This is a genomic window from Kineococcus xinjiangensis (genome assembly GCF_002934625.1).
In the GTDB taxonomy this organism is placed as follows: Bacteria; Actinomycetota; Actinomycetes; order Actinomycetales; family Kineococcaceae; genus Kineococcus_A; species Kineococcus_A xinjiangensis.
The window spans coordinates 283,651-341,321 of the sequence record NZ_PTJD01000003.1 but is presented as its reverse complement, the minus strand read 5'-3'; the positions used below and the strand labels follow the sequence as shown (position 1 = coordinate 341,321).

The following is a 57,671-nucleotide window of genomic DNA, read 5'->3' as shown; positions in this document are numbered from 1 at the left end:
GGCGCCGCGCGGCGGGCGCGCCCCGGCCGTTCGCTCACAGCGTGCGCCCTCCCCCGCGCGACCCCGTCCCCGGAAAGGACCCTTTCCGGGGTCCGGCCCCGTCGTGCGACCCCGGAAAGGGTCCTTTCCGGGAGAAGGGGACGGGGAGAAGGGGACGGGGAGAAGGGGACGGGCCCGGGCTCAGCCCCCGGGTGCCTCGGCCAGCCAGAGGCCGACGTGGATGCGCTGGGCGCCGTCCGGGCGCTCCTCCAGCACCCGCTCGTCCTCCGTCGTGGAGATCCGCACCGCTTGCCGCACCGCCCGCTCGGGCACCCCCAGCCGCACCAGCGACGCGGGGTCGTCCGCCGCCACCAGAACCGGCCGCCCCCCGGCCTCCCGGACGCGGCGCGCCGCCCGGTCGATCGCCGCGCGCTGCGCCTGCACCACCGCCGGGGAACCGGGCCGCCCCAACCGGGAGGGCACCACGATCGACGCGGCCGGCACCCCGCACACCCCCCGCAGCACCTGCGGCCACTCGTTGCGCGCCCGCGAGTCCACCGCCAGCGCCACGTCCCCCGGGGAGAAGGCCCGGCACGCCGTGCGCACCGCCGCCACCTGCCCGCGCTCGGTGCGCAGCCCCGCCACGGGCGCCGTCGCCGCCGCGGCGGGGGCCAGCAGCAGCACCGCACCCACCCCTGCCACGACCGGCACGAGCCGCGCCGGAACCCGTCCCGCCCGCAGCTCCCCCGCCCTCCACGCCCCCACCCACCGGAGCGCCGCCGCCAGGCCCGCCACGGACAGCAGCACCACCGCGGGCAGCACCACCGGCACGAGGCGGCGGTCCGCCCACGGGTGGTCCGGGGTGATGCCGGGCCGGTACAGCGTCAGCAGCACCGAGCCCAGCGCCACCGCGAACGGGCCGCTCCACGCCGGCAGCTCCGCCCCGGACCGCAGCGCCGCCACCAGCCGCCGCAGCAGCACGACCGCCACCACCGCGGCCACCACCACCGCCGGCCAGCCGAGGTACCAGGCCACCCAGTCCACCGAGTGCTCCGCGTACGTGCGGCCCCCGTCCACCGGCAGGTCCTGCCGCTGCTGCAGCCCCGCCACGAGCTTCGCGCCGGGGTCCTCGGGGTCCTGGCGCACCACCAGCCACAGCGGGCGGCTCGCCAGGCCCAGCAGCACGACCGCCAGCAGCCCCGCCACCACGTCCGGCAGGCGCGGCGACCGCAGCACGCCCACCCGCGCGAGGAACCCCCCGCGGGCCAGGCGCACCGCCACCGCGCAGCCCAGCGCGACGAGCACCGTCAGCGCCAGCAGCGGCAGCAGCGACCCCCAGATGGTCGCCAGGTACGGCCTCGACAGCGCCACCGCCGCGGCCCCGGAGAGCACCGTCGTGGCGACCGCGCCCGCCAGCAGCGCCCGCGCGGCGGGGTGCCGGCGCACGAGCAGCACCGCCACCACCGGCAGCAGCAGCAGCACCTCGCGCAGCGCGTCCACCCGGACGAAGCCGGCGCCGCCGAACAGCAGCCCGGCACCGCCGCCGAGCCGGGCCGCCGTCGTGCCCCGGCTCGCGCACGCCGCGGCGAGCAGGGCGGCGGCCGCCGCGAGCAGCAGCAGCGCGGGCGGCTCGGAGTACGTGGAGCGGGCCGCGTGCAGGACGGGCTGGGCCAGGGCGGTGACGGCCGCGGCCAGCGGCGCCCAGCGCACTCCGACGAGGCGTCCCGCCAGCCCCGCCACGGCCAGCACGGCGGCCCCGGACAGCAGGGCGGGCACGAGCAGCAGGCCCGTCCAGCCACCGGCCCACTCGCCCAGGCTGAACAGGGCCGGCGCCCCCAGCAGGAACTGCGGCACGACGGTGACGTCGGCTCCGGTGCCCACCTCGTAGAAGGCGGGGCTGGCCACGGTGACGTTCGGGTCCGCCAGCGCCTCGGGCCCTCCCAGGGCCCGCAGCGACGGGTCGACGGGCAGCCCGCCGTGGACGCTGAGGTGGTGGGCGTAGTTGGCCAGCGAGCCGGCGTCGCGGCGCAGGACGAGGTGCTCGGCGCGGGTGGCGCCCGCCCACAGCGCGTGCCCGGCGGCCACGCCGAGCGTGAGAAGCACCGCCCAGCGGGGTGCGGCGGGCGCGGGGACCTGCCAGCCGATCCGCGCGGCGAGGGCCCCGAGGACGAGCACCACGGGCACGGCCGTCCAGGGCCGCCAGGCGTCGAGGAGGACCAGCGGGACGGCCAGCGCGCAGACCGCGGCCACGGCGGCGGCGAGCGCGACCGGCAGCCGCCCGAGCAGGTCTCCCCAGAGGGCCCCCGGCGGGCGGGTGGGCGCGGGGCGGGCGGCGGCGTCGGGCACGGGCCCAGACGGTAACAACGCCGGTGATCCCCTCGCGCTGGACGGATGCGGCACCGCACCGCCGCATCCGCCGGGCCGGTGCGGATCACGGCCCCTACGCTGGCCGGATGCCCGATGCGACCCTGCCGCCGTCCCTGCCGCCGTCGGTGCCGGAGCTGCTGCGCCGCATGGTCACCGACGACCCCACCCGGCCGCGGCTGACGTTCTACGGGCCCCGCTGGGCGGAGGACGGCGAGCGCATCGAGCTGTCCGCGCGGGTGCTGGACACGTGGGTGTCGAAGACGGCGAACCTGCTGGTGGAGGAGTTCGACGCCGGTCCGGGCACCACCGTGGGCCTCGACCTGCCGGCGCACTGGCGCAGCGCGGTCTGGCAGCTCGCGGCCTGGTCGGTGGGCGCGGGCGTCGCCGTCGCTCCCGCGGACGCCGCGGACGTGGACCTGCTCGTGACGTCGGAGGCGGCGGCCGCGGAGGAGGCCGGCGGGGACGCGGTGGCCGTGGCCCTCGCGCCGCTGGCGACGTCCTTCCCCGGTGGCGCACCGGCCGGGGCGCTGGACTACGCGCGGGTGATCACCGGCTACGGCGACGTGTTCCGCCCGCTGGAGGAGCCGGCGCCGGACGCGCCCGCGCTGCGCGCCGCGGGGGGCGCCACCACCTTCGGCGACCTGCTGCCGCAGGCCCTGGCGGCGGGCTCGGCCTGGGGCGTGGGCGTGCGGCTGCTGACGGACGCCGGGCCCGCCGATGCGGTGCGCGGGCTGCTGGCCCCCTACGTGCGGGGCGGCTCGGTCGTGCTCGCCCCGGGGCTGGCGGAGCTGCCGGACCGGGCCCGCGAGCAGGAGCTGGTCACGGAGGTCCTGAGCACGGGGACCTGAGCACGGGACCCGGCGGGTCCGGCCCGTTCCGGCTACTCCCAACGGCTCAAGGCCGCGGCCCGTGGTGCCGACGTGAGGACGTGACCTCCTCCCTGTCCCGCCTGCGCCTCGGGCACCGCCTCGGCGCGTCGTTCGCCGTCGTCGTCCTGCTGATGCTGGCGGTCCTCGCGGTCGGGCTGCGCACTGCCTCGACGCAGAGCGCCGCCGCGGAGGAGATGGACCGCACGGAGCAGTTCCTGACCGCCGCGATGGAGGCGAAGTACGACACGGCCGACCTCAACGGCTGGCAGACCGCCTACGCCTTCGACGCGGTGCGCGAGGGTGCCGCGCAGGCGGCCGACGACGCCCCGTCCCGGGCGGCCTTCCTCGCCGCCGTCGCGCGCTTCGAGGGGACCCTCGACACCGTGCAGTCGTTCAGCACGAACGCCGAGACGGACGACGACCTCGCGCAGACGCGGGCGCTGCTCGAGGAGTTCATGGCGGTCGACTCCCGCATCGCCGAGGCCTACCGCTCCGGCGACCCGGCCCAGGCGGAGGAGGCCACCGCGCTGGTGCTGGGCAAGGAGATCGAGCTCTTCAACGCCATGTCGGAGCTGCTGGCGGAACTGGCCGGTGACGCCGCCGGCGAGTCGGAGGCCGCCAAGGCCGGGGCCGCGGAGGCCGCGCGCAAGGGCCGGCAGCTGATGTGGACGCTCGGCGCGATCGCCGTCGTCGCGGCGACCGCCCTCGCCGCCGCGGTCACGCGCTCCATCACCCGCCCCGTCGGCGCCGTGCGCGACCGCCTCACCCGCCTCGCCGCCGGCGACCTCGCCACACCGCTGACCGTGCAGGGCGGCGACGAGGTCGCCGACATGGCCGGCGCCCTGACCAGCGCGCTGGGCTCGCTGCGCGAGGCGATGTCCACCATCGCCGGCGACGCGCACGTCCTGGCCGCCGCCTCCACGCAGCTGTCCGCCACCTCCACGCAGCTCTCCGGTGCGGCGGCGGAGTCCGCGGCGCAGTCCCGCCTCGTCTCCGGCGCCGCGGGCTCCGTCTCCACCAGCATCCAGACCGTCGCCGCGGGCACCGAGCAGATGGGCTCCTCCATCCAGGAGATCGCCCACAACGCCACCGACGCCACCGGCATCGCCTCCCAGGCCGTGACCGTCGTGGACAGCACCAGCAGCACCATCGCCCGCCTCGGCGAGTCGTCGGCGGAGATCGGCGACGTGGTCAAGGCCATCACCTCCATCGCAGAGCAGACCAACCTGCTCGCCCTCAACGCCACCATCGAGGCCGCCCGCGCCGGGGAGGCCGGCAAGGGCTTCGCCGTCGTCGCCGGCGAGGTCAAGGAACTGGCCCAGCAGACCGCCCGCGCCACCGAGGACATCACCCGCCGCGTCGGGGTCATCCAGGGCGACACGAGCGCGGCCGTCGCCGCCATCGGGGAGATCGCGGAGATCATCGGCCGGATCAACGCCAGCCAGATGACGATCGCCTCCGCCGTGGAGGAGCAGGCGGCCACCACCAAGGAGATGAGCCGCAACGTCGCCGAGGCCGCGGGCGGCGCCGACGAGATCGCGCGCAACGTGGACCGGGTCGCCTCGGCGGCGGAGGACACCACGCACGGGGCCGGGCAGACCGCCCGGGCCGCCGACGAGCTGTCCAGCATGGCGGCCGGCCTGCAGCAGCTCGTGGGGCGCTTCTCCTTCTGAGCCGCCCTCCGCCACCGCGGGGCCGCGCCGCCTCACGCCAGGGTCAGGCGGTCCCGGCCCGCGCGCTTGGCGGAGAGCATCGCCGTGTCGGCGGAGCCCAGCGCCTCCCGCAGCGTCGGCGCTGTCGCCGCCCCGACCGAGACGCTCACCTGCAGCCTCGGGTCGATGCGCTCCCACTCCTCCTGCCGCACCGCGTCCAGGATCCGCGCACCCAGCGCCCGCCCCGCCGAGGGGTCGCTGCCCGGGGCGAGCAGCACCACGAACTCGTCGCCGCCGAAGCGGATCGGCACGTCCCCGCGGCGGCACTGGGCGGCCAGCACCCTGCCGAGGCGGGCCAGCACCCGGTCCCCCACGTCGTGGGAGAGCAGGTCGTTGACCGCCTTGAACTCGTCGACGTCGACGAAGACCAGCGTCACCTCCCCCGCCGCCGAGCCGGTCCCCTCCGCCCGCTCCAGGTGCACCTGGAGCAGGCGGCGGCTGCCGAGGCCGGTCAGCGCGTCGGTGAGCACCTGCGCCGTGGCCCGCTCCGCCTCCTCGGCGAGCAGCCGCACCCGCAGGCGGTGCTCCAGCGACTCGAAGCGGGCCGCACGGTCGCGCCACAAGCGGCGCATCGTCAGCTCCAGCAGCGAGCGCCAGGCGTCCACCACCTCCCGCCCCGCCCCGGCGCTCTCCACCTCGGCGACGGCCGCCAGCTCCAGCACCTGCCACAGCTCGCGGTCCTCGGTGCAGCGGGCCGCGCGGACGGCCGAGAGCTGCTCCCGGGCGGCGGCCGGCTCACCCCTCCCCGCGAGCAGCAGGGCCAGGGACAGCCGCGACGCCCGGGTCTCGGGGAACTCCGGCAGCAGCTGCGGGGTGGCGAGCGCCTCGCGGATGCGCGCCTCCGCCAGCGCCGGTTCCCCCAGCCGCTGCCACGCGGCGCCCTCGAGGGCCAGCGCCAGCGCGGCGACCGCGGGGTGGACGGAGCGCTCGGCCCAGGACGCCAGGGCCGCCGTCCGGCTCAGGGTCCGCAGGTACTGCCGCCGGGCCCCGGCGAGGTCGCCGGTGAGCTCCAGGAACGCCCCCCACAGCAGCCGGTTGAGGCAGCTGTTGCGCAGGACCACGTCGACGATGCCGGGGCCGGCCCGGGGGGAGTGCAGCGCCTGCGCGAGCAGGTCGTCGCAGTGCTCGAAGAGCAGCATCGAGCGGAACGCCATCGCGACGGAGACCGTGGCGGACAGGTGGTTGTAGGAGGCGCCGGGCACGGCGACGATGCCCTGCGCCTCGGCGAGGACGTCCATCGCCTCCCCGTAGTGGCCCGCGTAGCCGAGCGCGTCCGCGAGCAGCGCCAGGCCCTTCGCCCGCCACCAGGCCGCCGCGCCGGTGCCCTCCCCGTCGTCGGGCAGCCGGGCCAGCAGGGTGCGCGCCGCGCCGGCCGCGGCGTCGTGCCGCCCGGTCTCCAGGCACGCGACGCCGGTGATGAAGAGGAGGTAGCGGGACGTCTGCTCGTCGCCGACGGCGTCGCACCAGGTGAGGCCGGCGGCGCAGTCGCGCAGCGCCTCGTCCCAGCGGCCCTCGTAGTAGAGCTCGTAGGCCCAGGTGGCGAGGACGTCGAAGGGGCCGAACTCCCCGACCGGCTCCAGCGCGGCTGTCGTCCTCGGGCCCACCCGCCCACCGTAGCCCGGACGCCGCCCCCGCCCCGTGAGCGGGCCGTCCGCGTCGCGGGCCTGCGGCTAGGGTCTGCGGTCATGAGCGTTCTGGTCACCGGAGGTGCCGGCTACATCGGCTCCCACGTCGTACGGCTGCTGCAGGAGCGCGGTCAGGACGTGGTGGTCGTCGACGACCTGTCGAACGGGTCCGCGAGCCGCACGGGCGGTGCGCCGATCGTCCAGGTGGACCTGGCCGTCGACGCGGCCCCCGCCCGGCTGGTGGAGGCGATGCGCGAGCACGACGTGAGCTCGGTCATCCACTTCGCGGCGCGCAAGCAGGTCGGCGAGTCCGTCGCGAAGCCCGCCTGGTACTGGAAGCAGAACGTCGGCGGCACCGCGAACCTCCTCCTGGCGATGGAGGAGGCGGGCGTCTCGCAGCTGGTGTTCTCCTCCTCGGCGGCGACCTACGGCGCCCCGGCCACGGAGCTGGTGCGGGAGGACGGCCCGGCCGAGCCGATCAACCCCTACGGGCAGACGAAGCTCGTCGGCGAGTGGATGACGCAGGGCGCGGCGGTGGCGTGGGGCCTGCGCGCGGCGAACCTGCGCTACTTCAACGTCGCGGGTGCGGGCTGGCCGGACCTGGGCGACCCGGCGGCCATGAACCTGATCCCGATGGTGTTCGACCGCCTGGAGCGGGGCGAGGCCCCCGCCATCTTCGGCGACGACTACCCCACGCCGGACGGCACGTGCATCCGCGACTACGTCCACGTCCTGGACCTGGCGCGCGCCCACCTCGCGGCGCTGGACCACCTCGCCACCGACGAGCGGCCCTTCGACGTCTTCAACGTCGGCACCGGCACCGGCGCGTCGGTGCGGCAGGTGATCGACGAGGTCCGCCGCGCGTCGGGACGCGAGGTGGAGCCGGTCGTGAACCCGCGCCGCCCGGGCGACCCGCCGAAGCTGGTGGCGGACGTCTCCCGCGTCCGCGACGTGCTGGGCTGGGAGGCGTCGGAGGACCTGACCTCCATCGTCGGCTCCGCCTGGGAGGCCTGGCGCACGACCCGCTGAGCCCGCCGGAACCACCCGCTCCCCGCGGTCTCGCGGCGGTGCTGCCGGATCCCGGCGGCACCGCCGCGACACGCGGAGAGCACGAACCTCCCACAGACCTCCCACCGGCTCACGTACTGTCCGTACTGGCATGAGCACGACAAGTCGTAGGCACTCCCGAGCGGGGTCGCTGGACGGGGCACGCAGCGTCTCCTAGGTTGCGTCCCGGTCCGCCGCCCGCTCAAGGTCCAGCCCACACTCGCCGATGCACGGACGAGCGTTGACCCGAGTGGGTGGACGGCGCCCTGCAGTCGGACGAAGAGCGAGGCTTGGCATGCGCTGGACACGGAACGACTCCCGCACGACCACCGAGCCCGCAGGGCAGGCGGCCGCCGTGCGAGGGGTCAGCCGACGCCTCGCCCTCGCGGCCGGCGGGTCTGCAGGGGTGCTGTCGCTACTCTCCCCCCTCCACAGCCGCGCCGCCACCGCAACCGGCTCCGCCCTCGGCCCGGGCGCCGTCACGAGCAGCGGCACGACCCAGGCGTACTCCCTCGCCGACGCCGCGGTCCGCCTGGCGGGCACCGACGGAGCCGCCGCACCCGCCGGGCTGGCGGAGGACACCGTGACCGTGACGATCGCCGTCGACGGCGGCCGCATGCTGGGCGTCACCTTCCCGCGGGGCACCCGCGCCTCCGAGGTCGAGGTCCGCACCGGCGACGGCCGCACCTGGGACGCCTGGACGGCCCTCCCGCTCAGCGACAACGAACCCGATGCGGGCTCCGCCGAGGCCCGCCGCACCGTGACCGCCTCCGACCCGCTGTGGGTGGGCCACCTCGGCGCCGGCGCCCAGGTCCAGGTGCGCCTGCCGCGCGCGGACGTGGCGACCGCGAGGCTGCACGTGGTGGACCCCGGCGTCGCCGCCGGTGACGCGCGGGCCGTGCGGCTCGTGCACTCCCGCCGCGCCGCCGCGCCCGCCGCAGCCGCCACCCCGCAGGAGCTGTCGCTCGACACCGGCGAGGAGCCGGTGGCCCCCGTCGTCCCGGACCCCGTCCTGCCCGTGCCGGCACCGCTCGCACCGACCGCGCCCGAGCCGGCCCCCGTGGCCGAGGAGCCCGTGTCGAAGGCGCTGGCGCAGCCGCGGATCGGTTCGCGCGAGGCGTGGGGCGCGGACGAGACGCTGCGTCGCGCCGCGGCGGCCTACAGCACGACCATCAAGGCGGCGGTCGTCCACCACACCGCGGACAAGGGCAGCTACAGCCAGGGGGACGTGCCCGCCGTGATCCGCGGCATGTACCGCTACCACACGGTCAGCCAGGGCTGGAGCGACCTCGGCTACAACTTCGTCGTCGACCGCTTCGGCGGGATCTGGGAGGGCCGCGCAGGCGGCATCACCCAGGCCGTGATCGGCGCGCACGCCGGTGGCTTCAACACCGACACCTTCGGCGTGTCGATGATGGGCGACTTCACCTCCACCGCGCCGACGCAGGCGATGCTGGAGTCGGTGGCGCAGGTCATCGCGTGGAAGCTGTCCCTGTACAACGTGAAGTCCGGCGGCAGCGCCCAGCTGCTGTCGGCGGGCGGTGGCACCTCCCGGTACAAGGCGGGCACGGCCGTGACGATGCCGGTCGTCATGGCCCACCGCGACGTCGGCTTCACGGCCTGCCCCGGCAACACCGGCATCACGAAGATGGGCTGGATCCGCAACCGGGTCGACCAGCTCCTCCAGGGCGCGCCGACCTCCCCGATCGCCGCCAAGTACGCCCAGAGCGGCGGGCGTGCGGGTTCCCTCGGCGGCTCCTCCGGCCCGGAGACGAAGACCCCGGGACGCCCCGGCGCCTACCAGCACTTCCAGGGCGGCTCGATCTACTGGTCGCAGGCCACGGGCGCGCAGATCGTCAAGGGCGCGATCCGGGACCGCTGGGCCTCCTTCGGCTCGGAGAACGGCTACCTCGGCTTCCCCACCCGCGACGAGGGCCCCGCCGCGGCCGGCGGCGCGTACAGCCACTTCCAGGGCGGCTCGATCTACTGGTCCCCCGCGACGGGCGCCCACGTGGTGCGCGGGGCGATCCGCGACAAGTGGAGCGCGCTGGGCTGGGAGCGGTCCTTCCTCGGGTTCCCCACCACCAGCGAGATCCCCCTGCCCCGCGGGGCGTTCAACCACTTCCAGGGCGGCTCGATCTACTGGTCCGCCGCGACGGGGGCGAAGTCGGTGCGCGGCGCGATCCGCGACGCGTGGGCCGCGCAGGGCTGGGAGAACGGCCGCCTCGGCTACCCGACCTCCGACGAGTACGACGTCTCGGGCGGCAGGCGCAGCGACTTCCAGGGCGGCTCGCTCACCTGGCACGCGGCCACCGGTGCGGTGACGAAGGCCCTGAAGTGAGGTCCACCCCGGCCGGGCCGGTGCAGTCGCCGGCCCGGCGCAGGGTGCTGCTCCTGGGTGCGGTCGGTGCGGCCACCGCCACCGGCGCGATCCCGGTGCTCCCCGCGGCCGCGGTGACGCCGACGCCCACTCCGACGCCCACTCCGACGCCGACGCTGACGCCGCCGCGGGTGCCGGCCCTGCCGCGCAGCCTGCCCGGCGACCTCGACGACCTCCCCGGCTTCGAGGGGCCGACCGTCTGCGGTCCGGTGCAGCCGGGTACGAAGCTGCTGCAGGACCTCATCAACGCCACCTACGGCCGGCAGGTCATCAGCACCCACCGGGCCTGCCCGATCGACGGGCGCGCCACGAGCGAGCACCACGACGGGCGCGCGCTGGACTGGGCGCTGAACGCCGCCGACCCGGTGCAGCGCCTCCTGGCCGACACGTTCCTGGCGTGGCTGGTCGCCCCGGACGCCGCCGGGCGCCCCGCCGCGGTGGCACGCCGCCTCGGCGTGATGTACGTCATCTGGAACACGCAGGTCTGGAAGGCGTACCGCCCCGACCTGGGCTGGCAGCCCTACGTGGGCCCCCACCCGCACACCGACCACGTCCACATCTCGCTGAGCCGCCGCGGCGGCCGCGCGGAGACGTCGTGGTGGACGGGGACCACCTCGCCCCTGCTGGGGCACTGGGTGCGCCTGGGCGGGGAGCGCTCCGCCCTGGGCGCCGCGGTGAGCGCGACGCGGACCTTCAACGGCGGCCAGCGCATGGACTTCCGCCACGGCAGCGTCCTGCAGTCCCGGGGCACGCTGGCCCAGGAGGTGCGCGGGGCCATCGCGGCGCGCTACTTCAGCGGCGACACCGCGCGCACGCTCGGCATGCCGCTGACGGACGAGCTGCCGACGCCGCGCCGCTTCGGTCGGTACAACCACTTCCAGGCCGGCTCGATCTACTGGTCGCCGGGCACGGGGGCGTGGTCGGTGCGGGGTGCGATCCGCGACGCGTGGGCCGCGCAGGGCTGGGAGAACGGCCCGCTGGGCTTCCCGACGTCCGACGAGCACGAGGTCGAGGGCGGGCGCCGCTCGCACTTCGAGGGCGGTTCGCTGGTGTTCTCCTGGGCGACCGGTCAGGTGACGACCACTCGTCACTGATCGTGACGAGTGCTCTCTCCGGGTGGTAGGTGAGGGTTAAAGTTCTGTCGCGCTCCTGCCGATGAGGACGCGACGAACCTCCGCGGCCCCGGCCGCGCGGTGCCCCTCCGGTCAGCAGGAGAGACCTTGCGCCACCTCGCCCTCCGCCGTCGCACAGCTACCCTCGTCGCCGCCCTCGGTGCGGCCCTGACCGCGGCCCTGGTCGCCCCGGTCACCGCGGCCGCCTCGACGCCGCCGCCGCTGCCGGCGTGGTTCGCCCCCGGCACCGTGTGGACCGGCGACTTCGGCGACCCCACCGTCGTCCGCGACGGCAGCACCTACTACGCCTACGCCTCCCCCGTCGGCGGCCGCGTGCTGCCCGTGCTGACCAGCACCGACACCGTGACCTGGCGGGTGCGGGGCCGGTACTCCAACGACGGCCCGCCCGGCCGCGCCGGCTACAACGTCAACACCGACCCGAAGATCCCGCTGGAGATCCGGCAGTCGTCGATGGGCGACTGGGGCAAGTACGACCACAACGACGCCCTCGTCCGGTTCCCCTCCTGGGGCGCGCACAGCCCCCAGGGCCCCTGGATCACCCGCGACTACTGGGCGCCGGGCGTCTTCAACATCGGCGCCACCTGGTACGCATACTCCCCCGTGCGCGTCGCCCCCGGCCGCTTCTGCCTGACCGTCGCGACCGCACCCTCCCCGACCGGCCCGTTCCGCGACGTCTCCGGCGCCGGCCCGATCCAGTGCGCGCCGCTGCAGGCCGACCCGGGCGGCTCGATCGACCCGTTCCCCTTCCGCGACCCCGCCACCGGCCGCAACTACCTGCTGTGGAGCGCCTCCGGCAAGGTCGGCTCCCACCCCTCCTCCCTCCAGGTCGTCGAGCTCGGGGCCAACGGCCTCCCCGTGCCCGGCGCCCCGTGGCTGAAGCTGCTGGAGACCGACCCGGGCTCGCCGTGGGAGGGCAACCGCATCGAGAACCCGTCGATGGCCCAGTACAACGGCACCTGGTACCTCTTCTACTCGGGCAACCTCTCCGAGGTGCTGGACGCCCAGGGCCACTCCAACTACGCCAGCGGCTACGCTATCTGCGCCGGCCCCATCGGCCCGTGCCACCGCGCGCCGGCCCGGGTGCCGCTGCTGAGCAGCTCCGGCACCATGCAGGGCCCCGGCGGCTCCTCCGGCTTCGTCGACCACCACGGCAAGCTGCGCATGGCCTACGCGTCCTTCTTCCTCGGGGAGAACATCGGCGGCTCGCACCCGCACCCGCGCCGCATGGGCATCGCCACCCTCGTGCAGAACGCCGACCGCACGCTTCGGGTCGAGGGCGCCGCCACCGGCGGCTCCGAGATCCGCTCGAAGTGGCTGGCGCTCGGCGGGACGTCCGGCACCCTCGGTGCGGCCACGAGCGCCGAGCTGCCCACGCCGGCCAAGCACGGCGCGTACCAGCACTTCCAGCGCGGGTCGCTGTACTGGTCCCCGACCACCGGCAGCCACCTCGTCAAGGGCGCCATCCGGGACAGGTGGGCGTCGACCGGGTGGGAGAACTCCCCCCTCGGCTTCCCGGTGAACGACGAGGCGATGCTGCCGCGCGGCGCGTACAACCACTTCCAGGGCGGCTCGGTCTACTGGTCCGCGGCCACCGGAGCGCAGGTCGTCAGGGGCGTCATCCGCGAGCGCTGGGCGAACCAGGGCTGGGAGGGCGGCTGGCTCGGCTACCCCACGACCGGCGAGGTCCCCGTCCGCGGCGGAGCCTTCAACCACTTCCAGGGCGGCTCCGTCTACTGGTCGCCCACCACCGGCGCCCACTCCGTCCGCGGTGCGATCCGCGACGCGTGGGCCCGCCAGGGCTGGGAGGCCGGCCGCCTCGGCTTCCCGACCTCGGAGGAGCACGACGTGCCCGGCGGCCGGCGGAGCTGGTTCCAGCGCGGGGAGATCACCTGGACCCCCGCGACCGGGGCGGTCGTCCGCACCTGGTGAGCACCCGCTGACCACCCGCTGACCTGCCCGGGGGCGGGGACGTTCCGCCACGACACGCCCGCGTGTCGTGCGCGGAACGTCCCCGCCCCCGGGTGGGTCAGGGCACCGGCAGGAACTGCTGCGGGCTCGGGCCGGGCCCGGCGCCCTCCCACCAGCGCCAGCCGGGAACGTCGCGCTGCCCGGCCACCACCTCGTAGCCGCCGCGGGGCAGCTCGTACTCCACGCTCACCAGGCTGCCCCACTCCCGGTACGGCGCGCCAGGCAGGAACCCCCGGTGCCGGGTGAGGGTGGCCACTGTCGGCAGCGTCGCGTACGACCCGCCACCGTCGATCATCGTCAGCGGCGGGGCGTGCTCGAACGTGGCGCTCTCCACGAACCAGTCGACGGGCTCGACCATCCCCCCGGCCACCCGCGGCGGCTGCAGGCAGGGCAGGTCGAAGCCGATGGGCCAGTCCACCAGCACCGGCTCGTCGCGGGGCAGGACGGCGGAGAGCACCTCCCCCGTCGCGCGGTAGGGGTCCGTGACGGCCGTGCCCGCGGTGGCGCCGGGCAGCAGCCGGGTCCGCACCCGGTCCGCTCCGGGGGCGAGGGCGTCCAGCGGTGCCAGGCGCACCGGCCGCCACTCGTCCGCCTCGGCGGTGGGTGCCGCCGCGACGTCCAGGGTCCGCAGGACCACCCCGTCGGCGTCGGCGACGTCGACCACGACCCCGGCACCGGGGCCGCGCACCGCCACGGTCAGCACGTCGGCCGGGGAGGGCGCCCCGAGCTCGCGCCAGCCGCCCGCGGTCTCCGGCGCGCCCTCCGGTGCGGACCAGGCGCCGGCGGGGGCGCTCGCGGGAGCCTCGACCGGCTCACCCGCCCCCGCCGGGCCCACGGCCGCGGGCAACGCCCGTGCGCCCGTGAGGGCCGCGGCGTGGTCGGCGAAGCCGCACGAGTCCCCCTGCAGCGCCGCCACGCTGGAGCCCGCCATCGACCACGTGCCGCGCAGGGCGGAGGTCGCCCGCGCGACGCTGAGCACCTGCAGCCCCAGCGAGGCCACCAGCACCCCCGCGGTCGTGAGCACCACCAGCTCCGGCCACGCGTCGGCGTCCTCCCCGCGGCGGCGGCGCACCAGCGCCACCACCGCGGCCGCGGCACCGCCGAGCGCCAGCCACAGCGGCGGCAGCCCCAGCCAGCCGGGCAGGTCGGGCACCGTGCCGTAGGCGGAGTGCTCCACCTGCGCGTCGGGGCCGTGCAGCGCCAGCCCCGCGAGGACGGCGACCGCGGCCGCCAGCCCCAGGCACGCCCAGCGGGTGGGGCGGCGCCGCACCAGCGCCACGCAGCCGACGACCACCGCGAGGGTCCCCACCCCGGCGAGGGCCGCGAAGTGGTGCGACCACTTCGTCGGGGCGATCGCCAGGACCGCGTACCCGGCCAGGGCCACCGCCGCGGGCACCACCCAGGAGGTGCGCTGCGGCGGGGCGGGCCGGCGCGAGCGCAGCAGCGCGACGCTCGTCCCCACCAGCAGCACCGCCGTGACGAGCACGACGAGCTGGCGGGAGTACAGCCGCTGGTTCGGGTCCGGGCCCTGCGTGAGGTACCAGTACCGCTGCGGCTCCATCCACCAGCTCAGGTTCGGGCCGACCTCGTCGTGCACGCGCAGCGCCGTGCGGGCGGCGGCGGCGGTGGCGTCGGCGAACACCAGCGGCGACGCCACGCTGGCGCAGGCCACCAGGAGCGCGAGGGCGGCCCACGGGCCGTAGCGGCTCGCGCGCAGCAGGGGCCACCAGCGCGGCGCCAGCACCAGGCCGATCGCGGCGGCCAGCGCGCCGGAGGCGGTGATCGCCACGGCCCCGCCGGCCAGCATCGCCGCGAGCCCCAGCGGCAGCAGCCGCCGGCGGGCGAGGGCCTCCAGCACCAGGGCCAGGGTGGCCGTCGTCACCAGCGCGACGAGGGCCTCGGGGCGCCCGCCCACCGCGAAGGGCAGGAACCAGGCGAGCAGGGCGGCGGCGGCCAGCGGCCGGGCCCACAGCGGGGGCCGCTCCACCAGCCGCGGCAGCACGCAGCGCGTCAGCAGCAGCCACGTGCCCACCCCGGCCAGCACGGCGGGCAGGCGCAGCACCACCGGGGCGGGTGAGATCGCGGCCGCGGCCGCGAGGACGTACTGCTGGAGGGTGAAGGGGATCTCCGGCACGTTGAAGTAGCGGACCTGGTTGCCCACGTAGCCGGCGTCGCCGATCGTGCGCGCCTCGAGGGAGTAGTAGAAGTCGTCCGTCTGCAGCGGCCCGGCGACGGCCCAGCCGAGGAGGGTCCCCACCACGGCGAGGTCGGCGGCCGCCGCGACGAGCCGCGCCCGGCGGGCGGGCCGCACCCGCACCGGCCGCGACGGACGGGGCGCCGCCCGGTCGGAGAGGGCGAGGAGGAGCAGGCAGGCGGCGACGAGGAGGCCGTGGGCACCCAGCACCGCCAGCTTCAGCGGGGTGGGGGTGCTCTCGAAGCGCGCGTCGGGGTGCGCCACCACCGTGGGGCCGGAGCCTTCGGCCACGTCCGCGCCGGTCAGCTCGGAGACGAAGGCCGTGACCTCCGGGACCGGCAGCGCGGGCACGTCGGCCAGCTCCGCACCGCCGTCCCCGGTCGTGACCACCCTCGTGCCGGCGGCGTCGGCGACGACGCGCAGGGTGCACCCGCCCGTGATGCCGGCCTCCGCCAGCGGGGCGGCGACCAGCGCCCGGCCGGAGGAGCGGACCTCCAGGCGCCCGCCCGACACCGCGACCTCCAGGGCACGCTCCACCCCGCGCGGCTCCCCCGGCACGGCCGTGGCCACCGCCACGGTCCGCTCCCCCGCCGGAGTGCGCTCAGCGGCCTCGGTCAGGGCCCGGCAGGGCACCTCGGCGGTGACGTCCAGCGGCCGGTAGGGCATGAACAGCGCCACCGTGGACTGCGCCGCGGGACCCCCCGGCGCGGCGGCCTGCGGCCAGCGCACCTCCGGCGTCTGCACGGTGACCGGGGCGAGCGGGACGAGGACGGACAGCAGGGCCGTCAGGACGGCGACGGCCAGGGGCAGGACGCCGGCGAGGGGCAGGACGCCGGCAGCGCGGGCTCGCAGCACGGGCCGGCGGCTCAGGAGCGCCGCGCGAGAACGGCGAACGGGCCGACCTCACGCACCTCGAAGTGCTCGGGGGAGAACAGCTCGGGGTCGAACGTCACCGTCGTCCAGCCCACGTTCGGCTCCCGGGGGAAGAGGTCGTGCGTCACCCCGGCCTGGTACCCCTCGGGCGTGCGGTGCAGGACGAAGACGTCCGGTGCGCGGAAGGGGCCGGAGTCGAGGCGTCGCACGAGGTCGTCCGGTCCGCTGGCCTGCGCCCAGCTCTCGATCTCGGCGCGGCGCTCGTCGAAGCGCGACAACGGGTTGGCGTAGTGCGCGGTCATCTGCTGGTAGCCGGTGTAGGGGGCGAACGTGGCCAGCTCGTACAGCGACGAGAACACCACCAGCTCGCTCGCGGGCCGCTGCGTCACGTCCTCCACGGCGCGCAGCACGTCGGGGATCCAGGCGCCGCCCTGTTCGGGGTCGCGCTCGCCCGCGGCGGTGCGCCCCCCGGCCCCGTAGGCGTCGTGGGCGGCCTCCACCGGGTGGGCCAACGACTGCGGGGCGCTCTGCAGCGCGACGACGAAGACGGCCCCGAGGGCGAGCGCGGCCAGCAGCCGCAGCTCCCGCAGGTAGCCCGCGACCGGTCCCCCGGCCCGGCGAGCGAGCGCGGGCAGCGCGCGCCAGAGGGCGGCCGCGGCCAGGCAGCCGGCCACGGCGGTGGTCTGCACCAGCACGGCCTCCATCCGGAACGCCAGCAGCGTCGTGCCGGCGGCCAGCACGAAGGTCTGCAGGAGGTACCAGGCGTAGGCGGCGACGACCACGAGCAGGAGGGCCGCGGCGGTGCCGTCCCGCCGCGCCCTCAGCACCAGCCAGGCGCACCCGAGGAGGAGGAGCGCGCCCCACGGGGTGGGCGCGACCATCGGAGCCGGCAGCTGGGTGCTGATCTGCGGCAGGAAGTGCTGCGCCGCGGCGGTGCCGGAGGCCCCGCGCAGCTTCGCCACCACGAAGGGCGCCCACACCAGCAGCGCCAGCGCCGCCGAGACGACCCCGGCCAGGACGAGGGCCGGCACCCGCGTGCGCAGCGCTGCGCCCGTCCCCTCCGCTGCGCGCGCCCGCAGCACGCCGGCCGCGCAGGCCGCGGTGACCAGCAGCGCCCCGAAGCCCGCGTAGAGCGTGTACGTCATCGCCGCCAGCCCCAGGAACACGCCGAGCGCCAGGGCCGCGCCGGTGCGCTCCCGGGCGGGCACCGCGCCGAACGCGCGCCAGGCGAGGACGACCGCGGCGGGCAGCAGCGCCGCCACGCACCAGGAGTACGGCTCGTCGACGAACGGGCCCGCGAGCGCCGGGTGGACGCCGACGGCGGTGGTGGCCAGCGCGATGAGCAGGGCCCGCCGCGGCCCCGCCAGGCGCCACCAGACCAGCAGCGCCAGGCACGGCACCACCGCGGCCGTCGTGATCCCCGCCGGCTTGAACGCCTCCCATGCGGGGGTGCCGGTCAGGTCGGCGTAGCGGCCGGCGAGCCAGAACCAGCCCGAGGGGTAGAACGGCGGGAGGTCGGCGTAGTTGAGGTCCGCGAGGCGCCAGTCGTCGGCGAGGCGGCCGAGGAACTGCATCCGGAACGTCTGGTCCCCGCTGTTGCCGCCGAGGTAGAAGGACGTGCCCTTCAGCGGCAGGGCCAGCAGGGCGGTGGCCAGGCCGGAGATGCCCACGACGCCGAGGGCGCGGGTCGCGCGCGGCAGCCGGCGCGCGGTCACGGCCAGGACGACGGCCGCGGTGACCACGACGACGCCGAAGGTGGCCAGGGCGGTGGGCACGTGCGAGGGCAGCGGCACCGGCACCCGGTTCACGACCGCCTGGGTGAGCGCGCTGACCGCGATCGCCAGCACGCCCCCGATCACGAGCTCCAGGCCGAGGCGCGCGGCCCCACCGGGCAGGACGGGCTCCGCCGCCGCCCGGGTGCCGAGGTGCTGCTGCCGTCCGTCCCGGGAGGCGCCCGCGGGCACCTCCGCCGCCGTTGATCGCGCGCTCGTCACGGAACTTCCCATCGTCTCGGCCTACCCTCAGCGTCCGCACCGGGGTCGGGACGATCCCGCACCCGGCCGATGCCGAGGGTAGGCCAGCGCGGCCGCCCCCCGTGGTACCGGCACGGGTGGGGCCCGGGAGACGGACGGTCCGTCTCCCGGGCCCCGCCGGCCGCTGGGTCAGCGCTTCACCTTGACGGTGATCTCCTTGCTGCTCGTCGTGCCCTGGGCGTTGGACAGCTCCGCGCGGTAGGTGTGCTCGCCGACGGGGCGCCCGGTGACGGTGGTGCTGGCCTGCTGCGCCTCCCGCCCGTTGGCGGTGAGCGCCTGGGTGTCGATCAGCTCACCGTTCTCGTAGAGGCGGTACTCGGTGGCGTTCGTGCCCCACCACAGGTTGGTCGTGAGGGTGTACGTGCCGTCGCCGTCGTGGTTGTCGTCGGACAGCGCCGGCTTGGCCGGGGCCGCCCTGGTCACCTTGACGGTCACCTTCTTCGAGGTGGTGCTGCCGTGCTGGTTGGTCAGCACCGCCGTGTACTCGTAGGTCCCGTTGGGCAGCCCCGCGATCTGCACGGCGGCGGTCTGCGCGCCCGGCGTCGCGTCGACGAGCTCCTGGGTCGCGATCGGCCGGCCGTTCTCCAGGAACGTCACGCTCTGGGCGTTCTGGCCGTGCCAGAGGTTCATCGTGACGAGGAAGGTGCCGTCCTTGTCCCAGTTGTCGTCCGAGAGGTCCGCCCTGCCGGGGGCGGCCGTCGCCGGGCCGTCGACCCGCGGCGCGGGCTCGGCGGGGGCGCCGGTGTAGGCGATCCGCGGCGCGGCCGGGGTGGTCATGCCGTGGCCGAGGAAGTAGGACGTGTGCGGCGGCTGGTTGTAGCCGGTGTTCTGCCACGAGACGCCCAGGCGGTACACCGGGTCCGACTGCAGGGTGCGCAGCCGGTGCTCGGTGACGTCCACGGTGGTGGCGATCCGCAGGGCGGAGGAGTCGGCGACACGGGTGACGAGCTCCTCGCGCCAGTCGCCGAAGAGGTCCGCCTGCAGGGTGGGGGTGCCCTTGGTGTCGTTGTTGGTCAGGGTGCCCTCGGCCCGGTGGACCACCGTCGAGGTGCGGGTGTCGGGGTCCCACTTCGAGATGGTCGGCACGCCCGTGCGGGTCGTGGCGTCCCAGTCGTGGTCGGTGATCTCGCGGAGGAGGTCGCCGTCCCACCAGGTGAGGAAGTTGGCGGCGGGGATCCGGTCGGAGATCTCCTCGCCCTTGGCGGTGCGCAGCGTGCCGTTGCGGTCGTTCCACGCCCCGCCGTCGCTGATCACCCACGCCTCGGCGCCGGCGTGCTCGGGGTCGATGTCCCCCGCCGCGCCGCGCCCGGTGTCCCTGCTCCCCGGCACCGACCACAGGACCTCCCCGGTGGCGGCGTCGCGGTAGGAGGCGATGACGCCCCCGTTGTGGCCGGGGTCCTCGTGGGGCCCGAAGACCTCCAGGCCGGGACGGGCCGGGTCGAGGTCGGACACGTGCTGGGCGTCACCGTGGTACAGGTCGGTGCTGTACAGCGGCGTGCCGTCGTCGTCGATGGTCATGGCGCCGAAGAGGATCTCGTCCTTCTGGTCGCCGTCGACGTCGGCCACGGAGAACTGGTGGTTGCCCTGGCCGCGGTACTCGTCGCCCTCCACGTCGGAGTCGAAGGTCCAGCGCTTCGTCAGCTTCGAGCCGTCGAAGTCGTAGGCGACGACCACCGTGCGGGTGTAGTAGCCGCGGCTGAAGACGACGCTGGGCCGCTCCCCGTCGAGGTAGGCGACGCCGGCGAGGAACCGGTCGACGCGGTTGCCGTAGCCGTCGCCCCAGGCGCCGACGTCACCGCGCGGCGGGGCGTAGTCGACGGTGTCGATCGCCGCGCCCGTCCGGCCGTCGAAGACGGTGAGGAACTCGGGCCCGGTCAGCACGTAGCCGCTGGAGTTGCGGTGGTCGGCGTTCGCGTTGCCGATCGCCGTGCCCTGGCCGTCGACGGTGCCGTCGGCGGTCTTCACGGTGACCTCGGAGCGGCCGTCCCCGTCGAGGTCGAAGACCTGGAACTGGGTGTAGTGGGCGCCGGCGCGGATGTTGCGCCCCATGTCGATGCGCCACAGCCGGGTGCCGTCGAGCTCGTAGGCGTCGAGGTAGACCGTTCCGGTGTAGCCGCTCTTGGAGTTGTCCTGGGAGTTGGTCGGGTCCCACTTCAGGACGATCTCGTACTGCCCGTCACCGTCGAGGTCGCCGATGGAGGCGTCGTTGGCGCGGTAGGAGTACGGCTGCCCGTCCTTGGTGACGCCGTCGGCGGGCTTGTCGAGGGGCACGTCGAGGGTCTGGGAGTCCCACACCGCGAAGTCGCCGGTCGCCCAGCGCTCGATGCCGTTGACGACCGTGCTGATCCGGTACTTCGCCCCGGAGCGCCCGGCGGCGTCCAGCAGGTTCGTGCTGTCCGTGACGGGCTTGTCGGTGATGCGCTTGCCGTCGCGGTAGACGTGGAACGCGATGGAGTCGGGGTCGAGGCCGAGCATGCGCCAGCCCACGTAGACGCCGCCGTCGGTGGCCACCGCGACGGGCGAGCGGTCGAGGCGCTCGGCCTGCCGGACCAGCTTCGTCACGGCCGGGGACGTCACCGTCGCGGAGCGGTCGGAGACCCCGCCGGCGTTGACGGCGGCGACGGCGTAGACGTACTCCACGGTGGTGAGCACGCCGGTGTCGGTGAAGCTCGTGCCGTCGGCGCGCCCGACGACCTCCATGGGGCCCGGCGTGCCGTCCGGCTTCGGGTCGGCGCGGTACACCCGGTAGAAGAGGGCGCCGTCGGAGGCGTTCCAGGAGAGGGCGACCTCGTTCTTGCCGACCGTCCCGAGCTTCAGGCCGGTGGGCACCGGCGCCTTCGCCACGTCCGGGTCGGCGGTGGTGACCTTCAGCGGGTTGGACGGGACGGACTGGGTGCCGGCCGCGTCGAGGGCCACCACGGTGTAGGTGTAGTCGAGCCCGACGTCGGCGGTGGTGTCGGTGAAGGCGGGCCCCGCCACGTCCCCGATCGCCTCGGCGGCCGGCGCGCCGGCGGCCTGGCGCAGCACGCGGTACCCGGCGGCGCCGTCGGTGGCGTTCCACGTCAGGTCGACCTCGACGGCCGTGCCGCTGATGGAGACGTCGGCCAGGGCGAGGTCGGTGGGCGCCACGAGCAGCGGGGTGATCTCGATGCCGTTGAGCCGGGAGGAGGAACCGGTCATCACGAGGTTGAGACGGCCGTCGGTGACGAGGACGGGCTGGCTCATCTTCTGCGCCACCGACCCGCGCCCGGCGTTGCCGGCGCCGAAGTCCTTGCCCTCCAGCTGGACGTTGGAGCGGCTCGTCCCGATCCAGTCGCCGTGGTAGGTCTTCACGGCGTAGCTGCCGTTGGGCAGGTCGACCACGAACTCGTGGGCGGGAGAGGGCAGCAGGAAGTCGCGTTCCAGGTCGTTCGGCGGCGGGGTGAAGGCCGTCCCGCGGTCGCGCCCGCCGATCCCGTCGGCGGAGATCCAGCCCCAGCCCTTCTCGGCCGTGTACTGGGACTTCTCGCTGACCTCGGTGTAGCCGGGCATCAGGGGGCTGCCTGCGGGCTGGACGTCGAACTTGTGCAGCGGGGCCTTGGTGCTGACGCGCACCGCCGCGGAGGGGGCGGAGTCACCGCGGCCGTTGACGGCGACGACGCGCAGGTCGTAGGCGGTGCCCTCCCGCAGTCCGCTGACCGCGGCCTGCGGCAGCGTGGAGGTCGTCACGAGGGCGTAGGCGTCCTCGGCCTGCTCGGCCTCCTTGCGGAACACCTTGTAGATGTCGGCGCCCTGCACCGCGGACCAGGTGAGGTTCACCCCTGCGTTGGAGACGCCGCCGGCGACCACGTCGGCGGGGGCGGCGGGGACCGCGGCGGGGGGTTCCGCCTCGACGACCTGCGCGGCGAGGGGGACGTCGAGCTCGGCGACGTCGCGGGCCACGAGGCGGGCCATCTGGATGGCGCCGTACTCCTGGAAGTGGGTGTCGTCGCTGGTCCCGTTGGGGCGGTTGGGGTAGACGCCCGCCGGGACGTGCAGGAAGACGGACTTCGCCGCCTCGGCGCCGATCTCGTCGAGGTAGGCGCGGCTGGACGCGGACAGGTCGACCAGCGGGGTGCCGGTCTCCGCGGCGAGGGCGGCGGCGGCCTCCACGTAGGCGGGGAAGGAGACGTTGGCCTTGCCGGTGGTCGCGTCGAAGGAGCGGCGCGAGACGGGCGTCACGAGGACGGGGGTGGCTCCGCGCTGACGGGCGCCCTCGACGAACGTGCGCAGGTACTCGGCGTAGTCGGCGGGGGCGGCGTAGCGGTCGTCGACGCCCTTGGTGTTGTCGTTGTGCCCGAACTGCGCGAACAGGTAGTCGCCGGGGCGGACGTTGAGCAGGACCTCGTCGAGGCGGCCCTGGCTGATGAAGTTCTTCGAGCTGCGCCCCCCGATGGCCTTGTTGGTGACGGTGACGTCGTCGGAGAGGAAGCGCCCGATCATCTGGCCCCAGCCGGCCTGCGGGGCGTAGTCGGCGGTGTAGGTCTGCACGGTGGAGTCGCCGGTCACCCAGACCGTCGGCTCGTCGCCGGCCTGGTCCTCGGCCTTGCGGGTGATGACGAGGGAGGCGAGGTTCGCGGCGGTGCCGGCGAACTCCAGGTTGAGCTGGCCGTCGACGAGGGCGATGTCGAAGGACATCTCCAGGAACTCACCCGCGGTCTTGGCCGTCTGCTGGACCTTCGCCATCTGCTCGGCGGTGAGGGCGATGTCCGTGGCGCCCGAGGGGTCCCCGGCGACGAGCGAGACGGTGTAGTCGCCGTTGGGCAGGTCGACGACGAGCTCGGTGTCGCCGACCGTCACGAAGTCGGACCGGAGCGGGTCGGAGGTCTTGCGGTCGGTGGCGGTCACGTCGCGCACGTCGACGAAGCCGGCGCGCTCCTCGGCGGTGTAGGCGCTGGTGGCGTCGAGGCGGGTGGCGCCGGGTGCGAGGGCGCCGCTGCCGAGGTCGAAGCTGAGGGAGCTGCCCGCGGGCAGCTCCGGCGCGGGCGCGGTCCGGGCGGAGACCGCTGCGGCGGAGGGGGCGGAGAGCCCGTCGGCCCCGCGGGCGCGCACCCGGTAGTAGTGCGGCCGGGTGGTGTCGACGGCGTCGGTGGCGAACACGTCGCCGGTGGTCTCGGCCACCGGGGTGTAGGTGCCGCCGACGGTGTCGGAGCGGGTGACGACGTAGCCGGTCGCGTCGGGGACCGCGTTCCAGCGCAGGGTGACGGCGCCGTCGGTGACGCGGGCCATGCGCACCGAGGTCGGCGCGGCGAGGGCCGACGCCGGCGGCTCCGGCTCCGGCTCGGGCTCCGGCTGCGGCTCCTCCGCGGCCTTCGTGACGACGATGCCGTTGACGTAGCCGCCGGCGCCCTCGCCGGTGACGCCGACGGTGAGCTGCCCGTCGTCGACGGTGGTCCGCCAGGTCTGCTCGCTCACGCCCTGCCGGGCCTGCAGGGTGCCGGCGCGGGTGCCCTCGAGGTCGATGTGCGTCTTCGTCGTGCTCGTCCCGGCCAGCCGGTCGCCGGAGAGGACGCGGACGTCGTAGCTGCCCGCGGGCACGTCGAGGGCGAAGCCCCAGGAGGTCGCGAGCACGAAGTCGTCGCCGACCGGGTCGGGGGTGTCGCTGGTGCGGTGGCGGGAGACGGGGGCGATCCCCTCGACCGGCACGATGCCGAAGCCGGAGGTGGCGGTGTAGCGGTTGGTCTCGGGAACCGCCGTCCAGCCGCTGCCCACCGGGCTGGTGGCGGTGCCGAAGTCGAACGACCACGTCGGTGTCTCGGCGGCGGCGTAGCCGGGCGTTCCGACGAGGGTGAGGGACAGGACGGTCGTCCCTGCCAGGAGGGAACGCGTGCGGCGCGTACCGGGGAGCGGTGGGGTCATGGGGGGATGCCTTCGTCTCGGCGCTGAGCACTGCGGCGGGCCGTTCTGGACCCGTCGGGGACACCGGGCGCACGCCGAGGAGACGTTCCGTCATGGAACGTTCCATCTGGGGCGGGGACGCTTCGGTGCACTCTTCCTACCGGGGGGCCTCAGGCAGGGTCAAGGCTTCTGGGGCACTTTCGGAAAGCGCTTGTCCCGAAGTGGGCCGCTCGCCCGGCGCCCGGGGCGGGAGGCCCCGGGCGCGGCGGCGGACGCGCGAGGTCCCCGCCCCCCGGACGCACCCGGGGGGCGGGGACCTCGCGGGCTCACCGGTAGGTGACGACCGCCCCGCCGGCCGGGGTCCACGTGATGCTGCCGCCCTGGAAGTCGCTGCGCCGCCCGCCGGGCACCCCGTACTCGTCGGACGTCGGGTAGCCCAGGCGGCCGTTCTCCCAGCCCTGCCGGGCCCACGCGTCCCGGATCGCCCCGCGCACCGCCTGCGCCCCCGTCGCCGGCGACCAGTAGACCGACCCGCCCTGGAAGTGGCTCACCGCCCCGCCGGCCAGGCGGACCTCGTCGGTGACCGGGAAGCCGAGGGGGCCGAGCTCCCAGCCCTGCCGGGCCCACGCGTCGCGGATCGCCCCGTGCACCTCGCGCGCGCCGGTGGCCGGGGACCAGTACACCGAGCCCCCCTGGAAGTGCTGCCCCGCGCCGCCGCGGACGCCGAACTCGTCGCTCGTCGGGAAGCGCAGCAGCGAGTTCTCCCAGCCCATCGCGCCCCACTTGTCCCGGATCGCCCCGCGCACGGACGCGGCGCCGCTGGCCGGGGACCAGTACACCGAGCCGCGCTCGAAGAGCTGGTAGGTCCCCTCCACGTGCGAGAGCGCGCGGTGCGGGCCGGTGGGCCGCCCGAGGACCCCCGCGTCACCGCCCAGGGCGCGCCAGCGGTCGGTGACGGCGCCCGTGCCGCCGGGCTGCGGCACCCACCAGCTCGAGCGCAGGGTGCCGGCGAAGCGCGCGGCGGCCGCGCTGGTGAGGGTGGCGTCGCCGGTGGTGCAGCGCACCCGCAGGGAGGTGATGCGCCCGCCCCACTCCCCCCGCCCGTCGCGGGCGACGAGCTCCAGGAAGCGCGGCTGCCCGCCGTTGGGGCAGGAGCGGGCGACCGCGGCCACCGGCAGCTGCGCGGTCCAGGAGGCCACGGTGTCCTGCGGCGCGCGCCCGGCCGGGCTGGACCAGAAGTCCTCGTGGGCCTGCAGGTACGGCTTGCTGCCGACCGTCGACCAGCCGCCGTTGCTGGAGGAGAACTGGGTGAAGGCGGGCTGGCCCTGGTGCTCGCGGATCTCCCCGTCGGTGGCACGCACGGCCTCGCTCGTGGACGGCGACTCCAGCGAGCTGACGCTGCGCCGCGCGTCGCGGACCGCGCTGCCGCCGTACACCTGGCACGCCTCGGTGTCGCAGATGTCCCAGGCCGCCTGCGGGCGCAGGGTGGACAGGGCGTAGCTGCGGGCGGCGACGGACTGCGCGCGCAGCGCCTGCTGGGCGAACCAGGACGGCGACTCCCGCGGCACCACGCCGAGGAGGTAGTCCTCCAGCCAGGTGTTGTTGACCGGGGTGACGGGGGTGGTCACGGGGAAGCTGATCGTGCCGCGGAACCGGTTGCCCGAGCCGTCCGCCCGCGTCACCCACACCCCGTCGGGGGAGGAGACGGTCGGCACCGACGTCCACGTCTCGCGCCACAGCTCCGTCGTGCCGTCGAGGGCGGCGCCGACGAGGGTGCCGTTCTCGAACGTGACCCGCAGCCGCTGCCCCGGGGCGACGGTGCGCCCGGAGGTGCTGATCGCCAGCGGCGCCTGGGAGGGGCTCTCGAGGAACACCTCGGGGCCGGACAGGCGGGACAGCTGCACGCGCAGCGGCCGGTTGGGGCGGTGGGCGACGACGGTGCCGGGGTAGTAGTCGGCGAGGATGCGCCGGTAGTCCTGCCCGGCCAGCGCCCGCGACTGCGCCCCCCACTGCGACATCCCCGCCCCGTGGCCGTAGCCGCGCCCGGTGACGGTCCAGGCTCCGGAGGCGGGCGCGGGCCAGACCTCGGCCGCGGAGGCGGAGGCGGCGGGGAGGACGACGAGGGTGGAGGCCGCCGCGGCGGCGAGCGCGACGGCGCGACGGAGGTTCACTCACGAATAGTAAGCAGCAGAACCCGTTCCGTGGTGGAGATCCGGGAGGGCGCAGAGCCTCCACATCCGGCGCGGCCGGCGCCGCCGCACCGGTTGCTAAGGTCGGCCGGTCACGCACGCAGCAGCAGGAGGCCCGGGCGCCCCGGGCCCGGAGGGGACGGCGGACTCGTGCAGAGCCTCGGTCTGGACCGCGGAGAGGCACCCGGGCAGAGCCGGGCGCTGACCGGATGGGGAGGCACGGCCCCGACCGTGGCCACGCTCCTGGAGACGACGGGCGAGGAGGCCGCCGTCGCCGCCGTGCGCGGGGCCGACGGTCGCGGGGTGCTCGCGCGCGGACTCGCCCGCAGCTACGGCGACGCGGCGCAGAACAGCGGCGGCCTCGTCCTCGACGCGACCGGCATGGACCGCATCCTCTCCGTCGACGTCCCCAGCGCCACGGTCGTCGTGGAGGCGGGTGTCTCCCTCGACACGATGATGCGCCGGCTCCTGCCCCTGGGCCTGTGGGTGCCCGTCACCCCGGGCACCCGGCAGGTCACGGTGGGCGGGGCGATCGCCGCCGACATCCACGGCAAGAACCACCACGTCGCGGGCACCTTCACCCAGCACGTGGCGAGCATGGACCTGCTCATGGCCGACGGCTCCGTGCGCACCATCACGCCGGAGACCGACCACGACCTCTTCTGGGCCACCGCGGGCGGCATGGGCCTGACGGGCATCATCCTGCGCGCCACGATCCGCATGAAGCGCGTCGAGAGCGCCTACTGCCTCGTCGACACCGAGCGCGCCGAGAACCTCGACGACCTCATGGACAAGCTGTCCTCCACCGACCACCTCTACACGTACTCGGTGGCGTGGATCGACTGCCTGGCCCGCGGGGCGACCATGGGCCGCTCGGTGCTGACGCGGGGCTGGTCCGCCAAGCGCGCCGACCTGCCGCGCAAGCTGCAGCGGGACCCGCTGACCTTCAACCCGCGGTCGCTGTTCACCGCGCCGCCGGTCTTCCCCTCGGGCCTGCTCAACCGGGCGACCGTCATGGCCTTCAACGAGGTCTGGTTCCGCAAGGCCCCTCGGGAGCGGCGCGGCGAGGTGCAGGGCATCCACCCGTTCTTCCACCCCCTCGACGGGGTGCACGAGTGGAACCGCATCTACGGCCCGCGCGGCTTCCTCCAGTGGCAGTTCGTGGTGCCCTTCGGTGCCGAGGAGACGATGCGCGCCTGCATCGAGGCCCTCGCCGCCGCGGGGCAGGCCTCCTTCCTCGCCGTCCTCAAGCGCTTCGGCCCGGGCAACGACGGCCCGCTGTCGTTCCCCTCCCCCGGCTGGACGCTGGCCCTGGACATCCCGGTGGCCGCCGACCGGCAGGAGCTGTCCAAGCTGCTGGACCGCCTCGACGACCTCGTCGTGGAGGCCGGCGGGCGGCTCTACCTGGCCAAGGACTCCCGGGTCACCCCGGAGCGCCTGCGGGCCATGTACCCCCGCATCGACGAGTGGCGCGCCGTGCGCGAGGCCGTCGACCCCAACCACGTGTTCACCTCTGACCTCGCGAGGAGGCTGGCCCTGTGATCGACGCCCTGGGCAACCCCCAGTCCGTGCTGCTGCTCGGCGGCACGTCCGACATCGGCCTGGCCACCGTGGAGGGTCTCGCCGACGGCCGCACCCTGCGCGTGGTGCTGGCCGCGCGCCCCAGCGAGCGCCGCGACGCCGCGGTGCAGCGCCTCGTGGCGGCCGGCCACGCGGTGCGGGCGGTGGACTTCGACGCGGAGGACCTCGCCTCCCACGAGAAGGTCGTCGCGGAGTGCTTCGCCGAGGGCGACCTCGACGTCTCCGTCGTCGCGTTCGGTCAGCTCGGCGACGCCGAGCAGCTGTGGCAGGACCCCGACGCGGCGGTGCGGCTGGCCACGGTGAACTACACCGCGCCGGTGGCCCTCGGGGTGCGCCTGGCCGGGCGGCTGCAGGAGCAGGGCCACGGGACGATCGTGGCGCTGTCGTCGGTGGCCGGGGAGCGGGCGCGCCGCTCGAACTTCGTCTACGGCTCCACCAAGGCCGGCTTCGACGCCTTCTACACGGGCCTGCGGGAGGCGCTGCGCCCCTCGGGCGTGCGCGTCGTCGTCGTCCGCCCGGGCTTCGTGAAGTCGAAGATGACCGAGGGCATGAAGGAGGCCCCGCTGGCCGTGACGCCGGAGCAGGTCGCGGCGGTGGCGGTGGACGCGGTGCGCCGCGGCCGGGAGACCGTGTGGGCGCCGGGTCCGATGCGCTGGGTCATGTCGGGGCTGCGGCACGTCCCGGCGCCGGTGTTCCGCCGCCTGCCGATCTGAGGTCCGCGCTGCCGGCCCGGCCCGCACGCCCGGGGCCGGGCCGTCGCCGCGCCCGGCTGGACGTGCTGCTGGGGTGCCTTGCCGCGGCGGCCGGCCTGGTGGTGTTCGGCTGGGGCGCGGGCATGCCGAGCGCGTGGCGGGACGAGGCGGTGACGCTCGCCGTCGCCTCCCGCAGCGTCGGCGACATCCTGGCCCTGGCCCGCTCGGTGGACCTGGTCCACACCCCGTACTACCTGCTGGTGCACGCCCTGTTCGGCTCCGACCCCTCCCTGACCGCCGCGCGGTGGGTGTCCGTGGTGGCGGCGGCGCTGACGGGCCCCGTCCTCTACGGCACCGCCCGCCGCGCCGCCGACCGCGCGGTGGGCTGCACCGCGGTGGCGCTGTGGCTCGCGCTGCCGCTGGTCTCCCGCTACGCACAGGAGGCCCGTCCGTACGCGCTCGCGGCGCTGCTCGCCGCCCTGTCCTCGTACCTGCTGCTGCGGGCGTGCGCCCGGCCGGGTGCGCGGCGCGGGTGGGTGCTGTACGCCCTGTCGCTCCCCGTGGTCCTCGCGGTGAACACGCTGGCGGGGCTGGTGCTGCTGGGGCACGCGGCCTGGCTGCTGACCGCACCCGGTGCGGCCGGCGGGCCCAGCGCAGCAGCACGGCCGGGCCGGGTCGTGCTGCTGCGCCGCGGCGGCGCGGCGGCGGCGGCGGGGCTGCTGCTCGCGGCCCCGCTGGTGCTGGCGGCGCAGCGGCAGGCGGGGCAGGTGGCGTTCCTGCAGCCACCCGCCCTGCGCGACCTGACCGGGCACGTCGTGGCGACGGCCGGCTCGCGCCCGGGCGCGCTGCTGCTCGTGGGCGCCGCCGCGCTCGTCCTCGCCGCGGGGCGGCACCGGCGCCTGGCGCTGCTCGGTGCGGCGTGGGGGGCGCTGCCGGTTCCGCTGCTGTGGGCGCTGGCGCAGGTGCACCCGCTGTGGACGACGCGCTACCTGGTGCCGACGCTGCCGGGGCTGTGCCTGCTGCTGGCGGGTGTGGCGGCCCTCGGCGCGGGGAGCCTGCTCGCGCGGCGGGGCCCGGCTCCCGGCGCGCGCGCCCGGGGCGGGTGGCGGCTGCTGCCGGCGGTGGCGCTGGTGGCGGCGCTGGCGGCGACCGGCCTGCCCCGTCAGCTGGCGCTGCGCGGGCCGGTCGGCCACGCGGAGGACGTGCGGGGCGTGGCGGCGCTGGTGGCGGAGCGGGCGCGCCCCGGCGATGCGGTGCTGTTCGTCCCGAACGGGGAGTACCGCTACCGGGTCGTCGTGCAGTCGCACCCGGAGGCGTTCGCCGGCCTGGCGGACGTGGCGCTGGCCCGCGGCCCGGAGGAGTCGGCGACCCTCGTCGGCGTGGAGCACGGCCCGGAGGGGATCTCCCGCGCCATGGCGGACGTGGAGCGGGTGTGGGTGATCGGCCGCCCGGGAGCGATGATCGCGGCGGAGCCGGGCGATCGGCGGAAGCTGGAACTGCTGGCGCGGCGGTACCGCCAGGTCGACCGGGTGGACCTGGCGGACTGGACGGTGCGGGAGTTCGTGCGGCGGTGAGGGCCCGCCCGAGGAGCCCGGCGGGGCCCGCAGTGGCCCGGTCCACTGCCCGCCGGCCGCTCTCGCCCAGCGCCGGAAGGGTTCACGGAGGGCGCGCGGGCATGCCATGGTGCTGATTCACGCCACGCTGCACCGGCGCACCGGGCCTCGACGGCCCGCGCCGGTCCTGGAAGGGAACGAATGAGACGGCAATTCGCTGACCGGTTGAGCTTCCTGAGGGCCTTCGTGACGCACCCGAGGAGGGTCGGGGCGGTGCTCCCGACGTCCCGCACGGCAGTGCGGGACATGCTCGACCTGGCCGACGTGCCGGGCGCGGACCTCGTCGTGGAGCTCGGCCCGGGCACCGGCGTCTACACCGGGGAGATCCTCGCGCGGCTGCGCCCGGACGCCCGGCTGCTCGCCCTGGAGATCGACCCCCACCTCGCGGAGCTGCTCACGCAGCGCTTCGACGACCCCCGGCTGCAGGTGGTGTGCGACTCGGCGGAGAACCTGCACGAGCACCTGCGCGGCGAGCGGGCCGACATCGTCGTCTCCGGCCTGCCGTACACCTCGCTGGAGCCGGAGCTGCGCCAGCGCATCCTCGACCAGATCCCCCGGGCGCTGCGGCTGCACGGGGTGGCGCTGGTGCTGCAGTACTCCCCCTTCGTGCAGGCGGAGCTGCGCCGGCGCTTCCCGCACGTGCGGCGGCGGGTCTCGCTGCTGAACTTCCCGCCGGCGTTCCTGTTCGGGTGCTCGGCGGGTGCGGAGGTGCGCGCGGAGGAGCCCACCGGCTCCCTGCTGCCCCTCACCCGCCGGACGTGGTCGGAAGGGCGGCGCTACATCGTCCCCTCGGCGGCACTGGGCGCGGCCCTGCTGCTGAAGCGGCGGCGCAGCGGCTGGCTGGCGCTGGGTGCGGCCGCCGGGTTCACCGCGTTCTTCCGCGACCCGGAGCGCCCGCTCACCGCGGAGCCGGGCGTGGTCTACGCCGCCGCGGACGGCGTGGTGCGCAGCGTGGACGAGTCGGTGGACGAGCCGTGGCTGCCGGGCGGGCGGGCCGTGCGCATCGCCACGTTCCTCAACCTGCACAACGTCCACGTCAACCGCAGCCCCGTGGAGGGCAAGGTGGCGGAGATGGAGTTCGTCGAGGGCGGTTTCGCCCCGGCCCTGTTCTCCCGTGCCGGGCACAACACGCGCACGCGCATCGCGATCGACGGGCCCTCGGGCCGCGTGGTCGTCGTGCCGATGGCGGGGCTGATCGCCCGCAAGATCTCCAGCTGGATCCAGCCGGGTGACCAGGTGGAGACCGGTCAGCGCATCGGCCTCATCCACCTGAGCTCCCGCACGGACGTGCTGCTGCCGGAGGGCGGCGTCCACGTCCTGGTGCGCCCTGGTGACCGTGTCCGCGCGGGGATCACCCCCCTCGCCCGCTACCGCCCCGGAGGATGAGCAGTTCACGCGACTGCGTGACGCTGGCGAACGCGATCACGAGCGCGAACCTGGTGGCCGGCTTCCTCGGCCTGCTCGCCGTCCTCAACGGCGACTTCGCGGTCGCGGCGCTGCTGGTGGCCATCGGCGCGCTGTGCGACCTCGTCGACGGGCCGGTGGCGCGCCGGGGCCGGCAGGACGAGGGGTTCGGGGCGACGCTGGACTCGCTGGCGGACCTGCTGTCCTTCGGCGTGGTGCCGGCGATGGCGCTGTACGCGGGGGCGCTGCACGAGCTGCCCGTGGTGGGTCTGGCGGCGGCGGTGGGCTTCCTCCTGGCGGGGGCGTGGCGCCTGGCCCGGTTCCCGCTGGTGAAGCAGAGCACCTGCTTCGTGGGGCTGCCGATCCCGGTCGCGGGGCTGCTGATGATGCTGTCCGTGCTCTCCCACGCGCAGGCGCCGCTGGTGCTGGGCACGGCCCTCGCCGCCGGTGCGCTGATGATCAGCACGGTGCCGTTCCCCAACCTCGCGGGGAGCTGGCGCGGGGCGGTCGCGATCCTGCACGCAGCCGACCCGCGGCGGCGGTAGCACCCCCTCGCGCCTCCCCGCGCCCCTCGTGCCCCCGGAAAGGACCCTTTCCGGGGGCACGAGGACGTTCCCCACCCCGGAAAGGGTCCTTTCCGGGGCGCGGGGAGGCCGACGCACCCCGCGCGATCGAATGCACATGCGTTGAGCTGCATGAGTATGCTGGCTCTCCCCTGTCGAGGAGAACCCGTGCCGCAGCTCACCGCCGTGGAGCCGTCCGCGTACCTGTCGGGCGACGACGTCGTCGACAGCGGGCATCCCGCGGTCGCACGGCTCGCCGCCGACCTGCGCACCCGCCACGCCGAGGACGACGCCTTCGCCCGCGGGGCCTTCGAGCACGTCCGCGACCGGATCCGGCACTCCTTCGACGCCGACGACCCCCGCGTGACCGTCACCGCCCCGGAGGTCCTGCGCGAGGGGGTCGGCCTCTGTTACGCGAAGGCCCACCTGCTGGCCGCCCTCCTGCGAGCCGGCGGGGTGCCCGCGGGGCTGTGCTACCAGCGGCTCACCGACGACGGGAAGACGTTCGTGGTGCACGGGCTCGTGGCCGTCCACCTGCACGGCACCTGGCACCGCCAGGACCCGCGCGGGAACGAGCCCGGCCTGGACGCGCAGTTCTCCCTGGACGGCGAGCGCCTGGCCTGGCCGGTGCGCCCGGACCTCGGTGAGCGCGACCACCCGGTGATCCACGTCCGGCCCCACCCCGACGTCCTCGCGGCACTGCGCTCCACGGACGACATCCGCACCCTGCGCAGGGGCGGGCTGCCCTCGGACCTGCACCTGCCCTGACGTCCAGCCCACCCCGACCCGGGTCCCGCCTCAGGCCTGACCCGCCCCCGCGGAGCCGGGCGCTGCGCTCGGGCGCTCCGGCAGCACGCCCCTCGGTCGCACCGGCACGTCCGCGCGGCCCCCCGCGGCCGGCGCGGCGGCGTCCAGGTCCAGGACCCGCCTGCCGGGCAGGAGCAGCGCCACGAGCACCAGGAGGGACAGGGGCCGCGTCAGCGCCAGGGGGGCGCTGAGCACCCGCCAGCCGCCCCTCAGGTCCGCCGCCACCTCCAGCACCGGCGGCAGCCACGGCAGCAGCCCCACCACCACGACCACGGCCAGCCGCAGGCCGCGCGGCCGGGCCGCCAGCAGCACCACCGCCGCCAGCGGGGCGGCGAGCGCGTGGTGCGTCCACGCCACCGGGGTCACGAGGACGGCCACGAGGCTGACGAGCAGCCCGAAGCGCATCCGGTCGGCGGGACCCGACCAGTCGGTGCGCCGCGCGGCGAGCAGCAGCACCACCAGCAGCGGGACGGACAGCGCCGCGCCCGCGACGAGCGCCGTGGGGCCCGGGACGCCGACGTGGGCGAGGGCCCCCGCCAGGGAGTTGTTCGTCGGGGTGTCCGGCGCCGCGACCCGCGCTGAGTTCCACAGCAGGTCCGTGAAGTAGTGCCGCCAGGAGGCCGGCGCCGCCACGGCCCCCAGCAGCGTGAGGGCGATCCCGGCCACGCCGACGCGCACCGCGAAGGCCCGCCGCGCCGTCCGGTTCACCGCGGCGGTCAGCACCAGGGCGGGCGTCACCTTGACCGACGCCGCCAGGGCGGCCAGCACCGCGCCGCGCCGCCCGCCCAGCAGGCAGCCGACCACCAGCCCCAGGACGACGAGCGGGCTGATCTGGCCCAGCACCACCGACTCCCGGAACGGGTCGCTGACGAGGACCGCCGCCAGCGACAGGCCCGTGACCAGCGGTGCGCGCGGCCCGGCCCCGGCGCGGACGGGAACGGCCCGCAGCAGCCAGCCGGTGCCGAGGACCACCGCCACCACCAGGACCGCGTCCCAGATGAGCAGCGCCGCGGAGGGCGGCAGCAGCAGCAGCGGCACCATGAGCACCGCCGCCAGCGGGGGGTACACGAAGTAGTGCCCGCGGTCGGTGGCCGCCAGGTACAGGTCGCGGCCGGCGAGCAGGTCGCGCGCCCCGCGCCGGTAGACGGCCAGGTCGTAGCCGGGCTGCCACCACTGCGCCGTGAGGTGGGTGGTGACGACCACCGCGCACCAGAGGACGGCCAGCGCGACCGGCACCACGAGACCGGCGCGCCCGGCCGCCAGGCGCCGGAGCACGCGCCGCATCAGGAGCGGTCGGGGAAGACCAGCGAGCGGAAGGTCAGGAACCGGAACACCATCGCGAGGGCCATGCCGATGATGTTGCTGGAGATGTTGTCCGCGAGCGCGCTGGTGAAGCCCAGCACGTTGTGGGAGATGTACAGGCAGAGCACCTGGATGCCGGCGGCGACGGCGCTGAGGAGGAAGAACATGGCGTACTCGCGGCCCGGGTGCTCGCTGCGCCGGTGCGCCCACGTGTAGTACCGGCTGCCGAGGAAGGCGATGCCGATCGCGATGACGCTGGAGACCACCCGGGACGTGAGGTGGTGCACGCCGCTGAAGAGCAGCACGTTGAAGATCAGCACGTCGGCCAGGTAGGCGATGCCGCCGGTGACGAGGAAGCGGAAGACCTCCCCGGCCCGGTCGCTGCGCATCAGGGTCTCCAGGCGGGACGGCTGCGGGACGGACGCGTTCGCGGGCTGGTCGGTCACAGGTACACCGCCACCAGGAGGACCGCGACCCAGACCAGGCCGAGCACGAGGAGGACCCGGTCGTGGAGGACGATCTCCTCCGGCTCCTCGGCCTCCCCGCGGTCGACGTCCACGGCGTAGCGCATGATCGCCAGGACGAAGGGGACGATGGAGACCACGGCCCAGCGCTGGCTGGAGTTGGACAGCGCCGTGAACGCCCACAGCGAGTAGGCGGTGACGACGACCGTGGCGGACAGCGTCCACACGAAGCGCAGGTACGTCGGGGTGTAGCGCTGCACCACGCGCCGCACCTGCCGCCCGGTCAGCTCCCCCTGGCGCGACTCCGCGTAGCGCTTGCCGGCGGCCATGAACAGGGAGCCGAAGGCGGTGGTCATGAGGAACCACTCCGACAGCGGGATGCCCGCCGCGGTCCCGCCGGCCAGGGCGCGCAGCAGGAAGCCGGAGGCGACGCAGGCCAGCTCCACGACGGGCTCGTGCTTGACGCCGAAGCAGTACGCGAGCTGGATGACGGTGTAGATCGCCATCACGACGAGGAGGTCGTAGTCCCAGCTCCCCTCCGCCCCCGTGAAGCCCCACAGGGCGCCCCGCAGTCCCCAGAGGGCGGCGATCGCGTGGGCGACGACGAGGAGCACGACGGCCGTGACGGCTGCCGTGCGGGGGGCCACGGCGCCGGAGGCGATCGGCCGGAACCGCTTCTTCGGGTGGGCGCGGTCGGCCTCGACGTCCCGCACGTCGTTGATCATGTAGATGGCGCTGGCGACGAGGCAGAAGACCCCGAACGCCACGGCGACACCCAGGAAGGCCTCCCCGTCGAGCTGCGACCACCCGGCGGGCAGCAGCGGCGCGACGACGAGGACGTTCTTGACCCACTGGCGGGGGCGGCCGGCCTTGACGAGGGCTGCGGTGCTCACCGGCGGCGGTCCGCGCGGGTGCGGCCGAGCGGGGCGGGCAGCAGGCGCAGCACCCGCGGGGCGACCCCGGCCACCGCGGCGCCGAGGGCGCTGCCGGCGGCGACGTCGCTCGGGTAGTGCACGCCGACGACGAGGCGCGAGAGCGCCATCGCCGGTGTCAGCGGCGCCAGCCGCCGCGCGCCGAGGAGGCGCCCGAACGCCACGACCGCCGCCGTGGTGGAGGTGGCGTGCGAGGAGGGCAGGCTCCAGCGGCTGGGCGTTCCCGCGTGCACCAGCAGGTGCGGGTGCTGCGGGCGGGTCCGGCGGGTGACCCGCTTCAGCACGACGCTGGCCCCGTGGGCGGCCACGACCGCGGCGGTCGCCTCCACCCACTCCCGGCGCCGCCCACGGTCGACGAGGGCACCGGCGGCGCCCGCGGCGATCCAGACCGCCGCGTGCTCACCGGCGTGGCTCATCAGCTGCGCCGTGCGCACCACCGCGGGGGTGCGCAGGCGCGACTGCACCGCCAGCAGCAGCCGCAGGTCGGCGTTCGTCGGCGGGGCCTCGACCGGCAGGGCCGCTCCGGTCGCCGCGGCCTCCTCGATCACCGCCTCCTCGATCACCGCCGCCCCGCTCGTGGCCGCCTCGCTCGTCGTCACGTCGTCCGTCCTCCCCCGCCTCGCGGCGCGGTCCTGATCGGTGTGGTTGCTGGTCCGTGGTGCCTGCGGGGCGCTGCTCACCGCAGCCGGCCCACCGCGGCGTGGATGTCCTCGTCGGCGACGAGCCTCCCCTGCTCCAGGACCACGCCGCGCGAGCACAGCGTGGAGACCATGTCGAGGTCGTGGCTGACGATGACGAGGGTGCGGCCCTCCTCGCGCAGCTCCCGGATGCGGCCGAGGCACTTCTGCTGGAAGGGCGCGTCCCCGACGGCGAGGATCTCGTCGATGAGGAAGATCTCGGGGTCGGTGTGCACGGCCACGGCGAAGGCGAGGCGCAGGAACATCCCCGAGGAGTAGAACTTGACCTCGGTGTCGATGAAGCGCTCGATCTCGGAGAACGCGACGATCTGGTCGAAGCGCTGCTTGATCGTGGCCTCGTCCATGCCGAGGATCGCCCCGTTGAGGTAGACGTTCTCCCGGCCGGTGAGGTCCGGGTGGAAGCCCGCCCCGACCTCGATGAGCCCGGCGATGCGCCCGCGCAGGAGGACCTGGCCGGCGTCGGGGCTCATCACCCCGGAGATGAGCTTCAGCAGGGTCGACTTGCCGGAGCCGTTCAGGCCGAGCAGGGCCACGGCCTCCCCCTCCCCCACCTCGAAGCCGACGTCGTCGAGGGCGAGGAAGGAGTTGCCGAGGTCCTTGCCGCGGAAGGCGGAGACGGCGAGGTTCTTCAGGCTGCGGTCGTGGCGCAGCACGAAGCGCTTGGAGACGGACTGCACCGCGATGGTGGTGCTCGTCCGGCGGGTGCTGCTCATCGTGGTCACGGTCTCCTACAGCTCCTGCGCGAAGCGGCCCTCGAGCCGGCGGAAGGTGAACTGGCCGAGGACGAGGACGGCGACGGCGATGCCGAGGGACAGCAGGCCGTTCCACAGCAGGTTCGGCGGCAGCTCGTAGGGCTTCGTCGTCGCGCCGTACCAGAAGCCGTAGTGGAACAGCTCCACCGCCGAGGTGACGGGGTTGAGCTGGTACACCGTCAGCAGCCAGTCCGGCAGCTCGGCCCGGCGGATGGCGTCGCGGACGTGCACCCAGGTGTAGAGCACCGGTGAGGTCCACGTCACGACGAGCAGCAGCAGGTCGACGATGTTCTCGAAGTCCCGGTAGAGCACGTTGATCGCCCCGAAGAGCAGCCCGAGGCCGACCGCGAGCACCACGATGATCGCGAACCCGAGCGCCCCGCCCGCGAGCTGGCCGAGGGTCGGCCGCCAGCCCGCGATCAGCGTGCCGATGAGCAGGACCACGAACTGGGGCAGGAAGTGCACCGCCGCCACCCACGCCGAGGCGACGGGGAACAGCTCCCGCGGCAGGTAGATCTTCTTCACCAGCGGTGCGTTGCCCACCACCGCCCGGGTGGCGTTGCCGAACGTCTCCGAGAAGTAGTTGATGACGACGATCCCGGCGAACAGGTACACCGCGAAGTTCTCGACGTCCTGGCCCACCTTGAGGAAGACGCCCAGGGCGAAGAAGAAGACGCAGAACTGCACCGCAGGCTTCACGTAGGACCACAGCAGCCCCAGCGCGGAACCCTGGTAGCGGACCCGCAGCTCCTTGCGGACCAGCAGCCGCAGCAGGTACCGGCGCTGCAGGACGTCGAGCAGCCCGCGGCCGCGGCCGGGGATCTCGAAGCCGTCCTCCCCCGCCCGGGGGCGCGCGCCCGCCGGAGCGCCGGTCACCCCGCTCAGCGTCCCTCTCCCGCGACGGCCCGGGGGCCCCCACCTGCGGGCGACGTGGTCCCACCCTGCTGCGCCGGGACCGAGGCCCGCACCCCGGGCCGCTCGACCGAGATCGTGCTGGCGTCGAAGATCGTGTCCCACGCCTCGACCGACGTGAAGTGCGGCAGCTGCTCGCGGTACGCCTTCGACAGCTCGTCCCAGCGCTGCCAGAGCTGCCGGTGCGCCGCGGCGCTCTTGGTCAGCAGCTCCCGGAACCGCTTCGGGTCGCGCTTGTACCAGGCGGCCGCGGTGCCGTCGGCCGTGGAGACGACCGCGGAGTCGTAGTGCGCCAGCCGCCACCACGTGGAGTCCATCGCCGCGAGGCGCCCCTCGGGCCGCTGCAGCGCCTCGGGGGCCGGTGCCGTCGCGAGCTGGCGCGCCACCACCGACGCCGCCCACGGCAGCAGCGTGAACTTGTTCGGCGACTGCGGCTCCTTGCCCTTCTTGGGGGGCTTGCGCCGCCGCGCCGCGGGGAAGGCGTCCACGTCGGTGGAGGTCTTGGCGTCGGGGAACTCCTTGCGCAGCGCCCGCACCTCCGCCGTGCGGGTCGGCAGCGTCCGCAGCAGGTGCTCCGGCCCGGCGAGCACGTCCTCCAGCGCCATCAGCCGCAGCGCCTCCGTGGAGTACTGCATGGAGATGAGGTGCTTGACGTCGGTGAAGACGCTCTCGCGGAAGATCCGCCCGCCGTGCTCGTACGGGGAGTGCAGCAGCGCCGCCACGATCCGGTTGCGCTCGTGGAAGTAGGCCTGCCAGTCGGTGGAGTCGTCCTTGTCGATCCAGGAGACGTGCCACACCGCAGCACCGGGCAGGCTCACCGTGGGGAAGCCCGCCTCCGCGGCGCGCAGCCCGTACTCGGCGTCGTCCCACTTGATGAACACCGGCAGGGACAGGCCGACCTCGCGCAGCACCTCGACGGGGATGAGGCACATCCACCAGCCGTTGTAGTCGACGTCGGCGCGCTTGTGCATCCACGGCGTCGCGCGCAGGTTCCGCCCGCCGAGGTCGTGGCGCTCGACCAGGCCGGGCAGGGCCCCCCAGAAGAAGCGGTACAGGTCGACGCGCTCGCCGAAGGAGTGCAGGACGCTGCGGTCGAACATGTCGAACATGTGGCCGCCCACGATCGTGGGCCGGCGGCAGGACGCCGCGAACTGCAGCGCCCGCAGGATCCCCTCGGTCTCGACGATGATGTCGTCGTCGAGGAGGAGGACGTAGTCGCTGCGCCCGGCGCGCAGGGTCTCCCGCATGCCGCGGGCGAAACCGCCCGAGCCGCCCAGGTTGCCCTGCCGGACGATGCGCAGCTGCTCCCCCAGCGCCTCGGCGACCTCGGCGAACCCGGGCTGGTCCTGCACGAGCTGGTCGCCCTGGTCCATGATCAGGACCTCGTCGAGCACCTCGCGCACGTCCGGGGCCTCCGCCAGCGAGCGCAGCAGCGCCAGGCAGAAGTCGGGGCGGTTGTACGTGGTGACGGCGATGGACAGCGTCGCGGGCGAGTCGTGACGGGGCCGGGTGCCCGCCGGCTCGGTCACCTGCCACTCCGCCTCCAGCAGGGTGGTGTCCTGGCCGCCGGCGCTGACGTCGAACCAGTACCAGCCGCCGTCGCCGAAGGAGGCCAGCGACAGCTCCAGCTCCAGCGGGCGGCCCCCGGCGACGGCGCGGGAGGTGACGCGCTGGCGCAGACCGCGGGCGTTGGAGCGGTAGACCGTGACGGTGCCCTCCGCCTCCAGCAGGACGCGCAGGCGCACCGCGCTCGCACTCGTCCAGCGCCGCCAGTAGCTGGCCGGGAAGGCGTTGAAGTACGTCGCGAACGACGCGCGCGCACCCGCGCGCACCACGAGGCCGCGCCGGCCGCGGATGTCCTCGGCGTGGCTCTCCTGCGGCACGGACACGAACTGCGCCGGCGCACCCGCCGACTGCCCCGTCCCGCCCGTGGTGGGCGCCTCCGTCTCCGTCGACGCGGGCGCCGCGACCGCGTGGTCGTAGTCGACGTACAGCGGCAGCGCGTCGGCGTCGGTGTCGGCGGGCAGCACCACGCGCGCCACCGTGCGCCAGGTCGCGCCGGGCAGCTCCGTCAGGACCGTGCTCATGCGTCGACACCCCCGCTGGTCAGGGCCGCCCCGTCGCGGAAGTGCGGGGTCAGCTTGTTGTCCACCGTCGACAGCGCGGCGCCGATGGCCATGTGCATGTCGAGGTACTTGTACGTCCCCAGGCGCCCGCCGAAGAGCACCCCCCGCTCGGCTGCGGCGAGGTCGCGGTACGCCAGCAGGCGCTTGCGGTCCTCGGGCGTGTTCACCGGGTAGTACGGCTCGTCGCCGTGCTCCGCGAAGCGGGAGTACTCCCGCATGATCACCGTCTTGTCCTTCGGGTAGTCCCGCTCCGGGTGGAAGTGGCGGAACTCGTGGATCCGGGTGTACGGCACGTCCTCGTCGGCGTAGTTCATCACCGAGGTGCCCTGGAAGTCCCCGATGGGCAGGACCTCCTGCTCGAAGTCGAGCGTCCGCCACGTCAGCCGGCCCTCGGCGTCGCCGAAGTACGTGTCGACGGGGCCGGTGTAGACGACCGGCACGTTGCCGACGACGTTGCCCTTGGAGACCTCCTGGCCGTCGTCGAAGAAGTCCGTCGACAGCCGGACCTCGATGTTCTCGTGGTCGGCGAGGCGCTGCAGCCAGGCGGTGTAGCCGTCGACGGGCAGGCCCTCGTGCGTGTCGTTGAAGTACCGGTTGTCGTACGTGTAGCGCACCGGCAGCCGGGTGACGGTCTCCCCGGGCAGCTCCCGCGGGTCCGTCTGCCACTGCTTGGCGGTGTAGCCGCGGAAGAACGCCTCGTACAGCGGGCGGCCGATCAGCGAGATCGCCTTGTCCTCGAAGTTCGAGGCGGTGGCCGTGTCGACCTCGGCGGCCTGCTCCGCCACCAGCGCCCGGGCCTCGGACGGCGACAGGGCCTTGCGGAAGTACTGGTTGATCGTCGCCAGGCTCACCGGCATCGGGTAGACCTCGCCCCGGTAGGTGGAGAACACCTTGTGCTGGTAGCCCGTGAACTTGGTGAAGCGGCTGACGTGCTGCCACACCCGCTCGTTGGAGGTGTGGAAGAGGTGCGCGCCGTAGCGGTGGACCTCGATCCCGGTCTCCGGCTCCGCCTCCGAGTAGGCGTTGCCGCCGATGTGGTCGCGCCGGTCGATCACCAGGACCCGCAGGCCCAGGTCCTCCGCGCACTGTCGCGCCACGGTCAGGCCGAAGAACCCCGACCCGACGACGACGAGGTCGACGTTCACGCTCCCACCACTCCCGTCGTCCCCGCCCGCCTGTGCGTCCTGCCCGGCCAGCGCCTACTCGTGGTACCGCTCGTCAGCCCTCGCATGGTGGCGTCAGGGTATCCGGTGCGATGTGCGCGATCCGTGAAGCGCCCCGGCGGCGAGCCCGGGCGCGCCCCGCCCTCCCGCGACACCCCCGCCGGCGATCAGGCGCCGGTACGCGACCCGGCGCAGCCCCTCCGGCACGAAGCGGTATCCGCCGCGCACGGCCACGTTGCGGGCCCACTGCGCACCGGTGGTGAACCCCTCGCGGCGCAGGTGGGCCTGCAGCTCCACCTCCGAGCGCCACAGCCGCAGCCCGCCGCGGCGCGCGTAGGAACCGGCCCCCGCGCTGCCCACCCGGTAGAGGACCAGCGGCTCGGCGACGTTGACCACCGCCGCCCCCGCCCCGATCATCCGCGCGAAGAGCCAGTAGTCCTCCAGCAGCGGCAGGTCCCGGTAGCCCCCAGCGGCGGCCACGGCGGAGCGGCGGTAGACGACCGTCGGGTGGTTGAACGGGTCGTGGAAGCGGGCGTACGCCGCGATCCGCGCCGCCCCCGTCGGGGGCGTGCGCCGTCCGACGACGTCGTGCTCGTCGCGACCGATCTCCAGCAGCCCCGCCCCCACCAGGTCCGCGCCCGCCCGGCCGGGCCCACCGGCCAGCAGGGGCAGCTGCACGGCGAAGCGGTGCGGCAGGCTGATGTCGTCGGCGTCCATCCGCGCCACCACGTCGTGGGCGCAGGCGGCCAGGCCCTCCTCCAGCGCACGCGCCAGCCCCACGTTGCGCGGCAGGGGCAGCACCCGCACGGGCACACCGCCCGAGATCCGCCCCAGCGAGTCAAGCACCTCCTGCAGCGCGGCGGGCACGGGGCCGTCGCGGACGACCACCACCTCCGCCGGGCGCAGCTCCTGCTCCGCGGTGACGCTGGCCAGGGCCCGGCGCAACTGGGCGGGCTCGTCACCGGCCCAGACGGGCAGCAGCACCGAGAACGGCGGCAGCAGGGCCTCCTCGACCGCCTCGACCGGCACCTCGGCGGTGCCCGTGGAGCGCCCCGCCGCGGCCTCGACCGCCGCCACGTCCGCCGAGACCTCCCCCAGCCCGGCCAGCACCTCGGCGGTCGGGCGCGGAGCCCGGCCCAGGCCCTGCGCCAGGCCGCCCGCCAGGCCCCGCAGCAGCACGCCCCGCCGCTGCGAGCGCGCGATCGTGCGCGCCCAGCGACGCAGCGTCGACCCGCCGTAGAGCGCCAGCTCCACCGGCTCCAGCGTCCGGCAGCGCAGGTACGTCCACAGCTTGTTGCGGACCTCGAGGACGAAGCGCTCGCCGGGGTCCGCGTCGGTCCCGCCGAAGACGCGGGTGCGGTGCTCCACGGTGCTGGCGGCCACCGCGAGGCCGCGGCGGCGGCGCAGCAGCCGGGTCGTGTACTCGAAGTCGTCGTTCCAGAGGAAGAAGTCGGCCACGGGCAGGCCGTCGGCCCGCACCGCCGCCGCGTCGACGAGGATCGCCACGAAGGAGGCCGAGCGCACCGGGGTGCCACCGGCCGCGGCGGCCGCCGTGAGCTCGTCGCGGGAGGCGCGCGGGCGGCGGCGAGGGGTGTTCATGGGGTGCTCGCGCCCGTCCGTCCACACCACCCGGCTCGCCACCACCGCGGGCGGCTCCCCGGGCACGGCCTCGCGCGCCGCGAGCGCGGCGGCCAGCGCCTCCCGGCGCGGCACGGTGTCGTCGTCCATCAGCCAGACCAGGTCGGCGGCGTGGGCGCGCACCGCCCTGGCCAGCCCCGCGGCGAAGCCGCCGGCTCCCCCGGTGTTGCGCTCCAGGCGCAGGACCTCCAGCGCGGCGCCGAAGCCGAGGGAGTCGCGGGCGGCCTCGACGGCCCCGGCGCTGCCGTCGGAGGAGGCGTTGTCCACGACCACGACCGCGTCGGGGCGCCGCGTCTGCCCGGCCAGGGCGGCCAGGCCCGCCAGCAGCAGCTCGCGGCGGTCGTGGGCGACGACGACGGCCACCACGCGCGGGGCGGTGGCGCGGCTCTCAGTGCTCGGCACGGCCGCTCCTCTCAGGTCCAGGCGGTTCGGTTCGGGGCGGTTGGGTTCGGCCACGGGCGGCTCAGCCACAGGCGGTGATCTCGTAGAGGCGCACGTCCCCCTCCGAGGCGGCGAGGCGGAAGCCCGGCCTGTCCTGGAACAGCCTGAAGGCCGTGTACCCGGCCGGGGCCAGGGCCGGCGGGTCCCACAGCCGCCCCATGTCCAGCACGTAGCGGACCCGCCGCTGCTCCAGCATCGGGCACACCAGCGGGTCCGTGGCCGCGTCCTGGAGGTGGTCGGCGAGGTAGCGCGCGTCCTCCCCGAGCTCGCCGCGCATGTGCGGGTAGAGCACCTCCACCCCGCGGGAGAGGGCGTAGGCGAAGGCGCTGCCGTCCCACGGCGTGCCCGCCACCACCGCCCCCTCGGGCACGTGGCGGCGCAGGTCCTCCAGGAAGCGCTGCTCGTCCGGGTCCACCAGCGACCGCATCGGGTGCCGCTCGACGCGGACGTTGGTCAGGCCCAGCTGGTCGCCGTTGCCGCGCACCTGCGGCACAGCCGCGGCCAGCGCCAGCGCGGCGGCCACGGCGGGCACCGCGTGGCGGGAGCGGAACCGGCGCAGCAGGCGCGCCACCCACAGCGTCCCGAGCACCGCCAGCGCCACCCCCGTCACCGGGACCGTCGCGGCCAGGCGGAAGCGGTCGTTGTACCAGGGGGCCGTCAGCAGCTGCGAGAACGGCGCGTCGGTGCCCGCGGCGATCACGTCCAGCGCCGCGACGAGGAGGTGCCCCACCGCCAGCCACCGCCACCGCGGCCGCCGCAGCGCCACCACCAGGCCGAGGAGGACCAGCGCCGAGACGACGACGTTGCGGGAGGCACCCGCGGGGGCGTTGAGCAGCACCTCCCCCACGGCGTCGGCCACGCCGCGCGTCGCGGGCCAGTCGGCGGTGCGCATCGCGAAGACCCGCGGGCCCACCGCCACCGCACCCGCCGCCACCAGGGCGGCCGCCGCGCCCGTCGCCGCCAGCGCCCGCCACTGCGCGCGACCGCCGCGCCACGGCGACAGTGCCGCCGGCAGCGCCGTGGCCAGCAGCAGCGCCGCGGCCAGCAGGACCGCGAGCAGGAAGGACCCCGGGTGCGCCAGGGCGGTGCCGGCGAGAGCCGCCACGGCGACCAGCAGCGAGCGGACCCGCTCCCCCGCCGCCGGCTGCGCGCCGCCCGCGACCGGGGCCGGCGCGCTCGCGTGCAGCAGCGCGGCGAGGACCACGGGCAGCAGCGCCGTGCCCAGCGTCTGCGGCCACAGCACCCCCCAGCGGTCGATCAGCCACGGGAACGCCACGAACGCCTGGCTGAGCACCGCCGCCAGCAGCACCGGCAGCGGGCGGGCCCCGGCGAGGCGCCGCACCAGCAGCACGCACGCCAGCGGCCAGACCAGCCCGGCGATGAGCAGCACCAGCGCGTTGGCGGCCACGACGGGCGGCACCCCGGCCTCCACCAGCAGCCCCCCGACCGCGTGCCACCCGGCGGGGTAGTAGACGTCCTCGGCGAAGGGGGCGGTCAGCCGCGCCACCGACTCCGGCGAGGCGTTGGAGGTGTCGGCGACCCGCTGGAGGGCGTTCAGGTGGAACATCCCGTCGAAGGTCTGCGACACGGCGTCGGGGCGGCCCAGCCCCCGGTGCACCGACGCGGCGGCCAGCACCGCGGCGATCGCCAGGCCGCCGGCCGCGGCGGCCAGCACCCGGCGCCCGTCGGGGCCCTCGACGTCGGGACCGTGCGATGTGGGCCTGCGGGCCCGGGGTCCGGCGACGTCGGGGCCCCGCTCGGGGTGGTCCGGGCCGGCGGCGGGAGCGCGGGCGTCGAGCACGCCCAGCAGGAGGGAGCAGAGCCAGGCGGCCAGCGCGGCGCCGCCGGTGACCAGCACCACCGGGGCCGCGCCCCAGCCCAGGCCCGCGCGGGGCGCCACGACCGCGGCGGCACCGACGAGGAGGACGGACACGGCCGGGGCCGCACCCGCCACCGCCAGGCCGCGCTGGCCGAGGGCGCGCAGGACCAGCACGCCCGGCAGGAGGAGCACCAGCGCCCCCAGCAGCAGCGCCGGAACCGCACCTGCCCAGCTCACCGGAGCGCCACGGGAGCGACGTGCACGCGGGCGACCTTCCATCCGGGACCGGCACCCGCAGCCGGGGCCGCCTCACCCTAGCGGGGCCCCGAGCCGCACCGGACCCACCACGCGGGCGGTGGCGGGGCCCGTCCTGCCACCGGCGGCGCGGGCGTGACAGCCGGCCTGCGGGCACGCCTCGACACCCGCTGCGGACGGCGCGACCCGCCGGAACCGCGGTCCGGCGCGCAGGCCGGCTGTCGGCTGTCGCGCTACGGGGCGGGCGGGACCTCCGGCGGAACCCTGTTCGGGCCCGCCTCCGCCGGCCGCGGCCGGTCCTGCCGGTGCAGGCGCACCGCGACCAGCGCCACGTCGTCCTCCGGGACCTCCGGGCGCAGCCGCTCCAGCACGCCGTCGCAGAGCTCGTCCAGCGTGCCGCCGCAGACCTCCGCCAGCACCTCGCACAGGGCGGCGGTGCCCTCGTCGAGGGACTGCCCGCGCCGCTCGACGAGGCCGTCGGTGTAGAGGAGGACGGTGGTGCCCCACTCCAGCTCCGCCGTGGTCTCCGCCCGGTCCACCGCCGCCCACAGCCCGAGGAGGAGGTCGGCCTCCTCCCCGCCGAGGACCTCGATGCGCCCGTCGGGGTGGACGACCACGGGCGGCGGGTGCCCGGCGTTGGACCAGCGCAGCCGGGCGCGCCGGCGCGAGCGCAGGTCCTCGTCCTGCTCCAGCCGCGCGACGACGGCGGTCGCGGTGGTGCCGACCTGCAGTCCCTCGACGGCGCGGTCCAGCCGCTGCAGCACCCGGGCCGGGCCCTCCTCGGTGGTGAAGGCGATGCCGCGCAGCAGGCTGCGCAGCTGCCCCATCGCGGCCGCGGCGGCGGTGTCGTGGCCCACGACGTCGCCGATGACGAGAACGGTGGAGCCGTCGGACTGCAGGAAGGCGTCGTACCAGTCGCCGCCCACCTGCGCGGCCTCGGCGGCGGGCTCGTAGCGGACGACGAGCTGCAGGTGGTCGGGCTCGGGCGGGGCGCTGAGCAGGCTGCGCTGCAGCTCCTCGGCGAGCCGGCGCTGCTGGGCGTAGAGGCGGGCGTTGTCCAGCGCCAGGCCCGCCCGTGCCGCCACCTCGCGGGCGGTGGCGAGGTCCTCCGCGCCGAGCGGTCCGCGCTGCGCGTCGGTGAAGACGGTGAGCAGGCCGACGGTGCGGTCGCGTCCCCGCAGGGGCAGCACCGCCGCGCCCACCGGGGCCAGGCGCAGGAGGAGGTCGCGGGCCTCGCCGCGGCCGAGGTACTGGGCGATGGCCTCGGAGGCGGGCGGCTCCACGAGCGCGGGCTGCCCGGTGCGCAGGGCCCGGGCGACGTAGGAGGCGTCGCTGAGCGCCTGCAACCGCAGCTGCGCGTAGCGCTCCACGAGGGGGCGGGCCTCGTCGTCGGCGTGCCACCAGCCCACGTCGCGCAGCGCCTGGTCGTCGTCGCCGACGAGGGTGACGATGCACCAGTCGGCCAGCGCGGGGACCACCATCTGCGCCAGTCGGGCGACGGCCACCTCGGCGTCGAGGGTGGCGGCGAGCTCCGCGCTGACGTCGGAGAGCAGGGCGAGGCGGCGGGTGGCGGCCTCGGCGGCGACCCGGGCCGCGCGGCGCTCGGTGACGTCCTCGAAGTACACCGACAGCCCGTCGGGGCCGGGCCACGCCCGGATCTCGAACCATGCGTCCAGGGGCGCCGGGTAGTAGGTCTCGAAGGTGCGGACCTCCCCGCTGCTCATGGCCTCCCGGTACGCCCGCTCCGCGGGGGTGCCGAGGAGTGCGGGGAACAGCGTCCACAGGTCCCTGCCGAGGGCGTCCTCCAGGCGCATGCCGAGGATCGCGAGGGCCTGGGGGTTGGCGTAGGTGACGCGCCAGTCCCGGTCGAGGGCGGCGAAGCCCTCGTGCATCGCCTCCAGGACCCGCACCACGCGCGCCTGGGCGTCCTTGGCGTCGGTGCTGTCGTAGGCGACGCCGAGGACACGGGCGGGGGCGCCGTCGGCGTCGGCGAGCACCCGGCCGCGGGCCTGCACCCAGCGCACCAGCGCGTCGGGGCGCACGATGCGGTACTCCAGCTCGAAGGACGCGCAGGCCTCGATGGCGGCGCCCAGCTCGGCGCTGACGCGGGCGCGGTCGTCGGGGTGCACCCGCGCCTCGAAGCTGGCGATGCTGTGGTCGAAGCTGGCCTCGTCGTAGCCGAAGAGCTCGATGAGGCGGGCGTCCCAGGTGAGCTCGCCGGTGCGCAGGTCCCAGTCGTAGCCGCCGACCCCGGCGGCGTCGATGGCCAGCGCCCAGCGCAGCCGGTCGGCCTCCACCTGCAGGGCCAGCGCGGACAGCTCCAGCTCGGCCAGGGCGGAGGCGGCGAGCTGCTCCAGCAGCGCCACGTCCGCGACCGTCCACGTCCGCGGCTCGGTCTCCGCCACACCCAGCACGCCGGCCGTGCTGCCGTCCTCGCGCACGAGGGGCAGCCCGAGGTAGGAGGCGATGCGCCCCGAGCGGACCCCCGGCACGTCGGCGAGGCGGGCGTCGGCGGGGGCGTCGGCCACCAGCACCGGCTTCGCCTCGGCGGCGACCACGCGGGAGAGGGTCCGGGCGTCCTCCCCGGGCTCCGGCGCCGCCCGGAACAGCGTCAGGTGGGCCCACGGCGCCTGCAGCAGCCGTGCGGCCAGCGCCTGCACCCGTTCGACGACCGGCGTGCGCCGGTCCCGCTCCCCTGCCGCCTGCACACCGCTCCCGGTCCGTCGCGGCCCGCGGCTCCTGAGCGCGGGCACCGGCCACCTCGGGCCCCGCTACAGCGTAGGAGGGCGCGCCGCCCGCGTCTCCTCCACCCACGCCTGCCCACCTCCCCCGGCGGCCCCGCCGCGGAGCCGGGCGGCCCCTATCCTCGTCCGCCGAGAGGCGGCCGCGACGGAGCGGGCGCCGCGAGGCTGGAGGTCTCCCCATGCAGTGCACCGGTTCGGCAGCCCTCGTCACCGGCGGGGCCTCCGGTCTGGGGGCCGCGACGGCCCGGACCCTGGCGGCGCGGGGGGCCCGGGTGTTCGCCCTCGACCTGCCGGCGGGGGTGGAGACCGCCACGGCCGCGGGCGGGGTCGCCGACGGCGTGACCCTCGTGCCGGCCGACGTGACGGACCCGCTGCAGGTGCGCGCGGCGGTGGAGCAGGTCACCGCCTCCGGGCTGCCGCTGCGGGTGGCGGTGAACTGCGCGGGGATCGCGCCCGGCGCTCGGGTCCTCAGCCGTTCCGGCCCGCACGACGTGGACCTCTTCCGCCGCGTGGTCGAGGTGAACCTCGTGGGGACGTTCGCGGTGGTGGTCGCGGCGGCGGAGGCGATGGCCGCGGCGGAGCCCGGCGCCGACGGGCAGCGCGGCGTCATCGTCAACACCGCGTCGGTGGCGGCGTTCGACGGGCAGATCGGGCAGGCGGCGTACTCCGCGTCGAAGGCGGCGGTGGCGGGGATGACCCTGCCGCTGGCGCGCGACCTGGCCTCCTCGGGCATCCGGGTGGTGACGATCGCGCCCGGCATCGTCGACACGCCGCTGCTGGCGGGGGTGGACGAGGACTTCCGCGCGGGGCTGGCGGCGAGCGTGCCGTTCCCGAAGCGGCTGTGCCGCCCGGACGAGTTCGCCCAGCTCGTCGCGATGGTGGTGGAGCACGACTACCTCAACGGCGAGACGATCCGCATGGACGGCGCGCTGCGGATGGCGCCGCGGTAGGGAGATCGGCCCGGCCCCCTCAGGCGGCCGCCTCCGCCAGCCAGGCCGGGGCGGGTCCCATCCCGAGGCGGTGGCGGGCGGCCGCCTCCGAGGCGCTGTACGGGCCGAGCACCACCTCGAGCGCGCGCAGCTGGAGCCTCGTCCGCCACAGCCGCGCCCGGCCCCGCGACCCGCCGCCGTCCCGGCCGGCGACCCCGGCGAAGGGGGCGACGACCGGGGAGAGCACCTGCTCCGCGGCTGCGTGCAGGCCCGCGTAGAAGAGGCGCTCCGGGCGGCTGAGCCCGGGCGGGGACGCGAGGAACTCGTGCAGGTCGGCGGGCACCGGCTCGAGCGCGGGCGCGAAGGCCGCCAGCGCCTCGGCGAGCTCCGCCCGGGTAGTGGGCAGGTCGCGGGCGCCGAGCGCCTCGGCGCTGCGTCTCCAGTCGGCCACGTAGGCGTCGGGCCAGCGCCGGCCGAAGCGGGGCGCCAGGTCGGCGCCGACGGCGAGCTGGGCGGCGAGGAAGGCGTCGGTGAAGGCCAGGTGCACCCAGCGCAGCAGGGCGGGGTCGGAGGCGGCGTAGCGGCGCCCGGCGTCGTCGCTGCCCCGGACGCGGGTGTGCAGGGAGCGCACGCGCGCCGCCTCGCGCTCGGCGAGCTGGGTGGAGCCGAAGGTGCTCACCACCAGCCAGCGCGCGGTGCCGGCCAGGCGCAGCCAGGGGTCCTGCCGGTAGGCGGAGTGGCGCTGCACCCCTGCGAGGGCGAGCGGGTGGGCACCCTGGCCGAGGAGGGCCGCGACCCCGCCGACGAGGGTCGAGGTGTCGCCGTGGACCTCCCAGACGAGGCCGCCGGGCTCGAACCAGCCGGGGCCCTCCCCCACGGTGGCGATGTCGCGCACCCAGTCGGGCGCCCCGGTGGGGTCGCCGGAGACGCGGGAGCGGAAGCCGCGGCGGATCCGTTCCGGCAGGCCGGCCGGGAGGGTGGGTGCGGAGAGGGGCCGTGGGGTGGGGGCGGGGGCCACCCCAGCAGCGTCACCCGCGGCGCCGTGCCGCGCGACCCGGCCGGCGCGAGCGGTGGGTGGGCCCGAGCGGCTGCGGGTGTCAGCCGCTGCTCTCCAGGCGGCCGAGGTCGTCGCGGCAGCGCTGCTCGAGCTCGTCGAACTCGGCGAGGGTCTGCTGCAGGTCGCGCTGGCGCTGGAGCAGCTCGGCGCGGCGGCGGTGGATCTGCTCCAGCAGGTAGCGCAGCTGGCCGGTCTCGCCGGGCTCGGCGTCGTACATGTCGAGGATGGTGCGGATCTCCTCCAGGGAGAAGCCGAGCCGCTTGCCGCGCAGGACCAGGGCCAGGCGGACCCGGTCGCGGGGGCGGAAGAGCCGCTGCTGCCCGCGGCGCTCGGGGCTGATGAGGCCCTGGTCCTCGTACCAGCGGATGGTGCGCAGGGTGATGCCGAACTCCTCCGCCACCTGGGCGATGGTGTGCGTCCCGCCCGGGGGTTCCGCGGTCCGCGTCCCGCCCTCGGCACGCCCGCTGCCGGCCTCCGCCGTCGTGTCCACCGCGACCCCCTTGCACCGTCGGCCCAGGAAGCTTACGTTTACGTCAACGGCAGCGTAGCGCGGCCGGGCGGGCGACGGGGCCCGCCGACGATGCGGGAGGAGCGTCGGGCATGTCGGTGACAGCCCCCACGGCGAGGACCGCCACATCCAGCAGCGCACCCACGATGCACGAGCTGGTCGCGGAGCTGCAGGAGCGCCTCGCACGGGCCCGGCAGGGCGGCAGCGAGTCGGCGCGGGCGCGCCACACCGCCCGCGGCAAGCTCCTCCCCCGCGACCGCGTCGACCGCCTCCTCGACCCCGGCTCCCCCTTCCTGGAGCTGTCGCCGCTGGCGGCGACCGGCATGTACGACGACGCCGTGCCCGCCGCGGGCATCATCACCGGCATCGGGCGGGTCTCCGGCCGCGACTGCGTCGTGGTCGCCAACGACGCGACCGTCAAGGGCGGCACCTACTACCCCGTCACGGTGAAGAAGCACCTGCGCGCCCAGGAGGTCGCCGAGCACAACCGGCTGCCCTGCCTCTACCTCGTGGACTCCGGCGGCGCCTTCCTGCCGCTGCAGGACGAGGTGTTCCCCGACCGGGAGCACTTCGGCCGCATCTTCCGCAACCAGGCCCGCATGTCGGCGCTGGGCATCCCCCAGCTCGCCGCCGTCCTGGGTTCCTGCACGGCGGGCGGGGCCTACGTGCCGGCGATGTCCGACGAGTCGGTCATCGTGCAGGAGCAGGGCACGATCTTCCTCGGCGGCCCGCCGCTGGTGCGCGCGGCCACCGGCGAGGTCGTCACGGCGGAGGAGCTCGGCGGCGGCGACGTCCACGCCCGCACCTCCGGGGTGGTCGACCACCTCGCCCGCGACGACGCCGCGGCGCTCGACGTGCTGCGCTCCCTCGTCGCGACGCTGGAGCGACCCGTCGAACCGTCGCTGCGGCAGGCGGAGCCGGAGGAGCCGCTGCTCGACCCGGCGGAACTGCTCGACGTCGTCCCCACCGACCTGCGCACCCCGTACGACGTGCGCGAGGTCATCCGGCGCATCGTCGACGGTTCCCGCTTCACGGAGTTCAAGGCCCTCTACGGGGAGACGCTCGTCTGCGGGTTCGCCCGCATCTGGGGCTACCCCGTCGGCATCGTCGCCAACAACGGGATCCTCTTCAGCGAGTCGGCACTCAAGGGCGCGCACTTCGTGCAGCTGTGCAACCAGCGCGGCGTCCCGCTGCTGTTCCTGCAGAACATCAGCGGGTTCATGGTGGGCCGCGAGTACGAGAACCGCGGCATCGCCAAGGACGGCGCCAAGCTGGTGACCGCCGTCTCCTGCGCGGTGGTGCCGAAGTTCACCGTGGTGATCGGCGGCTCGTTCGGCGCGGGGAACTACGGCATGTGCGGGCGGGCGTTCGATCCCCGCTTCCTGTGGATGTGGCCGAACGCGCGGATCTCCGTGATGGGCGGGGAGCAGGCGGCGTCGGTCCTCGCGACGGTGCGCCGGGACGGCATCGAGGCCGCCGGCGGAACCTGGTCGGCGGACGAGGAGGAGGAGTTCAAGCAGCCGCTGCGCGAGCAGTACGAGCGGCAGGGCTCCCCCTACTACTCCACCGCCCGGCTGTGGGACGACGGCGTCATCGACCCCACCGAGACCCGCCGCGTCCTCGGGCTCGGGCTGGCCGCCGCCGCGCACGCCCCGATCCCCGCGCCCTCCTACGGCACGTTCCGGATGTGACCCCATGACGACCTCCACGACGTCCCCCGCGAACTCCCCCGTGACGTCCCCCGACGAGACGGCCACCGCCCCGGGGCCCGTGACCGCCCCGGCCTGCCGTCCCTTCGGCACCCTGCTCGTCGCCAACCGCGGCGAGATCGCGGTGCGCGTGCTGCGCGCCGCACGGGAGGCCGGCCTGCGCACGGTGGCCGTCTACTCCGACGCCGACCGCGACGCCCCGCACGTGGCGGAGGCCGACACGGCGGTGCGCCTCGGTCCCGCCCCGGCCGCGGAGTCCTACCTGTCCGTGCCCGCCCTCCTCGCCGCCGCACGGACCGCCGGCGCCGACGCCGTGCACCCCGGGTACGGGTTCCTCTCGGAGCGCGCCGGTTTCGCGCGCGCCTGCGCCGACGCGGGCCTGGTCTTCGTGGGCCCCTCCGCCGACGTCATCGACCTCATGGGCCGCAAGGACGAGGCACGGCGCATCGCGGTCGCGGCGGGCGTGCCGGTCGTACCGGCGCTGGAGCTGCCCAGCGGAACCGAGGCCGCGGAGGTGCTGGAGCAGGCGCTGGCCGAGGTGGGGCTGCCCCTGCTGGTGAAGGCCGCGGCGGGTGGCGGCGGCAAGGGCATGCGCATCGTGCGCAGCGCCGCGGAGCTGACCGATGCGCTCGCCGCCGCCCGGCGGGAGTCGATGGCCGCCTTCGGTGACGACACCATGCTCCTGGAGCGCTACGTCGAGCGGGGCCGGCACATCGAGGTGCAGGTCCTCGCCGACGCGCACGGCTGCGTGCTGCACCTGTTCGAGCGGGACTGCTCCGTCCAGCGACGGCACCAGAAGGTCGTCGAGGAGGCTCCCGCCGCGACGCTGCCGGAGCACGTGCGCGAGGCGGTGACCGGCGCCGCCGTGCGGCTCGCCCGCCACGTCGGCTACGTCAACGCCGGCACCGTGGAGTTCCTCGTCGACGGGGAGGACTTCTACTTCCTGGAGGTGAACACCCGCCTGCAGGTGGAGCACCCCGTCACGGAGCTCGTCACCGGGCTGGACCTGGTGCGCCTGCAGCTCGACGTGGCCCAGGGCCGGCCGCTGCCGTTCGGGCAGGAGGACGTGCGCCTCGACGGGCACGCCATCGAGGTGCGGGTCTACGCCGAGGACCCGGACGCGGGGTTCCTCCCGCAGGCCGGAACCGCCCGCACGGTGCGCTGGCCGCAGCGGGCCCGCGTCGACGAGGCGCTGCGCTCCGGTCAGCAGGTGGGGACCTGGTACGACCCGATGCTCGCCAAGGTCGTCGTGCACGGGCCCGACCGCGACGCCGCCCGGCGCCGGTTGCTGGCCGCGCTGGACGCCACCGCGATCACGGGCCTGACGACGAACACGGGGTTCCTGCGGCGACTGACGGCCTCGGACGCCTACGCGGCCGCGGACATCGACACGGCGTGGCTGGACCGCAACCCCGGCGCGTTCCCGCGCCCCGAGCCGGACGTGGCGCTGTGCGCCGCCGCCTGGGCCGTCGCGGACGCGGCGGGGCAGGGCCACGGGTGGGGTCACGGGCAGGCGCGCTCCGGAGAACCGCACGGCGACCGCTCGCCCTTCGCCACCGGGGACGGCTGGCGCCTCGGCGGCCGGCCGGTGGAGGTCGCCGTCCGGCTGGTCCACGACGGCGGGACGGCGACGCTGCGGGTGGACCGCACCGGAGGTTCGGTCTCCCTGGAGGGTTCCGCCGACGCGGGCGGTTCCGGGCGGCGCTGGGAGGTCCGGCCGGCGGGCCGTGCCGAGCCGCCGGCGCTGCGCCTGGAGATCGACGGCACCGTGCACGACCTGCTCGTCGAGGTGGGGGCGCGGGAGGTCACCGTGGTCCACCGCGGTGAGGTCGTCTCGTTCCCCCGCCCGGAACTGGCTGCGGGAGGCGAGGCCGCCGCCACGGGCGGTGGCGCCCTCACGGCGCCGATGCCGGGCACCGTCGTCGCCGTGAACGCCACCCAGGGGCAGGCGGTCAGCGCCGGCGACGTCCTCGTCGTGATGGAGGCGATGAAGATGGAGCTCCCCCTGCGCTCCCCCGTCGACGGCGTCGTCGCGTCCGTGGACGTGGCGGTCGGTGACCGCATCGCCCTCGGGCACCCGGTCGCCGAGGTGACCGCGGACGGCGGGACCGGCTGACGGCCCGCCCGACGAGCCGCGAGCACACGACCCACGAGTTCACGATCCACGAGTTCACGACCAGCCGGTCGGCGAACTCCCGGCCGGAGCGCCACCAGCACCCCGGCCACCACCGCGGGCCCCACCCGGACCCGCGGTTCCCCACCCCGACGACCACCCGAGGCGAGGAGCCCGAACGATGAGCCCCCAGACGAACCCCGCCGCCAACACCGGCCTGTCCTTCGAGCTCACCAAGGAGCAGCAGGACCTGCGCGCGCGCGTGCACGAGTTCGCGCAGCAGCGGATCACCCCCGTCGCCGCGGACATGTACCGCACCGGGGAGTACCCGGTCGAGATCATCCAGGCGATGGGCCGTGAGGGGTTCTTCGGCCTCTCCTTCCCCGAGGAGTACGGCGGCAGCGGCGGCGGCCTGCTGGAGCTCTGCCTCGCCATCGAGGAGGTCGGCCGGGCCGACCAGTCCCTGGGCATCACCCTGGAGTCCTCCACCGGTCTCGGCGCCGCCCCGATCGCGCGCTGGGGCACGCCGGAGCAGAAGGAGCGCTGGCTGCCCGACCTGCTCACGGGGCAGAAGGTCGCCGGCTTCGGCCTCACCGAGCCGGGCGGCGGCAGCGACACCGTCGGCATGAAGACCCGCGCGGAGCTCGACGGGGACGAGTGGGTCATCAACGGCAGCAAGTCGTGGATCGGCAACGCGGGCAGCCCCATCACCTCGCACTGCACCGTCACCGCCGTCACCGGCACGCAGCCCGACGGGCGCCCGGAGATCACCACCATCATCGTCCCCGCCGGAACCCCCGGGTTCGAGCCGCAGGAGCGCAACGACCTCGTCGGCTGGCGCACCATCGACAACCGCAACCTCGTCTTCCGCGACTGCCGCGTCCCCGTCTCCCACACCCTGGGCGAGCGCGGGCAGGGGCTGCGCAACTTCCTCGGCGCCCTCGACGGCGGACGGGTCGCCATCGCCGCGCTGGCCGTCGGGATGATCCAGGGCTGCCTCGACGAGTGCCTGCGCTACGCCGGCGAGCGGGAGGCGTTCGGCCGGGCCATCGGCACCTACCAGGGCATCTCCTTCAAGATCGCCGACATGGCGGTCCGCGCCCAGCTCGCCCGCGACGCGGTGTGGCGCGCGGCGTGGCTGGCCGACCAGGGCCGCCCGTACTCGCAGGAGGCCTACATCGCCAAGCTGTTCGCCAGCGAGGCGGCGGCCACCACGGCCCGCGAGGCGGTGCAGGTGTTCGGCGGCAAGGGTTTCTCCAACGAGAGCCTCGTCGGCCGCTTCTACCGCGACGCCAAGATCCTGGAGATCGGCGAGGGCACCAGCGAGGTGCAGCGGATGCTCATCGGCCGCCTGCTCGGCCTGCCGAAGCCGGCCTGAGCGCAGCGGCGTGCGACGGGCAGCGGAGGAGCGGGCAGTGGACGAGGGAGGAGCGGCGATGGCGGAGGCGGCCGGCGTGCGCGAGGTGGAGCAGCGGGGCCTGTGGTTCGAGGAGCTGACGACGGGGGTGCGCTACCTGCACCGGCCCGGGCGGACGGTGACGGAGGCGGACAACGTCCTGTTCTCCACCCTCACGATGAACCCGCAGGCGCTGCACCTGGACGAGGCGTGGAGTTCCACGCAGCCGTTCGGCAAGCGGCTGGTCAACAGCCTGTTCACCCTGTCCACCCTGGTCGGCCTGTCCGTCGCCCAGCTCACGCAGGGCACCACGGTGGCGAACCTGGGTTTCTCCGAGGTCCGCTTCCCCGCGCCGGTGTTCCACGGCGACACCATCTACGGTGAGACGGTGGTGCGGGAGAAGCGGCTCTCGTCGAGCCGGCCCCGGGAGGGCGTCGTGACGTTCGAGCACACCGCCCGCAACCAGGACGACGTCGTGGTGGCCGTGGCGGTGCGCGCAGCGCTCATCCTGCGCCGCCCGGACGGGGCGGCGTGAGCAGCGCCACCGCCGGGCCGGGCGGGAACCCGTTCGCCGGGCCCGCGCTGCTCTTCTGCCCGGCCGACCGCCCCGAGCGCTTCGGGAAGGCCGCCGCCGCAGCGGACGTGGTGATCCTCGACCTGGAGGACGGGGTGCGGCCGGAGGCCAGGGACGCCGCGCGCCGCGCCCTGCGCGCGGCCGACCTCGACCCCGCCCGGACCCTCGTGCGGGTCAACGCGGCCGGCGAGGAGCAGGACCGCGACCTCGAGGCGGTGGCGGCGACACCGTTCGACCTGGTGATGCTGGCGAAGGCCGAGTCGGCGGAGCAGGTGCGGGCGCTGGCCCCGCTGCGGGTCGTCGCGCTGTGCGAGACGGCCCGGGGCGTGCTCGCGGCCCCGGAGATCGCCGCGGCCGGTGCCGCGGCGCTGATGTGGGGGGCCGAGGACCTGCTGGCCTCCCTCGGCGGGCGCTCCAGCCGCCGCGCCGACGGCGGCTACCGCGACGTCGCCCGGCACGCGCGCTCCTCCGTGCTGCTCGCGGCCGGGGCGCACGGTGTGGCGGCCGTCGACGCCGTGTACCTCGACATCCCCGACCTCGACGGGCTGCGGGTGGAGTCCGAGGAGGCCGCCGCGACGGGTTTCGCCGCCAAGGCGTGCATCCACCCGACGCAGGTGGCGGTGGTGCGGGAGGCGTTCCGCCCGCCGGCGGAGGAGGTCGCCTGGGCGCGGCGGGTGCTCGACGCCGCAGAGGGCCGTCACGGCGTGTTCGCGTTCGAGGGGCGGATGGTCGACGCCCCGGTGCTGCGCCACGCCGAGGCCGTGCTGCGGGCCGCAGTCGACTGAGGGGCGCCCGGCGGGTGCCCCGGCGTCCCCGTGGCGCCGGGCGCGGTGAGCGCGGTGCGGTCAGCGTTCTCGCGCGGCCGCAGCGCTGACCCGGGCGTGCAGGTGCATGTCGTGCCACCCGTCGGCGTGCAGCCCCCGCTGCACCGCGGTCCCCTCGGCCGCGTAGCCCGCCTTCGTCGCCACCCGGCACGATGCGGCGTTGCGCGTGGAGTGGTCCAGCTGGGCGCGGTGCACCCCGAGGTCGAAGGCCCACTGCGTGAGGGCCGTCAGCGCGGCGGTGGCCACGCCCCTGCCGCGCACGGCCGGCAGCATCCAGTAGGACAGCTCCACGCAGGCCTCGTGCAGGTCGATGCGGCGCAGGCTCACCTGTCCCGCCGCCTGCCCGTCCACCTCCACGGCCCAGCCGCCGCCGCTCTCCTGCGCCCACCGACCCGCCCAGTGCCCGACCCACGCCTCGGCCTCGGCCCGG

The 57,671-nt window shown here is 75.6% G+C and carries 38 protein-coding genes (1 of these 38 running past the window's edge); 18 read left to right on the top strand and 20 right to left on the bottom strand.

Features of this window, described 5'->3' with window-relative positions; all coding sequences use genetic code 11:
* Nucleotides 1-180: 180 nt before the first annotated feature.
* Nucleotides 181-2,325, bottom strand: coding sequence for a hypothetical protein (locus CLV92_RS06325; RefSeq protein WP_104431925.1), 2,145 nt, complete (start codon nt 2,323-2,325; stop codon nt 181-183).
* Nucleotides 2,326-2,432: 107 nt separating this feature from the next.
* Here CLV92_RS06325 and CLV92_RS06320 point away from each other — a divergent pair, with 107 nt between their 5' ends.
* Nucleotides 2,433-3,194 carry a TIGR03089 family protein gene (locus CLV92_RS06320; RefSeq protein ID WP_104431924.1) on the top strand — a complete coding sequence of 254 codons (762 nt, stop codon included), beginning with the start codon at nt 2,433-2,435 and terminating at the stop codon, nt 3,192-3,194.
* Between the two features lie 80 nt (nt 3,195-3,274).
* The gene (locus CLV92_RS06315; protein WP_211290909.1) at nt 3,275-4,888 is read left to right on the top strand and encodes a methyl-accepting chemotaxis protein; all 1,614 of its coding nucleotides are present in this window, start codon (nt 3,275-3,277) and stop codon (nt 4,886-4,888) included.
* Nucleotides 4,889-4,920: 32 nt separating this feature from the next.
* Here CLV92_RS06315 and CLV92_RS22805 read toward each other — a convergent pair whose 3' ends face one another.
* Nucleotides 4,921-6,531, bottom strand: coding sequence for a GGDEF domain-containing protein (locus CLV92_RS22805; protein ID WP_104431923.1), 1,611 nt, complete (start codon nt 6,529-6,531; stop codon nt 4,921-4,923).
* An 81-nt stretch (nt 6,532-6,612) separates the two neighbouring features.
* On the opposite strand from CLV92_RS22805, the gene galE reads away from it, so the two are divergent.
* From galE to CLV92_RS06290, 4 genes are all read left to right on the top strand, one after another.
* On the top strand, nt 6,613-7,581 hold the full coding sequence (galE, locus tag CLV92_RS06305) for a UDP-glucose 4-epimerase GalE (RefSeq protein ID WP_104431922.1): 969 nt from the start codon (nt 6,613-6,615) through the stop codon (nt 7,579-7,581).
* 313 nt (nt 7,582-7,894) lie between these two features.
* Nucleotides 7,895-9,940: an N-acetylmuramoyl-L-alanine amidase gene (locus CLV92_RS22300; RefSeq protein ID WP_245886479.1), complete on the top strand. Its 2,046-nt coding sequence runs from the start codon at nt 7,895-7,897 to the stop codon at nt 9,938-9,940.
* Nucleotides 9,937-11,073: an LGFP repeat-containing protein gene (locus CLV92_RS21910; protein ID WP_211290908.1), complete on the top strand. Its 1,137-nt coding sequence runs from the start codon at nt 9,937-9,939 to the stop codon at nt 11,071-11,073. The genes CLV92_RS22300 and CLV92_RS21910 overlap by 4 nt, the downstream gene beginning before the upstream one ends.
* Nucleotides 11,074-11,199: 126 nt before the next feature.
* Nucleotides 11,200-13,041 (top strand): family 43 glycosylhydrolase, encoded by a 1,842-nt coding sequence (locus CLV92_RS06290; protein ID WP_104431921.1) that lies wholly within the window; start codon nt 11,200-11,202, stop codon nt 13,039-13,041.
* 97 nt (nt 13,042-13,138) lie between these two features.
* Here the strand turns inward: CLV92_RS06290 and CLV92_RS06285 are convergent, their stop codons facing one another.
* The 4 genes from CLV92_RS06285 to CLV92_RS06270 form a co-directional block, all read right to left on the bottom strand.
* On the bottom strand, nt 13,139-16,129 hold the full coding sequence (locus CLV92_RS06285; protein WP_104431920.1) for an arabinosyltransferase domain-containing protein: 2,991 nt from the start codon (nt 16,127-16,129) through the stop codon (nt 13,139-13,141).
* Nucleotides 16,130-16,140: 11 nt separating this feature from the next.
* Nucleotides 16,141-18,153, bottom strand: coding sequence for an arabinofuranosyltransferase (locus CLV92_RS06280; RefSeq protein ID WP_104431919.1), 2,013 nt, complete (start codon nt 18,151-18,153; stop codon nt 16,141-16,143).
* A gap of 156 nt (nt 18,154-18,309) precedes the next feature.
* Nucleotides 18,310-24,057: a rhamnogalacturonan lyase family protein gene (locus CLV92_RS22800; protein WP_211290907.1), complete on the bottom strand. Its 5,748-nt coding sequence runs from the start codon at nt 24,055-24,057 to the stop codon at nt 18,310-18,312.
* Between the two features lie 305 nt (nt 24,058-24,362).
* Complete coding sequence (locus tag CLV92_RS06270) at nt 24,363-26,207, bottom strand: SpoIID/LytB domain-containing protein (protein ID WP_104431918.1); 1,845 nt, start codon at nt 26,205-26,207, stop codon at nt 24,363-24,365.
* A gap of 249 nt (nt 26,208-26,456) precedes the next feature.
* Here CLV92_RS06270 and dprE1 point away from each other — a divergent pair, with 249 nt between their 5' ends.
* From dprE1 to CLV92_RS06240, 6 genes are all read left to right on the top strand, one after another.
* Complete coding sequence (gene dprE1, locus CLV92_RS06265; RefSeq protein WP_245886477.1) at nt 26,457-27,767, top strand: decaprenylphosphoryl-beta-D-ribose oxidase; 1,311 nt, start codon at nt 26,457-26,459, stop codon at nt 27,765-27,767.
* Nucleotides 27,764-28,519 (top strand): decaprenylphospho-beta-D-erythro-pentofuranosid-2-ulose 2-reductase, encoded by a 756-nt coding sequence (dprE2, locus tag CLV92_RS06260; protein WP_104431917.1) that lies wholly within the window; start codon nt 27,764-27,766, stop codon nt 28,517-28,519. The genes dprE1 and dprE2 overlap by 4 nt, the downstream gene beginning before the upstream one ends.
* Before the next feature lie 62 nt (nt 28,520-28,581).
* Entirely contained in the window at nt 28,582-30,072 is a 1,491-nt protein-coding gene (locus tag CLV92_RS06255; protein WP_104431916.1) for a glycosyltransferase family 39 protein, read from the top strand.
* A gap of 252 nt (nt 30,073-30,324) precedes the next feature.
* Complete coding sequence (locus tag CLV92_RS06250; protein ID WP_211290906.1) at nt 30,325-31,497, top strand: phosphatidylserine decarboxylase; 1,173 nt, start codon at nt 30,325-30,327, stop codon at nt 31,495-31,497.
* Nucleotides 31,494-32,060: a CDP-diacylglycerol--serine O-phosphatidyltransferase gene (pssA, locus tag CLV92_RS06245; RefSeq protein ID WP_104431914.1), complete on the top strand. Its 567-nt coding sequence runs from the start codon at nt 31,494-31,496 to the stop codon at nt 32,058-32,060. The genes CLV92_RS06250 and pssA overlap by 4 nt, the downstream gene beginning before the upstream one ends.
* Before the next feature lie 186 nt (nt 32,061-32,246).
* Nucleotides 32,247-32,846, top strand: coding sequence for a transglutaminase domain-containing protein (locus tag CLV92_RS06240; RefSeq protein WP_211290905.1), 600 nt, complete (start codon nt 32,247-32,249; stop codon nt 32,844-32,846).
* A gap of 30 nt (nt 32,847-32,876) precedes the next feature.
* On the opposite strand, the gene CLV92_RS06235 is transcribed toward CLV92_RS06240, so the two are convergent.
* The 11 genes from CLV92_RS06235 to CLV92_RS06185 all read right to left on the bottom strand — a co-directional run bounded on the left by CLV92_RS06235 (nt 32,877) and on the right by CLV92_RS06185 (nt 48,095).
* Complete coding sequence (locus CLV92_RS06235) at nt 32,877-34,160, bottom strand: glycosyltransferase family 87 protein (RefSeq protein ID WP_158257149.1); 1,284 nt, start codon at nt 34,158-34,160, stop codon at nt 32,877-32,879.
* A gap of 8 nt (nt 34,161-34,168) precedes the next feature.
* Nucleotides 34,169-34,633 carry a GtrA family protein gene (locus CLV92_RS06230; RefSeq protein ID WP_104431911.1) on the bottom strand — a complete coding sequence of 155 codons (465 nt, stop codon included), beginning with the start codon at nt 34,631-34,633 and terminating at the stop codon, nt 34,169-34,171.
* Entirely contained in the window at nt 34,630-35,544 is a 915-nt protein-coding gene (locus CLV92_RS06225; RefSeq protein WP_104431910.1) for a decaprenyl-phosphate phosphoribosyltransferase, read from the bottom strand. Before CLV92_RS06225 ends, CLV92_RS06230 begins: the two co-directional genes overlap by 4 nt.
* Nucleotides 35,541-36,128, bottom strand: coding sequence for a phosphatase PAP2 family protein (locus CLV92_RS06220; RefSeq protein WP_425433562.1), 588 nt, complete (start codon nt 36,126-36,128; stop codon nt 35,541-35,543). Before CLV92_RS06220 ends, CLV92_RS06225 begins: the two co-directional genes overlap by 4 nt.
* A gap of 131 nt (nt 36,129-36,259) precedes the next feature.
* A complete protein-coding gene (locus tag CLV92_RS06215; RefSeq protein WP_104432018.1) occupies nt 36,260-36,994 on the bottom strand; it encodes an ABC transporter ATP-binding protein in 735 nt (244 codons plus the stop codon).
* Between the two features lie 15 nt (nt 36,995-37,009).
* A complete protein-coding gene (locus tag CLV92_RS06210) occupies nt 37,010-37,909 on the bottom strand; it encodes an ABC transporter permease (protein ID WP_104431909.1) in 900 nt (299 codons plus the stop codon).
* 5 nt (nt 37,910-37,914) lie between these two features.
* Entirely contained in the window at nt 37,915-40,032 is a 2,118-nt protein-coding gene (locus CLV92_RS06205; protein ID WP_104431908.1) for a glycosyltransferase, read from the bottom strand.
* A complete protein-coding gene (glf, locus tag CLV92_RS06200; RefSeq protein ID WP_104431907.1) occupies nt 40,029-41,216 on the bottom strand; it encodes a UDP-galactopyranose mutase in 1,188 nt (395 codons plus the stop codon). Before glf ends, CLV92_RS06205 begins: the two co-directional genes overlap by 4 nt.
* 93 nt (nt 41,217-41,309) lie before the next feature.
* Complete coding sequence (locus tag CLV92_RS06195) at nt 41,310-43,274, bottom strand: glycosyltransferase (protein WP_104431906.1); 1,965 nt, start codon at nt 43,272-43,274, stop codon at nt 41,310-41,312.
* Between the two features lie 61 nt (nt 43,275-43,335).
* A complete protein-coding gene (locus CLV92_RS06190; RefSeq protein WP_104431905.1) occupies nt 43,336-45,369 on the bottom strand; it encodes a DUF6541 family protein in 2,034 nt (677 codons plus the stop codon).
* Between the two features lie 251 nt (nt 45,370-45,620).
* Nucleotides 45,621-48,095 (bottom strand): SpoIIE family protein phosphatase, encoded by a 2,475-nt coding sequence (locus CLV92_RS06185; protein ID WP_104431904.1) that lies wholly within the window; start codon nt 48,093-48,095, stop codon nt 45,621-45,623.
* 215 nt (nt 48,096-48,310) lie between these two features.
* On the opposite strand from CLV92_RS06185, the gene CLV92_RS06180 reads away from it, so the two are divergent.
* Nucleotides 48,311-49,081, top strand: coding sequence for an SDR family NAD(P)-dependent oxidoreductase (locus CLV92_RS06180; protein ID WP_104431903.1), 771 nt, complete (start codon nt 48,311-48,313; stop codon nt 49,079-49,081).
* A gap of 19 nt (nt 49,082-49,100) precedes the next feature.
* Here CLV92_RS06180 and CLV92_RS06175 read toward each other — a convergent pair whose 3' ends face one another.
* Nucleotides 49,101-50,078 (bottom strand): oxygenase MpaB family protein, encoded by a 978-nt coding sequence (locus tag CLV92_RS06175; protein ID WP_104431902.1) that lies wholly within the window; start codon nt 50,076-50,078, stop codon nt 49,101-49,103.
* A 79-nt stretch (nt 50,079-50,157) separates the two neighbouring features.
* Nucleotides 50,158-50,526 (bottom strand): MerR family transcriptional regulator, encoded by a 369-nt coding sequence (locus tag CLV92_RS06170; RefSeq protein ID WP_342762202.1) that lies wholly within the window; start codon nt 50,524-50,526, stop codon nt 50,158-50,160.
* Nucleotides 50,527-50,717: 191 nt separating this feature from the next.
* On the opposite strand from CLV92_RS06170, the gene CLV92_RS06165 reads away from it, so the two are divergent.
* The 5 genes from CLV92_RS06165 to CLV92_RS06145 all read left to right on the top strand — a co-directional run bounded on the left by CLV92_RS06165 (nt 50,718) and on the right by CLV92_RS06145 (nt 57,202).
* Entirely contained in the window at nt 50,718-52,316 is a 1,599-nt protein-coding gene (locus CLV92_RS06165; protein ID WP_104431901.1) for a carboxyl transferase domain-containing protein, read from the top strand.
* Between the two features lie 4 nt (nt 52,317-52,320).
* Nucleotides 52,321-54,450 (top strand): ATP-binding protein, encoded by a 2,130-nt coding sequence (locus CLV92_RS06160; protein WP_104431900.1) that lies wholly within the window; start codon nt 52,321-52,323, stop codon nt 54,448-54,450.
* 178 nt (nt 54,451-54,628) lie between these two features.
* Entirely contained in the window at nt 54,629-55,825 is a 1,197-nt protein-coding gene (locus CLV92_RS06155; RefSeq protein ID WP_104431899.1) for an acyl-CoA dehydrogenase family protein, read from the top strand.
* Between the two features lie 58 nt (nt 55,826-55,883).
* The gene (locus CLV92_RS06150; RefSeq protein ID WP_104432016.1) at nt 55,884-56,378 is read left to right on the top strand and encodes a MaoC family dehydratase; all 495 of its coding nucleotides are present in this window, start codon (nt 55,884-55,886) and stop codon (nt 56,376-56,378) included.
* Nucleotides 56,375-57,202, top strand: coding sequence for an HpcH/HpaI aldolase/citrate lyase family protein (locus tag CLV92_RS06145; protein ID WP_104431898.1), 828 nt, complete (start codon nt 56,375-56,377; stop codon nt 57,200-57,202). Before CLV92_RS06150 ends, CLV92_RS06145 begins: the two co-directional genes overlap by 4 nt.
* A gap of 60 nt (nt 57,203-57,262) precedes the next feature.
* On the opposite strand, the gene CLV92_RS06140 is transcribed toward CLV92_RS06145, so the two are convergent.
* A protein-coding gene (locus CLV92_RS06140) for a GNAT family N-acetyltransferase (protein WP_104431897.1) crosses the window boundary here: on the bottom strand, nt 57,263-57,671 show its 3' portion. The gene runs 173 nt beyond the window's last position; the window shows 409 of its 582 coding nt (coding positions 174-582); its start codon lies beyond the right edge, outside the window; it ends in the stop codon at nt 57,263-57,265.

Bases quoted from the DNA above. Each gene is read 5' to 3' on its own strand.
- CLV92_RS06320 (WP_104431924.1), top strand. From the start codon at position 2,433: ATGCCCGATGCGACCCTGCCGCCGTCCCTGCCGCCGTCGGTGCCGGAG.
- galE (WP_104431922.1), top strand. From the start codon at position 6,613: ATGAGCGTTCTGGTCACCGGAGGTGCCGGCTACATCGGCTCCCACGTC.
- CLV92_RS22300 (WP_245886479.1), top strand. From the start codon at position 7,895: ATGCGCTGGACACGGAACGACTCCCGCACGACCACCGAGCCCGCAGGG.
- CLV92_RS06280 (WP_104431919.1), bottom strand. From the start codon at position 18,153: ATGGGAAGTTCCGTGACGAGCGCGCGATCAACGGCGGCGGAGGTGCCC.
- CLV92_RS22800 (WP_211290907.1), bottom strand. From the start codon at position 24,057: ATGACCCCACCGCTCCCCGGTACGCGCCGCACGCGTTCCCTCCTGGCA.
- pssA (WP_104431914.1), top strand. From the start codon at position 31,494: ATGAGCAGTTCACGCGACTGCGTGACGCTGGCGAACGCGATCACGAGC.
- CLV92_RS06215 (WP_104432018.1), bottom strand. From the start codon at position 36,994: ATGAGCAGCACCCGCCGGACGAGCACCACCATCGCGGTGCAGTCCGTC.
- CLV92_RS06205 (WP_104431908.1), bottom strand. From the start codon at position 40,032: ATGAGCACGGTCCTGACGGAGCTGCCCGGCGCGACCTGGCGCACGGTG.
- CLV92_RS06180 (WP_104431903.1), top strand. From the start codon at position 48,311: ATGCAGTGCACCGGTTCGGCAGCCCTCGTCACCGGCGGGGCCTCCGGT.
- CLV92_RS06165 (WP_104431901.1), top strand. From the start codon at position 50,718: ATGTCGGTGACAGCCCCCACGGCGAGGACCGCCACATCCAGCAGCGCA.
- CLV92_RS06160 (WP_104431900.1), top strand. From the start codon at position 52,321: ATGACGACCTCCACGACGTCCCCCGCGAACTCCCCCGTGACGTCCCCC.
- CLV92_RS06155 (WP_104431899.1), top strand. From the start codon at position 54,629: ATGAGCCCCCAGACGAACCCCGCCGCCAACACCGGCCTGTCCTTCGAG.
- CLV92_RS06150 (WP_104432016.1), top strand. From the start codon at position 55,884: ATGGCGGAGGCGGCCGGCGTGCGCGAGGTGGAGCAGCGGGGCCTGTGG.